Source organism: Streptomyces glaucosporus (genome assembly GCF_039533345.1).
Lineage (GTDB): Bacteria > Actinomycetota > Actinomycetes > Streptomycetales > Streptomycetaceae > Streptomyces > Streptomyces glaucosporus.
On the sequence record NZ_BAAATJ010000036.1, the window covers coordinates 1 to 57,369 of the forward strand.

At 73.4% G+C, this 57,369-nt stretch carries 49 protein-coding genes (1 of these 49 only partly in view); 7 read left to right on the forward strand and 42 right to left on the reverse strand.

Annotated elements, in window-relative coordinates; translation table 11 throughout:
- From ABD358_RS26255 to ABD358_RS26270, 4 genes are all read right to left on the reverse strand, one after another.
- Positions 1–1,087: Hsp70 family protein (locus tag ABD358_RS26255; protein WP_344633634.1), on the reverse strand; the 1,087-nt coding region annotated here is incomplete at its 3' end.
- A gap of 262 nt (positions 1,088–1,349) precedes the next feature.
- Positions 1,350–2,693 carry an MFS transporter gene (locus ABD358_RS26260; protein ID WP_344633635.1) on the reverse strand — a complete coding sequence of 448 codons (1,344 nt, stop codon included), beginning with the start codon at positions 2,691–2,693 and terminating at the stop codon, positions 1,350–1,352.
- 254 nt (positions 2,694–2,947) lie between these two features.
- The gene (locus ABD358_RS26265) at positions 2,948–4,858 is read right to left on the reverse strand and encodes an OmpL47-type beta-barrel domain-containing protein (protein ID WP_344633636.1); all 1,911 of its coding nucleotides are present in this window, start codon (positions 4,856–4,858) and stop codon (positions 2,948–2,950) included.
- Positions 4,855–7,386: a ThuA domain-containing protein gene (locus ABD358_RS26270; RefSeq protein WP_344633637.1), complete on the reverse strand. Its 2,532-nt coding sequence runs from the start codon at positions 7,384–7,386 to the stop codon at positions 4,855–4,857. The genes ABD358_RS26265 and ABD358_RS26270 overlap by 4 nt, the downstream gene beginning before the upstream one ends.
- Before the next feature lie 228 nt (positions 7,387–7,614).
- On the opposite strand from ABD358_RS26270, the gene ABD358_RS26275 reads away from it, so the two are divergent.
- A complete protein-coding gene (locus tag ABD358_RS26275) occupies positions 7,615–8,619 on the forward strand; it encodes a multicopper oxidase domain-containing protein (RefSeq protein ID WP_344633683.1) in 1,005 nt (334 codons plus the stop codon).
- A 75-nt stretch (positions 8,620–8,694) separates the two neighbouring features.
- Here the strand turns inward: ABD358_RS26275 and ABD358_RS26280 are convergent, their stop codons facing one another.
- The 16 genes from ABD358_RS26280 to ABD358_RS26355 all read right to left on the reverse strand — a co-directional run bounded on the left by ABD358_RS26280 (position 8,695) and on the right by ABD358_RS26355 (position 28,826).
- A complete protein-coding gene (locus ABD358_RS26280) occupies positions 8,695–9,717 on the reverse strand; it encodes a sugar phosphate isomerase/epimerase family protein (protein WP_344633638.1) in 1,023 nt (340 codons plus the stop codon).
- A gap of 53 nt (positions 9,718–9,770) precedes the next feature.
- Complete coding sequence (locus tag ABD358_RS26285) at positions 9,771–11,165, reverse strand: alkaline phosphatase family protein (protein WP_344633639.1); 1,395 nt, start codon at positions 11,163–11,165, stop codon at positions 9,771–9,773.
- Complete coding sequence (gene eboE / locus ABD358_RS26290; RefSeq protein ID WP_344633640.1) at positions 11,162–12,346, reverse strand: metabolite traffic protein EboE; 1,185 nt, start codon at positions 12,344–12,346, stop codon at positions 11,162–11,164. The genes ABD358_RS26285 and eboE overlap by 4 nt, the downstream gene beginning before the upstream one ends.
- A 3-nt stretch (positions 12,347–12,349) precedes the next feature.
- A complete protein-coding gene (locus ABD358_RS26295; RefSeq protein WP_344633641.1) occupies positions 12,350–13,198 on the reverse strand; it encodes a TatD family hydrolase in 849 nt (282 codons plus the stop codon).
- Entirely contained in the window at positions 13,198–13,896 is a 699-nt protein-coding gene (locus ABD358_RS26300) for an EboA domain-containing protein (protein ID WP_344633684.1), read from the reverse strand. The genes ABD358_RS26295 and ABD358_RS26300 overlap by 1 nt, the downstream gene beginning before the upstream one ends.
- Before the next feature lie 59 nt (positions 13,897–13,955).
- Entirely contained in the window at positions 13,956–14,837 is an 882-nt protein-coding gene (locus tag ABD358_RS26305; RefSeq protein ID WP_344633642.1) for a sugar phosphate isomerase/epimerase family protein, read from the reverse strand.
- Positions 14,834–15,775 (reverse strand): SCO3242 family prenyltransferase, encoded by a 942-nt coding sequence (locus ABD358_RS26310; RefSeq protein WP_425576430.1) that lies wholly within the window; start codon positions 15,773–15,775, stop codon positions 14,834–14,836. The genes ABD358_RS26305 and ABD358_RS26310 overlap by 4 nt, the downstream gene beginning before the upstream one ends.
- Entirely contained in the window at positions 15,727–16,935 is a 1,209-nt protein-coding gene (locus tag ABD358_RS26315; RefSeq protein WP_344633644.1) for an inositol-3-phosphate synthase, read from the reverse strand. Before ABD358_RS26315 ends, ABD358_RS26310 begins: the two co-directional genes overlap by 49 nt.
- Before the next feature lie 248 nt (positions 16,936–17,183).
- A complete protein-coding gene (locus tag ABD358_RS26320) occupies positions 17,184–18,527 on the reverse strand; it encodes a ThuA domain-containing protein (RefSeq protein WP_344633645.1) in 1,344 nt (447 codons plus the stop codon).
- Between the two features lie 132 nt (positions 18,528–18,659).
- Complete coding sequence (locus tag ABD358_RS26325) at positions 18,660–21,113, reverse strand: PQQ-dependent sugar dehydrogenase (protein ID WP_344633646.1); 2,454 nt, start codon at positions 21,111–21,113, stop codon at positions 18,660–18,662.
- 239 nt (positions 21,114–21,352) lie between these two features.
- Entirely contained in the window at positions 21,353–22,360 is a 1,008-nt protein-coding gene (locus ABD358_RS26330; RefSeq protein WP_344633647.1) for a sugar phosphate isomerase/epimerase family protein, read from the reverse strand.
- A gap of 21 nt (positions 22,361–22,381) precedes the next feature.
- Positions 22,382–23,605 (reverse strand): Gfo/Idh/MocA family protein, encoded by a 1,224-nt coding sequence (locus ABD358_RS26335; RefSeq protein WP_344633648.1) that lies wholly within the window; start codon positions 23,603–23,605, stop codon positions 22,382–22,384.
- Between the two features lie 73 nt (positions 23,606–23,678).
- Positions 23,679–24,725, reverse strand: a complete 1,047-nt coding sequence (locus ABD358_RS26340; protein ID WP_344633649.1) for a substrate-binding domain-containing protein — start codon at positions 24,723–24,725, stop codon at positions 23,679–23,681.
- Positions 24,726–24,801: 76 nt separating this feature from the next.
- A complete protein-coding gene (locus tag ABD358_RS26345) occupies positions 24,802–25,743 on the reverse strand; it encodes an ABC transporter permease (RefSeq protein WP_344633685.1) in 942 nt (313 codons plus the stop codon).
- Between the two features lie 77 nt (positions 25,744–25,820).
- On the reverse strand, positions 25,821–27,353 hold the full coding sequence (locus ABD358_RS26350) for a sugar ABC transporter ATP-binding protein (protein ID WP_344633650.1): 1,533 nt from the start codon (positions 27,351–27,353) through the stop codon (positions 25,821–25,823).
- 285 nt (positions 27,354–27,638) lie between these two features.
- Positions 27,639–28,826, reverse strand: coding sequence for an ROK family transcriptional regulator (locus tag ABD358_RS26355; protein ID WP_344633686.1), 1,188 nt, complete (start codon positions 28,824–28,826; stop codon positions 27,639–27,641).
- Positions 28,827–29,058: 232 nt separating this feature from the next.
- Between ABD358_RS26355 and ABD358_RS26360 the strand changes: the two genes are divergently transcribed.
- Complete coding sequence (locus ABD358_RS26360; RefSeq protein WP_344633651.1) at positions 29,059–29,430, forward strand: MmcQ/YjbR family DNA-binding protein; 372 nt, start codon at positions 29,059–29,061, stop codon at positions 29,428–29,430.
- Between the two features lie 82 nt (positions 29,431–29,512).
- Here ABD358_RS26360 and ABD358_RS26365 read toward each other — a convergent pair whose 3' ends face one another.
- Positions 29,513–31,126 carry a sodium:solute symporter family protein gene (locus ABD358_RS26365; RefSeq protein ID WP_344633652.1) on the reverse strand — a complete coding sequence of 538 codons (1,614 nt, stop codon included), beginning with the start codon at positions 31,124–31,126 and terminating at the stop codon, positions 29,513–29,515.
- Positions 31,127–31,368: 242 nt separating this feature from the next.
- A complete protein-coding gene (locus ABD358_RS26370) occupies positions 31,369–32,331 on the reverse strand; it encodes a 5-dehydro-4-deoxyglucarate dehydratase (RefSeq protein ID WP_344633653.1) in 963 nt (320 codons plus the stop codon).
- 293 nt (positions 32,332–32,624) lie between these two features.
- Here ABD358_RS26370 and ABD358_RS26375 point away from each other — a divergent pair, with 293 nt between their 5' ends.
- Positions 32,625–33,461 (forward strand): NAD-dependent epimerase/dehydratase family protein, encoded by an 837-nt coding sequence (locus ABD358_RS26375; protein WP_344633654.1) that lies wholly within the window; start codon positions 32,625–32,627, stop codon positions 33,459–33,461.
- 91 nt (positions 33,462–33,552) lie between these two features.
- Here the strand turns inward: ABD358_RS26375 and ABD358_RS26380 are convergent, their stop codons facing one another.
- From ABD358_RS26380 to ABD358_RS26390, 3 genes are read right to left on the reverse strand one after another with little or no spacing between them, the layout of a single operon-like run.
- Complete coding sequence (locus tag ABD358_RS26380; protein WP_344633655.1) at positions 33,553–34,407, reverse strand: ABC transporter ATP-binding protein; 855 nt, start codon at positions 34,405–34,407, stop codon at positions 33,553–33,555.
- Entirely contained in the window at positions 34,404–35,540 is a 1,137-nt protein-coding gene (locus ABD358_RS26385) for a FecCD family ABC transporter permease (RefSeq protein WP_344633656.1), read from the reverse strand. The genes ABD358_RS26380 and ABD358_RS26385 overlap by 4 nt, the downstream gene beginning before the upstream one ends.
- Complete coding sequence (locus ABD358_RS26390; protein ID WP_344633657.1) at positions 35,537–36,535, reverse strand: FecCD family ABC transporter permease; 999 nt, start codon at positions 36,533–36,535, stop codon at positions 35,537–35,539. The genes ABD358_RS26385 and ABD358_RS26390 overlap by 4 nt, the downstream gene beginning before the upstream one ends.
- A gap of 83 nt (positions 36,536–36,618) precedes the next feature.
- On the opposite strand from ABD358_RS26390, the gene ABD358_RS26395 reads away from it, so the two are divergent.
- A complete protein-coding gene (locus tag ABD358_RS26395) occupies positions 36,619–37,578 on the forward strand; it encodes an ABC transporter substrate-binding protein (protein WP_344633658.1) in 960 nt (319 codons plus the stop codon).
- Between the two features lie 80 nt (positions 37,579–37,658).
- On the opposite strand, the gene ABD358_RS26400 is transcribed toward ABD358_RS26395, so the two are convergent.
- From ABD358_RS26400 to ABD358_RS26445, 10 genes are all read right to left on the reverse strand, one after another.
- Complete coding sequence (locus ABD358_RS26400; protein ID WP_344633659.1) at positions 37,659–38,288, reverse strand: MBL fold metallo-hydrolase; 630 nt, start codon at positions 38,286–38,288, stop codon at positions 37,659–37,661.
- Positions 38,288–39,400 (reverse strand): S-(hydroxymethyl)mycothiol dehydrogenase, encoded by a 1,113-nt coding sequence (locus ABD358_RS26405; protein ID WP_344633660.1) that lies wholly within the window; start codon positions 39,398–39,400, stop codon positions 38,288–38,290. Before ABD358_RS26405 ends, ABD358_RS26400 begins: the two co-directional genes overlap by 1 nt.
- A 160-nt stretch (positions 39,401–39,560) precedes the next feature.
- Positions 39,561–41,159 carry a hypothetical protein gene (locus ABD358_RS26410; RefSeq protein ID WP_344633661.1) on the reverse strand — a complete coding sequence of 533 codons (1,599 nt, stop codon included), beginning with the start codon at positions 41,157–41,159 and terminating at the stop codon, positions 39,561–39,563.
- Positions 41,160–41,321: 162 nt separating this feature from the next.
- Complete coding sequence (locus tag ABD358_RS26415) at positions 41,322–42,128, reverse strand: amidohydrolase family protein (protein WP_425576432.1); 807 nt, start codon at positions 42,126–42,128, stop codon at positions 41,322–41,324.
- Positions 42,129–42,226: 98 nt separating this feature from the next.
- Entirely contained in the window at positions 42,227–43,018 is a 792-nt protein-coding gene (locus ABD358_RS26420) for an SDR family NAD(P)-dependent oxidoreductase (protein ID WP_344633663.1), read from the reverse strand.
- Entirely contained in the window at positions 43,015–44,379 is a 1,365-nt protein-coding gene (locus ABD358_RS26425) for an enolase C-terminal domain-like protein (protein WP_344633664.1), read from the reverse strand. Before ABD358_RS26425 ends, ABD358_RS26420 begins: the two co-directional genes overlap by 4 nt.
- Positions 44,380–44,387: 8 nt before the next feature.
- Positions 44,388–45,242 (reverse strand): fumarylacetoacetate hydrolase family protein, encoded by an 855-nt coding sequence (locus ABD358_RS26430; RefSeq protein ID WP_344633665.1) that lies wholly within the window; start codon positions 45,240–45,242, stop codon positions 44,388–44,390.
- Between the two features lie 176 nt (positions 45,243–45,418).
- Complete coding sequence (locus ABD358_RS26435) at positions 45,419–46,102, reverse strand: FadR/GntR family transcriptional regulator (RefSeq protein WP_344633666.1); 684 nt, start codon at positions 46,100–46,102, stop codon at positions 45,419–45,421.
- 82 nt (positions 46,103–46,184) lie between these two features.
- Complete coding sequence (locus tag ABD358_RS26440; RefSeq protein WP_344633667.1) at positions 46,185–46,973, reverse strand: TSUP family transporter; 789 nt, start codon at positions 46,971–46,973, stop codon at positions 46,185–46,187.
- A gap of 94 nt (positions 46,974–47,067) precedes the next feature.
- Positions 47,068–47,769, reverse strand: a complete 702-nt coding sequence (locus ABD358_RS26445; protein WP_344633668.1) for a FadR/GntR family transcriptional regulator — start codon at positions 47,767–47,769, stop codon at positions 47,068–47,070.
- A 129-nt stretch (positions 47,770–47,898) separates the two neighbouring features.
- On the opposite strand from ABD358_RS26445, the gene ABD358_RS26450 reads away from it, so the two are divergent.
- The 3 genes from ABD358_RS26450 to ABD358_RS26460 all read left to right on the forward strand — a co-directional run bounded on the left by ABD358_RS26450 (position 47,899) and on the right by ABD358_RS26460 (position 50,886).
- The gene (locus ABD358_RS26450; protein ID WP_344633669.1) at positions 47,899–48,423 is read left to right on the forward strand and encodes a gluconokinase; all 525 of its coding nucleotides are present in this window, start codon (positions 47,899–47,901) and stop codon (positions 48,421–48,423) included.
- 87 nt (positions 48,424–48,510) lie between these two features.
- Entirely contained in the window at positions 48,511–49,908 is a 1,398-nt protein-coding gene (locus tag ABD358_RS26455; RefSeq protein WP_344633670.1) for a GntP family permease, read from the forward strand.
- Positions 49,909–50,136: 228 nt separating this feature from the next.
- Positions 50,137–50,886, forward strand: a complete 750-nt coding sequence (locus ABD358_RS26460) for an MBL fold metallo-hydrolase (protein ID WP_344633671.1) — start codon at positions 50,137–50,139, stop codon at positions 50,884–50,886.
- 100 nt (positions 50,887–50,986) lie between these two features.
- Here ABD358_RS26460 and ABD358_RS26465 read toward each other — a convergent pair whose 3' ends face one another.
- The 7 genes from ABD358_RS26465 to ABD358_RS26490 all read right to left on the reverse strand — a co-directional run.
- Positions 50,987–52,246, reverse strand: a complete 1,260-nt coding sequence (locus ABD358_RS26465) for a vanadium-dependent haloperoxidase (protein ID WP_344633672.1) — start codon at positions 52,244–52,246, stop codon at positions 50,987–50,989.
- 17 nt (positions 52,247–52,263) lie between these two features.
- Positions 52,264–53,592, reverse strand: a complete 1,329-nt coding sequence (locus ABD358_RS26470; protein ID WP_344633673.1) for an LLM class flavin-dependent oxidoreductase — start codon at positions 53,590–53,592, stop codon at positions 52,264–52,266.
- Positions 53,589–54,401 (reverse strand): ABC transporter ATP-binding protein, encoded by an 813-nt coding sequence (locus ABD358_RS26475; protein WP_344633674.1) that lies wholly within the window; start codon positions 54,399–54,401, stop codon positions 53,589–53,591. Before ABD358_RS26475 ends, ABD358_RS26470 begins: the two co-directional genes overlap by 4 nt.
- Positions 54,377–55,267: an ABC transporter permease gene (locus tag ABD358_RS26480; protein WP_344633675.1), complete on the reverse strand. Its 891-nt coding sequence runs from the start codon at positions 55,265–55,267 to the stop codon at positions 54,377–54,379. The genes ABD358_RS26475 and ABD358_RS26480 overlap by 25 nt, the downstream gene beginning before the upstream one ends.
- Positions 55,264–56,331 carry an ABC transporter substrate-binding protein gene (locus ABD358_RS26485; protein WP_344633676.1) on the reverse strand — a complete coding sequence of 356 codons (1,068 nt, stop codon included), beginning with the start codon at positions 56,329–56,331 and terminating at the stop codon, positions 55,264–55,266. The genes ABD358_RS26480 and ABD358_RS26485 overlap by 4 nt, the downstream gene beginning before the upstream one ends.
- 158 nt (positions 56,332–56,489) lie before the next feature.
- On the reverse strand, positions 56,490–56,651 hold the full coding sequence (locus tag ABD358_RS28525; protein WP_425576431.1) for a putative leader peptide: 162 nt from the start codon (positions 56,649–56,651) through the stop codon (positions 56,490–56,492).
- A gap of 194 nt (positions 56,652–56,845) precedes the next feature.
- On the reverse strand, positions 56,846–57,369 hold the 3' portion of the coding sequence (locus ABD358_RS26490) for a glutathione S-transferase C-terminal domain-containing protein (protein ID WP_344633677.1). The gene runs 340 nt beyond the window's last position; only the last 524 of its 864 coding nucleotides appear in the window; the start codon falls outside the window, past its right edge — the gene reads right to left on this strand; its stop codon occupies positions 56,846–56,848.

Sequence of the window (57,369 nt, forward strand, 5' to 3'; positions counted from 1 at the left end):
TGACCTCGCCCTTGAGGACACCGGCCTGCAGGGAGGCGCCGATGGCGACGACCTCGTCGGGGTTGACGCCCTTGTTGGCCTCCTTGCCGCCGGTCAGTTCCTTGACCAGCTCGGAGACGGCCGGCATACGCGTCGAGCCACCCACGAGGATCACGTGGTCGATGTCGGACACCCGGATTCCGGCATCCCGCACGGCCTGCTGGAAAGGCCCCTTGCAGCGCTCCAGCAGGTCCTGGGTGAGCTGCTGGAACTGGGCGCGGGTGAGCCTCTCGTCCAGGTGCAGCGGGCCCTCGGCCGAGGCCGTGATGTAGGGCAGGTTGATGGTGGTCTCCGTCGCGGCGGACAGCTCGATCTTCGCCTTCTCCGCCGCCTCGCGCAGGCGCTGGAGGGCCATCTTGTCCTTGGAGAGATCGATTCCGTAGGCGTCCTTGAACCGCTTGGCCAGGTGGTCGACGATCCGCTGGTCCCAGTCGTCGCCGCCGAGGTGCGTGTCGCCGGAGGTGGCCTTCACCTCGACGACGCCGTCGCCGATCTCCAGCAGCGACACGTCGAAGGTGCCGCCGCCGAGGTCGAAGACCAGGACGGTCTGGTCCTCCTTCTCCATACCGTAGGCGAGGGCCGCGGCGGTCGGCTCGTTGATGATCCGCAGCACGTTCAGACCGGCGATCTCACCGGCCTCCTTGGTCGCCGTGCGCTGTGCGTCGTTGAAGTACGCCGGGACGGTGATCACCGCGTCGGCGACCTTCTCGCCCAGGTACGTCTCCGTGTCCCTCTTCAGTTTCTGCAGGACCCGGGCGGAGATCTCCTGGGCCGTGTACCGCCTGCCGTCCACATCCCCCTTCTCCGGGAAACGCCAGTTCGCGTCGCCCATGTACCGCTTCACCGACCGGGCGGTGCGCTCGACGTTCGTCACGGCCTGGCGCTTGGCGATCTCCCCCACCAGCACCTCGCCGCTCTTGGCGAAGGCCACCACCGAGGGGGTCGTCCGCGCGCCCTCGGCGTTGGCGACCACGGTGGGCTCGCCGCCCTCCAGGACGCACACCACCGAGTTGGTCGTGCCGAGGTCGATACCGACTGCGCGTGCCATCGTGCCCTCCTTCCCCGCCGCCGGGCGGCGGGAGGCGCTTTATGCCTATATTTCCGGCATAAAACTTGAGTCGCAACAAGTCAACTTTTCCGGGTGGTACCGGGAGCGGGGCACGCCGGGCCCGGCGAGGGGTTCCGTCCGAGCCCTGCCCCTGGGGAGCGGCGCCCGCCGCGCACCGGTCGTCCCGCCCAGGGTGACCGGGTGCCCGGTGAGCCCGTCCCATCCCACCTCCCGGCGGCGAACGGGACGGGCCGTCCGGTACTCAGATCCGGTAGCGCCGCAGCGCGGGCGCGGCGAGGGCCAGCGCCAGCATGGCGACGACCACCAACAGCCCCCCGCCCGCCACGGCGGCGCGGGGGCCGAAGGCCGAGCCGGCCGTGCCGTGCAGCAGGTCCGCCAGCCTGGGCCCGCCCGCCACCACGACGGTGAAGACGCCCTGCATCCGGCCGCGCATCCCGTCCGTGGCCGCCGACTGCAGGATGGCCCCGCGGAAGACCATGGACACCATGTCGGCGAAGCCGGCCACCGCGAGGAACAGCACGGCCCACCACAGTCCGCCGCTCAGTCCGGAGGCCGCGACGGCCGCGCCCCAGACGAGTACCGCGCCGATCACCATCCACCCGTGCCGGCGGATATGGGTGTAGGTGCCCGACATCAGCCCGGCGACCACCGCGCCCACGGGGATGGCCGCGTAGAGCAGACCGAGCGCCAGGCCCTCCCCCCAGGGCGCGTAAGTGGTGGCGGCGAGTTGCGGGAAGAGGGCGCGCGGCATGCCGAGCACCATCGCGATGATGTCGGCGAGGAAGGACAGCAGCAGCACACGGCGCGCCACGATGTACCTGAATCCGGCGGCTATCTCCTTCGGTCCGGCCGGCCGCGGGGCGCCGCCGCCGAGCGGCAGCAGGGACGGCAGCTTCCGTACGGCCGCCACCGCCGCGCACAGGGCGAGCGCGTCGAGGAGGTAGAGCGTGCCCAGGCCGATGACGGGTATCAGCGCGCCGGCGAGCAGCGGCCCGAGGACCAGGCCCGTCTGCATCACCGTCGAGTTGAGCGCGTTCGCCGCCGGCAGTTCCCCGGCCGGCACCAGACGGGCCACCGAGGCGCTGCGGGCCGGCGCGTTCATGCCGAAGAACGCCTGCTGGAGCGCGAGCAGCACCATCAGCACCGCCACCGACTCCGTCCCGGCGGCGGCCTGTGCCCAGAACAGGAGCGAGGTGACGGCGATCCCGGTGTTGGTGACCAGCAGCACCTTGCGCCGGTCCAGGGTGTCGGCGACCGCGCCGCCCCACAACGCGAAGACCACCAGCGGCAGCAGCCCGGCGAGGCTCGCGTAGCCGACCCAGGCCGAGGAACCGGTGATGTCGTAGACCTGCTTCGGCACGGCGACGGCGGTGAGCTGGCTGCCGACGGCGGTGGCGGTGGTGGAGGTCCACAGGCGGCGGAAGGCCGGGCGGCGCAGCGGCCGGGTGTCCATCGTCCAGCGCCGCCATCCGGAGCGCTCCGGTCCAGCTCCGGGGCGGGGCGGGGCGTGGTCCTCGCCGCCGTCGACGCTGTCCTCGGTGGTGCTCTTCCCGGTGTCCACGGCCGTCCTGGTTTCGTCGTGCAACTAGTTGGTCCGCCCCATTCTCGCCGACGCGGAGGACGTCCCCGCGGGCGGGCGAACGGGCGGCGGGAGAGAACCGCGGGCGGCCGTCCTGGACGGATGGGGCGGCCCACGTGGGTTGGTCCCCGCCGCGGCGGCGGCGTCGCGAACGGAGTGGCCGCCCTCCCGTCGACGTGACGGCGAGGGCGGCCCTGCGGAGACGGGACCGGCGGGGTGCCCCGCCGGTGGGGACACCCCGCCGGCCGTGCGGCCGGTTCCTACAATTCCTTGATGCGGATGTTGCGGAAGGAGATCACATCGGTCGTGCCGTGCGTCTGCAGGCCGATGTGGCCCGAGGCGTAGCGGCGGCCGTCCGTGCCCGGGTCGTCGGCCCGGGGCGGGGAGAACTCCTGGCCCGCGACGTTGTCGAACTCGTTGATCAGCACGCCGTTGCGGAAGACCGAGTAGTGCTGGTCGACCACGCGGATCTCGTACTCGTTCCAGGTGCCCTTCTCCGTGACGCCCGCGCCGCCGAGGCCGACCCGGTCGAATCCGTAGACCGAGCCCGTCTTGTACTGGTCGCCGTCGGGCCGGTCGAGGATCTGCACCTCGTGGCCGTACTTGATCGCCACCCACTCCGGGCGGGACTCCTCGGGATGGTCGTGGACGTACGGGAAGCGGACGAAGACGCCGCTGTTGGCCCGGCCCGTCCCCGGCGCGTCGTCGCGGAACTGCAGCCTCAGGGAGAAGTCGTCGTACCGGCGCCCGGGGAACCACAGCATGCCCATGCCCGGCACGGCGGTGCTGCTGGTGATGGTGCCGTCGTCGTTCAGGTCGAAGGCGCCGCCACCGACGTGCTGCCACCGGTCGAAGGACTTCCGCGTGCCGTCGAAGAGGTCCCGGTAGCCCTGGTTCTGCCCCGGCTTGCCGATGCCCGACCGCTTGGCCGCCTTGTTGACCGCCTTCCGCTCCCGCCTGTCGATCACCCCCTCGTCCGACAGGTCGTCCGTGACCTCCCGCACGTGCTTGCGGAAGAGCGCGTGGGACGCCCAGTCCCTCTCGTCCTCGATGAGTTCGTTGATGGTGCAGCGGTTGCCGGTGACGCGGTTGGGCACACCGGTGTCGACGGTTCCGACGACGACGGTCGGGCGCTCGTCCCACTCCGGGCACGGCGGGGCGGGCACTCCCCCGCCCTCGACCACGGTGAAGGCCGCCTGCTTCGCCCCGGAGGTGTTCCCGGCCTTGTCGGTCGCCCGGTAGGCGACGGTGTGACGGCCCGGGCGGTCGACGGTCACCGGGCCGGTGTAGGCGAGGTAGGGGCCGCCGTCGAGCGAGTACTCGATCCTCTCGACGCCGGAGTCGTCGTCGCCGGCGGTCACCGTCACCTTCGCCCTGCCCACGTAGTCGCCGTTCGCGTTCCTCTCGCCCGTCACGGCGGCGGAGGTCTCCGGCGCGGTGGTGTCGCCCGTGGGCGGGGCCACGACGGTGAACTCCACCGACTTCACCGCCGAGGTGTTCCCCGCCCGGTCCGTGGCCCGGTAGCGCACCGTGTGCGCGCCCGTCTCGTGGACCATCACCGGAGCCGTGTACGGCCGGAACTCCCCCTCCCCCAGCGCGTACTCGATCGTGTCGACGCCCGAGCCGGTGTCGGAGGCGGTCACGGTGACGGTGGCCATGCCGACGTAGGCACCGCTGCCGTCCTTCTCCCCCGTCACGGTGGCGGAGGTCTCCGGCGCGGTGGTGTCCTCGCCCGGGCCGCCGTCCGTGACGGTGAGGACGCCCTCCATCTCTCCGTGGCCGGGGATCGTGCAGTGGTAGCGGTACCGGCCGGGGGTGAGGGTGACCTCGGCGGTGTGCCTGCCGCCGTTGGCGTCCAGGGGGCTGGCCAGGATGTTCAGCGGGACGTCGTTGTTGTACTCCGGATCGGAGACGTCGAAGGTCAGGGTGTGCGGCATGGCCGTGGTGTTGCCGGTGGCCTCGCTGTTCTCGAAGACGATCGTGGCCTTTCCGGCGACCGCGGTCGCGGGTGCCGAGGTGTACCTCGTGATGTCGTCGCCCGCGGTCCAGGTGAGCACCTGCTCCGCGGCGGCCCCGGGCTCCGGGGCCGGCCGCCCGTGGGCGACCGGGGAGGTCAGGCCCAGGACCGTCAGCACCGCGGTCACCAGGACCGTCCAGATTCTCCGCTTCACCGCTTCACCCCCTGCTCCGCGTTCCCGTCCGTGCCGACGAGGTCCTTCGGCAGCGGGGTCGCCTCGCCGCCGTGGTAGGTGACGCGCCACAGCGCCGAGGCGTCGTCGTGGTTGAAGAAGCCGCGCCCGTAGTCGAGGGCGTACAGCGCGCCGTCGGGCCCGAAGCGCCAGTCCATGAGGTTGCGGATCCCGCCCTGTCCCACGGGGACGATTCCGTCGAGGCTCTCGGCGTGCACGGGCAGGCCGCCCTCGCCGGCCGTCCTGGGGTCGGTGAGGACCGCGTGCCGCGGCTGGTCGCCGTCGTAGAAGTCGCCGACGAACCACTTGCCGTCCCAGTACTCCGGCCACTTGTGCGCGCTGTCGCTCTCCGCGTCGTGGCGGTAGACGGGTCCGTTCATCGTGGCCTGGCCGCCGCCCTTGAGCCACGGGAGCAGCAGTTTCTGCTCCTCCAGCCTGTAGCTGGGGACGCCGTCGGCGTTCCGCGGGAAGTCGGGGGCGCCGCCCTGCGGGGAGTACCAGATGGTGTTGGAGGTGACCGGGGGGAGGTTCACCAGGCCGTCGTTGTGGGGTGACTCGTTCTTCGGGTGGTCGCAGTCGTACCAGCCGAGCGGTTTGCCCGGGTCGGGCAGGTTGCGGTCCCGGTAGGGCTGCTTGTTGCCCATGCAGAACGGCCAGCCGTGGTTGCCCGCCTCGGTGATCGCCGCGAAGGTGTCGTACTTCGCCGGTCCCCACACGGGGCTGGGGGTGGAGGCGTCGGGGCCGACCCACCCGGCGTAGAGGATGTCGGTCTCCTGGTCGACGGCGATGCGGGCGGGGTTGCGGACGCCCATGACGTAGATCTCGCCGCGGGTCTTGCCGCCGCCCTCGTCCTGCTCCCTGCCCGTGAAGAGGTTGCCCTCGGGGATGGTGTACGTCCCGTCGTCCTCGGGGTGGATGCGCAGGATCTTCCCGTTGAGGTTGTTGGTGTTGCCGGAGGTGCGGCGGGCGTCGGCGAAGGCGCGGCCCTTGAAGACGGGCTCGGGGTTGTTGCCGGAGTAGCCGTCGCTGAAGCCGGAGGAGTTGTTGTCGCCGGTGGCGATGTAGAGGTTGCCCTTGGAGTCCCAGGCCATGCCGCCGCCCGCGTGGCAGCAGCTGTGGATCTGCACGGGCCACTCGAGCAGGACCTTCTCCGAGGAGAGGTCGAGTCGGCCGGTCCCGGGGTCGAGGGTGAAGCGGGAGACCCGGCGCTCGGCCATGTGCGTGTCGCGGTCGATCTCCGAGTGCGGGGTCCAGTGGAGGTAGATCCAGCCGTTGTCGAGGAAGTCGGGGTCGAGTTCGATGCCGACCAGGCCCTCCTCGTTCTTGGTCAGCTCCCCGCCGCCGCCCTTGTTGCCGAAGACGTCCAGCGTGCCGACGAGGGTGGCCTTCTCCGTCCTGGGGTCCCAGACGTGGACGGTGCCCCTGCCCTTGCCGATCCCGGGGTCGTTCCAGTCGGTCTTCACCGGGGCTCCGGGGGTGCCGCCGCCGCGGCCGATGTAGAAGACCCGGCCGTCGGGGGCGGTGACGAGCCCGTGCGGCTCGCCGATCTGGTCGGTCAGTCCCGGTTGGTTGGGGCGGGTGAGCCGTTCGGCCTTGTAGTGGGCGTCGATGGTCGCCTTGCAGTCGGCGCGGGCCAGACGGGTGGTCCACATCAGGGCGCCGCGCAGGTGCGCGCGGAAGTCCGCCTCCTGGAAGCTCGCCGCCGTGCCGCCCATGGCGGTGTAGAAGGACCGGCCGCCGTCGTAGTCCCGGCACCAGGAGACGGGGTGGTCCCAGCCGTCCGCGTCCGCCGCCGGCTTGTACGAGTTCTCGCGCACCCGCGCGACCGTGTGGACCTTGCCCGAGGGGTTGGTCTCCCAGTCGATCCACCGGTCGGAGCGCTTCCACTCCAGTGGCAGGCCCTTGGTCGCCGGGTGCACGCGGTCGCCGACCTCGACGACGGCGCGCCGTGCCGCTTCCGTATCGCCGGTGGCCGGCCGTGCTCCCACCAGACCGGTGAACCACGACGAGTACGGTTCGGCGCGGGCCGCGCCGTGGATGCCGAGGAATCCGCCCCCGGCCTCCATGTAGCTCTCCAGCCCGGCTTCCTGTTCGGGATCCAGCACGTCGCCGCCGCCGGTGAGGAAGACGACCGCGTTGTACCTTCCGAGTTTCCTCGAGGTGAACACCGAGGCGTCGTCGGTGGCGTCGACCTTGAAGCGCAGGGCGCTCGGGCCGGTCCCGCCGATCCGTTCGACGGCCTCGATGCCCGCGTCGACCGTCGGCGGTTCCTCGCCGGCGGAGGCGTGGAAGACCAGGACCCGTACGTTCTGTCCGCCCGGCGGGGACTTCAGCCGGAGTTCCGGCGCCGAGGGGGCCTGGTCGAGCCGGGCGGCGGCCGGTGTACCGCTCAGCAGGGTCGCGGTGACGGCGCCGGCCACCAGGGCGGCGAACAGGCCGCGTCGTCTTCCGGGGTGCAGTGTGCTGGTCCCTCGTCTCGCCGAGGGAAGTCGATGCGGTGCGTGCCGCATGGTCCACCCACCTTCTCCGGTCGTCTCCGGTCGGAGCAACGGCCGTTGAAGCTAGACCTCTTTTCGCGATCCGCCAATAGATATAACCGGCATCGGACAAACTTTGTCTCGAATGTGGACGAACGAAGACCGCCGGTCTACCGTGACGCTGTCCCGCCATCCACGCACCCGTCAGCCCCCTTCACACGGACGCGAGTTGGGAGATCCATGACCGAGGCAGCCGGCAACATCCCCAGACGCACCTTCAGCCGACGGTTCCTCGCGGGCGGCGCGGTCGCCGCGGCCGTGGGCCCGGCGGCCGTGGGCTCCGCGGTTCCGGCCGCCGGGGCTCCCGCCGCGGCGGAGACGGCGCCGACCGCGAAGGGGACCGTCCGCCGGGCCCGGGCCGGCGGCGAGGTCCGCCACCTGAAGATGTACGCGGAGCGGCTGCCCGGCGGGCAGATGGGCTACGGGCTCGAAAAGGGCGAGGCCACGATCCCGGGCCCGATGATCGAGCTGGTCGAGGGCGACACCCTCCACATCGAGTTCGAGAACGCCATGGACGTGGAGGTCAGCCTCCACGTCCACGGCGTGGACTACGACATCGACAACGACGGCACCCGGATGAACCGCAGCACCGTGCCGCCGGGCGGGAAGCGCACCTACACCTGGCGCACCCACGAACCCGGAAGGCGCAAGGACGGCACCTGGCGCCCGGGCAGCGCGGGGTACTGGCACTACCACGACCACGTCGTCGGCACCGAGCACGGCACCGGGGGCATCCGCAGGGGCCTGTACGGGCCGGTGGTGGTCCGCCGGAAGGGCGACGTCCTGCCGGACAAGCAGTTCACCATCGTCTTCAACGACATGACGGTCAACAACAGGGGGGCCGGCGAGACCCCCGACTTCGAGGCGACCGTGGGCGACCGGGTCGAGATCGTCATGATCACGCACGGCGAGTACTACCACACGTTCCACCTGCACGGTCACCGCTGGGCGGACAACCGCACGGGCCTGCTGGAGGGCCCGGAGGATCCCAGCCGCGTGGTCGACAACAAGATCACCGGCCCGGCCGACTCGTTCGGGTTCCAGGTGGTGGCCGGGGAGAACGTGGGCGCCGGGGCGTGGATGTACCACTGCCACGTCCAGAGCCACTCCGACATGGGCATGGCCGGGCTGTTCCTCATCGCCAAGCCCGACGGCACCGTCCCCGGCCACGAGCCCCACCACCCGCCGGGGCACGAGCACCCCTGACCGGCCCGGCGCGGGGGCGGCCCGAGGAGGTCGACGCGGCCGGCGCCGGCGGGGGTGCCCCGCCGGCGCCGCAGGTCAGCAGCCGTCCTCGCGCAGCGAGCGCAGGTGGGCGGCGGAGCGGCGGGCGAAGCGGAACGAGTCGCCGGGGTTGTCGTGCTCGGCGATCCAGTGGTGGTCGCGGCGGCGCGAGAGCCGCTCGACGCCGCCGATGAACCGCTCGTAGTCGATGTCGCCGTCGCCGACGTCCGTCATGCGGTAGCCGTCGCGGGCCGACGGGTCCTTGTCGCCGTCCTTCACGTGGAACAGCGGGTAGCGGTGCGGTGCCCTCAGGACGTAGTCGATCGGGTCGAAGGGCGCGGGGACGCCGTCGGGACGGACGCCGAAGCGGAACTGCCCGCAGTACGCCCAGTAGACGTCCATCTCCAGGTGGACCAGGTCGGGGTCGGTCTCCTCCAGCAGCACGTCGTAGAGGCGCACGTCGGGGCGGTCGGTGGCGAAGGAGAACTCCTCGGCGTGGTTGTGCTGGTAGAACTTCATGCCGCGGGCGCGGGCGGCGGCGCCGTAGGTGTTGAAGTCCTCGGCGGCCCGCTTCCAGGCGTCGACCGTGGAGCCGTAGCGGAACGGCCCGCTGGCCGTGCCGATGTGCTTCAGGCCCAGTTCCTGGGCGTCGTCGAGGACCTTCTCCAGGTTGGTGGCGAAGGTGTAGGCGTTCGGGTCGGAGGAGTGGTAGCCGACGTGGCTGCCCACGGCCCGCAGGCCGTTGTCGCGGACCAGGCGGCGCAGTTGCCGGAGGGTGATGGGACCGGCCGAGCCCTGGGTGTAGCCGGCGAACTCGATCTCGGAGTAGCCGTGGCGCCGCAGTTCCTCGAAGACGCGGGCGAAGCCGATGGTGGAGACCTGGTCGCGGAGGCTGTAGAGCTGGATGCCGAGTCTGCCCTTGGGGACGAGCGGTCCGCCGGGGCGGCGGGATCCGGCGGGGGCGGCCGCCGCGGTGCCCCCGCCGACCGTGCCGAGGAGGGCGGCCGCGGCCGTTCCGGCGGCGACGCCGAGGAATCCGCGGCGGCGGAGGATGCGGGCGAGTTCGTCGTGCGAGGTCACGTCACGGCTCCTTGGGGTGGTGTCGGTTGACGGGTGCGGTCGGGGGGCGGCGGTCAGGAGAGCCCGGCGAGGCCGAGCAGGAGGCCCTTCACCTCGGTCGCGGCGACGGGACCGCCGACGGCGCCGGGCCGGGAGCAGAGCAGCACCGGCCCGTCGTCCTCGTCGGCGGGCAGGCGGCCGTGGCTGCCGCGCACGGGCGACGGGTCGAGGGGGACGACGGCCATGCGGTAGCGCATGCCGAGTCTCTTGCGGGCCAGGGCCGTGGCGGCGCGGACCTTCACGTACGGGTCGAGGGGGTCCATGAACAGCTCGGCCGGGTCGTAGCCGGGCTTGCGGTGGATCTCGACCGTCCGGGCGAAGTCGGGGGCGCGGTCGTCGTCGAGCCAGTAGTAGTAGGTGAACCAGGCGTCGGGTTCGGCCACCGCCACCAGGTCGCCCGCGCGGGGGTGGTCCAGGCCGTGGGCCTTCTTGCCCTCGTCGCCGAGGAGTTCGTCGACGCCGGGCAGGCCGGCGAGGGCGGCGTGCGCCGCGTCGAGGTCCTCGGGGCGCCGTACGTAGACGTGGGCGATCTGGTGGTCGGCGACGGCGAAGGCGCGGGAGGCCGTCGGGTCCAGGTACTCCATGCCGTCCTGGGTGTGGACCTCCAGGAGCCCGGCCCGGCGCAGCGCCCGGTTGACGTCCACCGGCCGGTCGACGGAGGTGATGCCGTACTCGGAGAGGACGACGACGGTGCGGCCCTCGGCGCGGGCGTCGTCCAGCAGCGGGGTCAGGGCCCGGTCGAGGTCGGCCGCGGCGGCGAGGGAGCGCGGGTCGTCGGGGCCGTGGCGCTGGAGGTCGTAGTCCAGGTGGGGGAGGTAGGCCAGGACGAGGTCGGGGGCGCGGGTGTGGAGGATGTGGCGGGTGGCGCCGATGATCCACTGGGAGGAGACGAGGTCGGCTCCGGGCCCCCAGTAGTGGAAGAGGGGGAAGGCGCCGAGGGAGTCGGTGAGTTCGCCGTGCAGTTCCGGGGGCCGGGTGTAGCAGTCGGGCTCCTTGCGGCCGTCGGCGCGGTAGACCGGGCGCGGGGTGACGGTGTAGTCGGTGTCGGCGCCCATCGCGTACCACCAGCAGACGTTGGCGACCGTGTAGCCGGGGTGGGCGCGGCGGGCTGCGTCCCACAGCTTGTCGCCGCCGACGAGGCCGTTGTGCTGCCGCCACAGGAAGACCTCGCCGAGGTCGCGGAAGTACCAGCCGTTGCCGACGACGCCGTGCCCGGCGGGGGTGGTGCCGGTGAGGAAGGTGGCCTGGACGGAGCAGGTGACGGCGGGCAGGACGGTGCCCAGGGGCGCGTGCGATCCGGCGTCCGCCAGGGCGCGGAGGCCGGGCATGTGGTCCAGCAGCCGGGGGGTGAGGCCGACGACGTCGAGGACGAGGAGCGGGGTGGGGCGGCGGGACGCGGCGGCGGTCACGGCAGCTCCTTCAGGCCGAGTTCGGTCAGCAGGTCGCGGGCGAGGGCGAGTTCGGCGGCGATGCCGTCGGCGAGCTGTGCCCGGGTGCGGGGCCGCAGGGCGGGCGGGAGGGTCTGCCAGGTGTAGGTCTCGACCTCCAGGTGGCGGGTGAGCGGTTCGGGTCCGCCGACGAGGCGGGCGAGGGTGTCGCGCAGGACCGGCAGGGTGGAGGCGAGCGGGGGCTCGGGCGCGGCGTGCAGGGGGACGTGGAAGTGGGAGCGCCAGGGACCGGTGGCGGGCAGGGGGCCGTCGTCGGCGAGCGCCCGGTCGAGGTCGTCGGTGCCCACCACGGTGCCGTCGGGGGTGCGGGCACGGGTCTGGTGGAGGAAGCGGGGTTCGGCGAAGGCGGCGAGCGCCTTCCGCACGGCCGGTTCGCGGGGGTCGTCGGCGTGGAGGGCGGCCGAGAGCTGGGCCTTGACGACGGACACGCCCGCACAGGCCAGTCCGTCCAGGGCCTCGCCGGGGTCCTCGAACTGGGTGGCGAGGTGGCAGGTGTCGAGGCAGACGCCGATCCGCTCGCGCGGCGGGGCGTTCGGGGAGGTGAGGGCGCGGACGGCGTCGGCGGTGGTCTCGACGGTGCAGCCGGGTTCGGGTTCGAGCCCGATGCGGATGGAGCGGCCGGTGAGGTCCCGCAGGGCGTCGAGCCTCCCGGCGAGGGTGGTGAGCGCGCCGTGGGCGGCGTCCGCGCGCCGGGCGTCGAAGCCGGTGCGCCAGGCCAGCGGGAGGGTGGAGATCGTGCCCTCGGTCGTGTCGTCGGGCAGCAGTGCGGCGAGGAGGCGGGCGAGGTCGGTGGTGTGCTCCAGCCGCTCGGGTTCCGTCCAGTCGGGCCGGTAGACGCGGTGTTTGACGACCTGGTCGCCGAAGCCCCGGTAGGGGAAGCCGTTGAGGGTGACGACCTCCAGGCCGCGGTCGTCGAGTTCGGCCCGGAGCGCGCGCACGGCGGCCGGGTCGGCGGTGAGGGCGCGGGCGGCGTCGCGGGCCAGCCAGAGTCCGATGCCCAGGCGGTCGCGGCCGAGGCGGCGGCGGACGGGTTCGGCGTGCTCGCGGAGTTGGCGGCGCACTCCGCCGAGGTCCTCGGCGGGGTGGACGTTGGTGCAGTAGGCGAGGTGGACGGTGGAGCCGTCGGGGTGGCGGAAGCGCATCGCTCAGCTCCCCCCGCGCAGGACGGAGTTGCCCTCGTGGGTGGCCCCGGGCTTCTCCACGTCGAGGTCGAGCCGGCCGCCGGTGCCGTAGAAGGCGACCGGGTTGCGCCACAGCACCCGGTCGACGTCGTCCTCGTCGAAGCCGGCGGCGAGCATGGCGTCGCCGACCTTCCGGGTCTTCAGCGGGTCGCTCCTGCCCCAGTCGGCGGCCGAGTCGACCAGTACCTTCTCCGGTCCGTACTCCTTGAGGATCGCGACCATGCGGTCCTCGTCCATCTTGGTGTCGGGGTAGACGGAGAAGCCCAGCCAGCAGCCCGCGTCCTTGGCCGCCCGCGCCGTCGTCTCGTTGAGGTGGTCGAGCAGGACGCGCTCCGCGGGCAGCGCGGACTCCCGGACGACGTCGAGGGTGCGGAGCAGTCCGGCGAGCTTGTCGCGGTGGGGTGTGTGGACGAGCGCGGGCAGGTCGTGGTCGGCGGCGAGCTGGAGCTGGGCGGCCAGGGCGGTGTCCTCGGCCGGCGTCATCGAGTCGTAGCCGATCTCGCCGACGGCGACGACCCCGTCCTTGACGAGGTAGCGCGGCAGGGCGTCCAGGACCGGGACGCAGCGCGGGTCGTTGGCCTCCTTGGGGTTCAGGGCGATGGTGCAGTGGTGGGCGATGCCGTACTGGGCGGCGCGGAAGGGCTCCCAGCCCAGGAGGGAGTCGAAGTAGTCGAAGAAGCTCTCGGGCGAGGTGCGGGGCTGGCCGAGCCAGAAGGACGGTTCGACGACGGCCCGGACCCCGGCGGCGTACATGGCCTCGTAGTCGTCGGTGGTGCGGGAGGTCATGTGGACGTGCGGGTCGAAGATGCGCATCAGCCCTCCTCGGGGTGGGGGGTGGAGGCGGCCAGGTCCAGCACGCGGTGGAGGTCGTCGGGGACGGGGCGGCCGGCGGCCGTGCGCTCGGCCGCGTGATCGCGGAGCATCCGCGCCAGTTCGGCGTCGCCGCGGGCGCGCTCGGCCAGCCCGGCGACGGCGGACACCGGTACACCGGTGAACAGGCACTTCAGGACGGCGTGCCGCCAGGCGTGGGCGTCGAGGCGGGCGGCGGCGTACGGGCCGACGGCCGCGGCCACCAGCCGGGTGTCGTTGGTGCGCAGGGCGTCCTCGACGATCGGCACCCCGGCGTCGCCGATGCCGAGGTACGGCAGGGCGAGCAGGACGGCGCGCCGCTCGGCGGCGGTTCCGTGCGCGTACAGCCGTGCCGCGCCGGCGGCGTCCGTCCGTGCCGCGTGGAGCAGCAGTACGCGCGCGGCGTCGGCGGTGGGACGGTCGTCCCCGGCCGGCGGGGCCGGGCGGGCGGGGCGGCAGTGGCGGCCGGCGGACGCGAAGCGCAGTTCCCAGGGGGCGGGGCGCGTGCCCGGTTCCCGCTCCGGAGTCTGCTCCGCGGTGGCCCCCGCCGCTCGTGCCGCCTCCTCCAGCGCCCGGTCCAGCCACTCCCTGCCGGTCCGGTCGAGCCGGGCGGCGAGGTCCTTCCGGAGGGCGGCGAGGGCGGCGTCGATGTCGATGTCCATGTCCACGGAGGTGTGGGCGCCGGTTTCGGCGCCGGTTTCGGTGTCGGTTTCGGTGTCGGTCAGCACGGTGCGCCTCCGGCGGTTCGGTCCGCCTCGCGGAGGAAGGCGAGGGACGCGGCGGCCAGGCCGGGGCCGGCGTGGGAGTCACGGGGCAGTTCGACGCCGACCAGGCCGTCGTAGCCCACCTCGTGGAGCGCGGCCAGCACCGGCGGGAAGTCGATCTCGCCCTCCCCGAAGGGCAGGTGTTCGTGGACCCCGCGGCGCATGTCCTCGATCTGGACGTGGCGCAGCCAGGGCGCGGCGGCGCGGACGCAGTCGGCGGGCGGGTCCGGCTCCAGGCACTGGCAGTGGCCGATGTCCAGCGTCAGGCCGAGCCCGCCGGGGTCGCCGAGGTCCGTGCGCAGGCGGTGGAAGCCGGCCAGGTCCGCCAGGAGGTGGCCCGGTTCGGGTTCCACCGCCAGCGGCACGCCCGCGGAGTCGGCGGCGGCCAGGACGGGGGCGACGGCCTCCGCCAGCCGTTTCCAGGCCGTCTCCGGGTCGGTGCCGGGCGGGGTGCGGCCGCTGAAGCAGTGCACGGCCGTCGCGCCGAGGTCGGCGGCGATCCGTACGGCGGTCAGCAGCAGTCCGACGCGGGCGCCGCGGGCCTCGGGATCCGGGTCGAGGAGGGTGGGGTGGTGCTTGCGCCGGGGGTCGAGGACGTAGCGCGCCCCCGTCTCGACGGCGACGGCCAGCCCCAGGCTCTCCAGTCGGCGGGCGACGTGCCGGGTCCGGGCGGCCAGTTCGGGGGCGGGGGCGAGCGGGTCGAGGTGCATGTGGTCGAGGGTCAGGCCGACGCCGGCGTAGCCGAGGTCGGCGAGCAGGTCGAGGGCGTCGTCGAGACGCAGGTCGGCGAGTCCGTTGGTGCCGTAGGCCCAGCGCGGGGGCGTGCGCGGAGGGGTCATGTGGGGCTGACCTTTCGGGACAGGCGGCGGGCGATCGGCAGCAGTGCGAGCAGCGGCAGCGCGGTCGCCGGCGCGCCGGCGCGGGCGGCGAGCGCCGCCTGGAGCGGGATCAGGGCGCGGATGCCGCCGCCGACGGCCCGCTGGGTGAGCTGCGGCGACGGGTTGAGGGCGGCGTGGGCGTACGGCCGGGCGGCGGTCGCGCCGTACGCGGCGCAGAGCCCGGCGGTCGCGAAGGCGCCGGCTCCCCGCGCGGTGGCGGGCCGGCCCGCCCCCGCGCGGGAGATCGCGGCCGTGGCGGCCAGCGCGGCCAGGGGCGGCAGGGCGGAGCCGCCCTGCGCCTCCCGCCGGGAGACGGCGGTGACGGCCAGGGTGTGCGCGCCCAGCAGCGCGGCCGGCGGCAGCGCCCTCCGTGCGGCGCCGCGCGCGTCCGCCGGGGCCGTGGCCGTCGCGCCCAGGGCGAGGTCCAGGGCGCGGGCGGCGGCCATGGCGACGGGTCCGGCGGGGGTGTTCTTCAGCGCGAGGTCGTAGGCCCAGACCGTGCCGGCGAGGACGCCGGCCGTGACGAGGGCGGGACGTCCGGCCGCGGCGGCGAGCGCCAGCCCGGCGGCGGTGAGCCCGCCCGCCGCCGCCAGGGCCGCGCCGGGGGCGACGCGGCCCGACGGCAGCGGGCGGTGCGGCCGTTCGACGGCGTCGGTGTCGCGGTCGGCCCAGTCGTTGAGCGCCATGCCGGCCTCGTAGAGGCAGAGGGAGGCGCCGGCGGCGAGCGCGGTGCCGCGGCCGGGCGGGCGCCCGGCGGCCGCCGCGCCGGCGAGGGCCCGGCCGGGCACGGTGAACAGCGCCGGGACCCGCAGCAGTTCGGCCCAGGCCCGCAGGCGGCCGGGGCGGGGGCTCACGCGCCCGCCCGGAGACGGTCGGCGAAGGCCGACAGCGCCCGCCACTGCTCCTCCAGGGAGGAGGCGGCGCCCGGGTCGGGGTCCTTGAAGAAGAAGCCGAGCCCGGGGAGGGGACCGGAGAGTCCGGCGGCGTGGGCGGCCGCGGTCAGGCGGGCGAGGTCGAGGACGAGCGGGGCCGCGAGGGCGGAGTCGCAGCCCTGCCAGATGGTCTGGAGGACCATCCGCGAGCCGAGGAAGCCCTCGAAGGCGACGTGGTCCCAGGCGGTCTTCCAGTCTCCGAGGGCCGGCACGTTGTCGATGTGCAGGTCGCCGTCCGGGAGTTCGCCGAGGGTGTCGGCGAGGACCCGGGCCTTGCCCGCGTTCTTGGCCGCCGCGGCGGCCGGGTCGGCGAGGGCGGCGCCGTCCCCGCCGCCCAGCAGGTTGGTGCCGGACCAGGCCCGCACCTCCAGGGCGCGCCGGCGGAACATCGGCGCGAGCACCGACCGCAGCAGCGTCTGCCCCGTCTTGCCGTCGCGTCCGGCGTACGGGAGTCCGGAGCGGGCGGCGGCGTCCGCCAGGGCCGGGTGGTGCAGTCCGGCGGAGGGCGTGAAGTTGACGTACGGGCAGCCGGCGCGGAGGGCCGCCGCCGCGTAGAGGGAGCTCGGCGGCAGCCGGTCGCCGCCCTCGGGGGCGGGTTCGGTGGAGGCGACGTTGACGACGACGGTGCGCGCGAGCCCGTGGTCGGCGGCGAAGGCGGTGAGGTCGGCGGCGAAGGCGTCGATCAGCTCCTCGTCGGTGCGGCGGTCGCCGGGCTGCGGTCCGCCGGGGCGGATCGCGGCGTCGGCGGCGGCCAGGTCCGCGTGCACGGCGGCCGGCAGTCCGTGCGGCAGGACTCCGCCCGCCGCCAGGGCCTCCGCCCGCTTGGGCAGGGGGCAGTCGGCGGTGTCGTGTCCGCCGAAGACCAGGGTCGCCAGGGGCGGGAGGCCGCTCCCCTCGAAGGGGGCGGTCTCGGTGACCATGCCGGTGGGCGGGTGCAGCCCCGCGGTGATCGCCGCCCATCCGGCCACCACGGTGGTCGCGACGGACCCCCGTGCCCCGATCAGCCAGATCCCGGTGCGGGGCGGTCGCGCGGCGGGGCCGGGGGCCGGGGCGGCGGGGCGCGGCGGATCGGTGGGGTGTCCGGCCGTGCTGCCGGAGGAGGGCCGGTCGTGGCGGTCGGTGGTCATGGCTGCCTCCCGGGGGTGAGTGGTGCGGCGTTGCCCGACGTGGGTGACGGCGTGGCGCGCGGTGGTGTGTGCCGTGGCGGTGTGCCGTGACGGTGCGTGCCGTGGCACACGGGCGGGCCGTGGTGCGGGAGCGGCGTGGCGGTGGTGGGGTCGGCGGCGGGCGGGGAGTCGGCGGTCTCCCCGCCCGCCGCCTGGCCGCCGCCGGTCCCCCTCGGGCCGCCGGCGGCCGGACCTGGGCGGGACGGTCGTCAGTCCCCGGCGGGCAGTTCCTTCACGCGGATGTTGCGGAAGGACACCTCGTCGCCGTCCCCGTGGTTCTGGATGCCGATGTGTCCTTGGGCCAGGCTGCGCGCCGGGTCGGTGTTGGTGAAGTCGTTGATCTCCACGCCGTTGAGCCGGACCCTCAACCGCTCGCCCTCGACGCGGATCTCGTAGGTGTTCCACTCCCCCGGCGGGTTGAGCGCCCTGTCGCGGGCCCGGATGTCGGCGGACCGGAAGCCGTACACCGATCCCGTGGTCCTCTCCGGCACGTCGGTGGCGTCGATCTGGATCTCGTAGCCGTTGTCCACCGCCGACCAGGGGTCGTCGGAGGCCGGGAAGCCCACGAAGACCCCGGAGTTGTCGTCCCCGGACGCCTTCCAGTCGAGCTTCAGCGAGTAGGACCGGAACTCCTTCGCCTCGTACCAGAGCATTCCCATGCCCCCGGTGGAGGTCAGCGTTCCGTCCCGGAGCGTGAAGGAGCCCGGCCCGGCCTGCTTCCAGCCCCGCGTGTCCGTGCCGTCGAAGAGCGGGGTGTAGCCCTTCTCGGGGCGGCAGTCGGCCTGGACGGCGCCGATGGCGTAGCGGATGCCGCCCAGCAGGTGGGCGCGGAAGGCCGGTTCCGCGTAGGACTCCCGGGTGTGTCCGCCGCCGGTGTAGAAGGCGCGGCCGCCGCGGTAGGTCCGGCACCAGGAGATGGGGTGGTCCTCCCCCATCGTCCCGCCGATGTAGGAGGACTCGTCGAGGGTGGCGAGCACGTGGGCCTGTTCGCGCGGGTTGGTGCGGTAGTCGTACCACTCGTCGGTGCGCTCCCAGGTGGCGCCCAGGTGGGCGGTCGCGGCGTGCGCCCGGTCCTCGACCTTGATCGTCGCCTGCTGGACGTGCGGGTGGGAGCGGAAGTAGGCGCCCGCCAGTCCGCCGTAGAAGGGCCAGTCGTACTCGGTGTCGGCGGCGGCGTGGACGCCCACGTACCCGCCGCCGTTCTCGATGTAGCGTTCGAAGGCCTTCTGCTGGGCGGTGTTCAGGACGTCGCCGGTGGTGGAGAGGAAGACGACGGCGGCGTAGCGGTCGAGGTTCTTCCGGGTGAAGGCGCCGGCGTCCTCGGTGGCGTCGACGGCGAAGCCGCCCCGCGCGCCGAGTTCCTCGACGGCGGCGATGCCGTCGGGTATGGAGTCGTGGCGGAAGCCGGCGGTCTTGGAGAAGACCAGGACGCGGCTCTCCTCGGCGCGGGGGTCCCGCGGGTCCGGCTGGGCGGCGCTGCCCGGCAGTGCCGTGGCGGCCAGCACCAGTGCCGCGGCGCCCGCGGCCGTGGCGAGGCGTGCGGATGCGTGCATGCGGATGTCCTTCCTCGGCCGGGGCGGTCCGTCGGGTCCGCCCCGGCTCGCGGGAATCGGTCCGGGTGCTGCTCGGTCCGGTTCCGGGCCGTGTCCCGGGCTCCCGGCCCGGGACACGGCCGCGGGGTCGGGTCAGCCGGTGGTGAAGGCGAAGTCGTCGACGTCGTAGAGCGCTCCGCCGCCGCTGCCCTTGAAGACCAGGTAGAGCGTGGTCGTCCCGGACGGCGGCCGCTTGATGGGCGTGGTGACGTCGGTGTAGGTCTCCCAGCCGCCCGTCGGCTCGACCTCGGCGGAGCCGATCAGCCTGCCGGTGGGGGATCCGGTGCGGATCTCCAGGGTGCCGCCGGAGCCGGCGGACGCCACCCGCGCGGTGAGGGACGTGGCGTTGCCGACGCGGTAGGGCTCGAAGGCGATCCAGTCTCCGTCGTGGATGTCCCCCACCGCCCGGCCGCCGTGCGCCGGGGCGTGTTCCACGACGTTCACACCGTGGGAGTCGCCGTAGTGCTCGGCCTGCCGGTGCCTGGGCTGGAGGACGTTCTGGTCGTGGGTGGTCAGCGCCGGCTGGCCGCCCGCCCCCAGGTCGGTGTACTCGGCGTCGAAGACCCCGAAGATGTTGGCGTTCGGGTCGTGCTCGCCGTCGGCGGTGGTCTTGATGGTGCCGGAGCAGCCGGTCGCGGAGGTGACGGGGTGTCCGTGGCTGTCGTGGCCGAGGATGTGGGTGACCTTGACCCGGGAGCAGTCGATCTTCTTGTCCTCGGGGTCGCTCACCCGGACCTTGAAGGGCACCTCGTCGCCGAAGGTGAACAGCTGCCCGTCACCGGGGAGTTCGAGGGTCACCTTGGGCGCCGTGTTGCCGACGGTGAGGTGGACGGAGGCCGAGCCGGTGCGGCCGGAGGGGTCCTTCACGGTCACGGTGGCGGTGTAGGTGCCGTTCTTCCGGTAGGTGTGGGTGGGGTTGGCCCGGGTGGAGGTCCCGCCGTCGCCGAAGTCCCAGGAGTAGGTGAGCGCGTCGCCGTCGGCGTCGGAGCTGCCGGCCGAGGAGAAGGAGACCTTCAGCGGCGCCCGGCCGGAGGTGCGGTCGGCCGTCGCCTGGGCGACGGGCGAGCGTCCGTCGGTGGCGTTCTCGATCCGGTAGAGGGCGGAGTTCTCGTCGCCGCCGAACCAGGCGGTGCCGTAGTCGAGGACGTACAGCGCGCCGTCCGGCCCGAAGGCCATGTCCATGATCTGCGTGCCGGACCAGGGGAAGGGGTTGATGGAGCGGACGGTGCCGTCCGCGTCGTGCTCGATGCGCTTGATCCAGCGCCGGCCGAACTCGCCCGCGAAGAAGTCGCCGTCGTAGCTCTCGGGGAACTTCACCGGGGAGTCGAGTTCGGGGTCGTGGCGGTAGACCGGTCCGGCCATCGGGGATTCGGAGCCGCTGCCGAACTCGGGGAGGGAGCCGCCGTCGTAGGGGATCCAGGCGGGCTGCGCCGGGGGGAGCTCGGTGAGGCCGGTGTTGTTCGGCGAGGTGTTCCTCGGTGCGGAGCAGTCGAACGGCTCCCCGGAGGTGCCGGTGGCGAAGTCGTGGTCGACGTACGGGTCGTTGTCGCCGGTGCAGTAGGGCCAGCCGAAGTTGCCCGGTCCGGTGACCCGGGCGAACTCGACCTGTCCGGCGGGGCCGCGTTCGGGGTCGGCGGCGCCCGCGTCGGGCCCGTAGTCGCCGACGTAGACGGTGCCGGTCGGCTTGTCGACGCTCATCCGGAAGGGGTTGCGGAAGCCCATGGCGTAGATCTCGGGGCGGGTCTTCCCGGTGCCGGGCGGGAAGAGGTTGCCCTCGGGGATCGTGTACGAGCCGTCGTCCGCGACCTTGATGCGCAGGATCTTGCCGCGCAGGTCGTTGGTGTTGCCGGAGGTCCGCTGGGCGTCGTAGGCGGGGTTGCGGTCGGCCCGCTCGTCGATGGGGGTGAAGCCGTCGGAGGCGAACGGGTTGGAGTCGTCGCCGGTGGACAGGTACAGGTTGCCCTCGGCGTCGAAGTCGATGTCGCCGCCGACGTGGCAGCAGATGCCGCGGGTGGCGGGTACGTCGAGGACCTTCTTCTCGCTGGCCGTGTCGAGGGTGCCGTCCTCCCTCAGCACGAAGCGGGAGAGGCGGTTGACGCCCTCGAAGGGGGCGAAGTCCTCGGCCGTCCCCTCGTTGGGGGCGTCGCCGGGCGGGGTGTCGAGCGGGGGCGCGTAGTAGAGGTAGATCGCCCGGTTCTCGGCGAAGTCCGGATCGACGCCGACGCCCTGGAGTCCTTCCTCGTCGTGGGTGTAGACGGGGATCTTCCCGGAGATCCGGGTCTCGCCGGCGGCGTCGGTGATCCTGAGCGTGCCGTCGCGCGAGGTGTGGAGCACGGACCGGTCGGGGAGGACGGCCAGCGACATGGGCTCGCCGGTCTCGGCGGCCCCCTGGGCGAGGGTGACCTGCTGGAATTCCTCGGCCGCGGCGTCGGCCCGGTCGGGCTGGGCGCCGGCGTGCGGGGCGGTGAGCGTGAGGGTCGCGCCGACGAGGAGTGCGCTGGTGAGGCCGGCGAGGGCTGTGCGGAGTCTGGACCGTTTCCTGTGCACGGATGTCCTCCGGGGGATGACGGTGTGTGACAGGCGCGCGCCGTCGCGCCGGGACCGGTCGGGGAGGGGGATACCGATGACCGGTACATATCAAAGGACCGTAACGGCCTTCGTCCGATCCGGAAACCCCTTTGACACCTGACAGGTCAGCTTTTTCCTTCAGTCGGACAAAGTGGCGGAGGGCAGGGGGAACCGCCCGGCGGCACGGCACGCCGCCGGGCTGGTCACCGGCCCTGCCCTCAGTCCCCGCCGCCTCCGAAGGCGGCGTCGAACGCGGCCGAGGGAGGCTCGAAGTCGTACGTCCTCAGCCGGGTCAGTGCCTCGGGCGCCCCTTGGACGCGGTCCATCCCCGCGTCCTCCCACTCCACCGAGACGGGTCCGTCGTAGCCGATCGAGCGGAGCATCCGGAAGACGTCCTCCCAGGCCACATCGCCGTGCCCGGCCGAGACGAAGTCCCAGCCGCGCCGCGGGTCGCCCCAGGGCAGGTGGGAGCCGAGGCGGCCGTTGCGGCCGTCCAGCCGGCGCCGGGCCTCCTTGCAGTCCACGTGGTAGATCCGGTCGCGGAAGTCGTACAGGAAACCCACCGGGTCCAGGTCCTGCCACACGAAGTGGCTGGGGTCGAAGTTCAGTCCGAAGGCGGGGCGCCGGCCGACGGCCTCCAGTGCCCGGTGGGTGGTCCAGTAGTCGTAGGCGATCTCGCCGGGGTGGACCTCGTGGGCGAAGCGGACGCCCTCGGCGTCGAAGACGTCCAGGATCGGGTTCCAGCGGTCGGCGAAGTCGGCGTAGCCGCGCTCGACCATGGCCTCCGGCACGGGCGGGAACATCGCGACCAGGTGCCAGATGGCCGAGCCGGTGAAGCCGACGACGGTGCGCACCCCGAAGGCGGCGGCGGCCCGGGCGGTGTCGGCCATCTCGGCGGCGGCCCGCCGGCGCACCCCCTCGGGTTCGCCGTCGCCCCAGATCCGGGCGGGCAGGATGGCCCGGTGCCGTTCGTCGATGATCGCGTCGCACACGGCCTGGCCGACGAGGTGGTTGGAGATCGTCCAGCACTTCAGGCCGTACTTCTCCAGCAGCGCGTGGCGCCCGTCGAGGTAGCCGGGCTCGTGCAGCGCCCGGTCCACCTCGAAGTGGTCGCCCCAGCAGGCGAGTTCGAGACCGTCGTAGCCGAAGTCGCGGGCCAGGCGGCAGACCTCCTCCAGCGGCAGGTCCGCCCACTGTCCGGTGAACAGGGTGAAGGGTCGGGGCACGGTGCCTCCTCGAAGTACGCGTCAGGCGGGGACGGGGCTCACCGGCGACGCCGGCGGCACCCGGGTGTAGGCGGAGTCGTTCGCGGCGCTCTCCTCGACCGCGGCCAGCACCCGCTGCACCTGGAGTCCTTCGTCGAAGGAGGGTTCGGGCCCCTCCCCGGCGGCGACGGCGAGCAGCAGGTCCCGTGCCTGGTGGACGAAGCTGTGCTCGTAGCCGAGGCCGTGGCCGGGCGGCCACCAGCCCTCCAGGTAGGGGTGGTCGGGCTCGGTGACCAGGATGCGGCGGTACCCGGCGGTGGACGGCGGCTCGGTGCCGTCGTAGAAGTGCAGCTCGTTGAGGCGTTCGAGGTCGAAGACGAGCGAGCCGCGCTCCCCATTGAGTTCGATGTGCAGCGCGTTCTTGCGGCCCGTCGCGAAGCGGGTGGCCTCGAATGAGGCGAGCGCCCCGGAGGCGAGCCGTCCGGTGACCAGCGCGGCGTCGTCCACGGTGACCTCGCCGCGCTCGGCGCCTCCGGTGGCCGACAGTCCCGCGACGGCCCCCTCGGGCAGCGGCCGCTCCCGTACGAAGGTCTCGGTCAGCGCGGAGACCCCGGCCAGCGGCTCACCGGCCAGGTACTGGGCGATGTCGATGGCGTGGGAGCCGATGTCGCCCAGCGCGCCGGAGCCGGCCTGTTCCCGGCGCAGCCGCCAGGTCAGCGGGAAGCCGGGGTCGGTGAGCCAGTCCTGCAGATAGGCGACCCGCGCGTGCCGCAGGTCCCCGATCCGGCCGGTCTCCACCATGCGGCGGGCCAGCACCAGGGCCGGCAGGCGCCGGTAGTTGAAGCCGACCATGGCCACCTGGCCGCGCGCCCGGGCGGCCCGCGCGGCCTCGGCCATGGCCTCGGCCTCCTCCACCGTGTTGGCCAGCGGCTTCTCGCACAGGACGTGCTTGCCCGCCTCCAGGGCCGCGACGGCGATCTCGGCGTGGCTGCTGCCGGGGGTGCAGATGTCGACGAGCTGGACGTCGTCGCGGGCGACCAGCGCGCGCCAGTCGGTCTCGGCGGCGGCCCAGCCGAGCCTGTCCGCCGCGGCGCGCACCGCGTCCGGGTCCCGGCCGCAGACGGCGGACATCACCGGCGTCAGCGGCAGGTCGAAGACGTGGGCGACGGTGCGCCAGGCCTGGGAGTGGGCGGCGCCCATGAAGGCGTAGCCCACCATGCCCACCCCGAGGGTGGGCCGCTTGCTCTCGTTGTCGGAAGCGTCCATGGGGTCTCCAAATCGTCTCCGCGCCGTCGGGTCCGCGCCGGGAGGGCCCCGGCCGCGGGGGTCGCGGTGCGGATCACCGGAAGCCGGTCGGCAGGTACTGGTCGACGTTGTCCTTGGTGACGACGGCGGAGTAGAGGGTGAGTGAGGCCGGGATCTCGAACTCGGCCAGTCCGCCGATCCCCTTTCCCTGGCCGAGGGCGCGGGCGAGGTCGATGGCGGAGGCGGCCATGGTGGGCGGGTAGAGCACGGTGGCCTTCAGCACGGTGTCGTCCGCCTTGATGGCGTCCATGGCGTGCCGGGAGCCCGCGCCGCCGACCATGAAGAACTCGTCGCGCCCGGCCTGTTCGATGGCGCGCTCGGCCCCCACGCCCTGGTCGTCGTCGTGGTTCCACAGTGCGTCGAACTCGGGTACGGCGCGCAGCAGCTGGGCCATCTTGGCCTGGCCGGACTCGACGGTGAAGTCGGCGGCCTGGCGGGCGACCTTCTCGATGTTGGGGTAGTTCTTCAGCGCGTCGTCGAAGCCCTGGGTCCGCTGCCGGGTCAGCTCCAGGTTGTCCATGCCGGCCAGTTCGACGACCTTGGCGTTCTTCTTGTCCTTCAGCCGTTCGCCGATGTAGCGCCCGGCGTTGAGGCCCATGCCGTAGTTGTCGCCGCCGACCCAGCAGCGGTACGCCTGCGGGGAGGCGAAGATCCGGTCGAGGTTGACCACGGGGATGCCCGCGCGCATGGCCTTGAGCCCGGCCTGGGTGAGGGCCTTGCCGTCGGCGGGGAGGACGACCAGGACGTCGACCTTCTTGTTGATGAGGGTCTCGATCTGGCCGATCTGCTGGGCGGTGTCGTTGGAGCCCTCGGTGATCTCCAGGGTGACGTCGGAGTACTTCTCCGCGCGGCTGGTGGCCATCTCGTTGATGGCGTTGAGCCAGCCGTGGTCGGCCTGCGGCCCGGCGAAGCCGATGGTGACCGGCTTGCCCGGCTTGTCCTCGGCGACGTCGGCCTGACGGGCGTCGGTGTCCTTGTCGTTGTTCTCGTTGCTGGTGCAGCCGGTGAGGAGGGTGCCGGCGGAGACCGCGGCGGTGCCGAGGAGCAGCCCTCTGCGGCTGGGGAGGGAGGGTGTGGGCATGACAGGACCCTTCGTTCGACGTGCGGGGTGCGAGGTGGTGTCCGACGGGGTCGCGGAGGGCGCGGGCCGGGCCCGGCTACGCGGTACCGGAGCGCGCGGTGCGGTGCTGGACCAGAACGGCGGCGACGATGATCGCGCCCTTGGCGATCTGCTGGACGTCGCTCTGGAGGTTGTTGAGCGCGAACAGGTTGGTGATGGTGGTGAAGACCAGGACGCCCAGGACGGAACCGGTGATGGTGCCCCGGCCGCCGCTGAGAAGGGTGCCGCCGATGATCGCGGCGGCGATGGCGTCGAGTTCGTAGAGGTTGCCGTTGGTGTTCTGGCCGGAACCGGTGAGGACGATCAGCATGAAGGCGGCGATGCCGCAGCACAGCCCGGACAGCAGGTACAGCAGCAGTCGCTGCCGCTTGACGTCGATGCCGGCCAGCCGGGCGGCCTCGGCGTTCCCGCCGACGGCCACGGTGCGGCGGCCGAAGGTGGTGCGGCCCAGCAGCAGCCAGCCGGCCAGGGTGACGGCCGCGAAGACCAGCACCAGCGGGGGCACGCCCAGCACATAGGCGTCGCGCATGCCCAGTTCCAGCACGGCGTCGACCTCGATGACCTGGGTCTTGCCGTCGCTGATCTGCAGGGCCAGGCCGCGGGCGGAGGCGAGCATGGCCAGGGTGGCGATGAAGGGGACCATCGGCCCGTAGGCGATGAGCAGGCCGTTGACCAGTCCGCAGCCGAGTCCCACCAGCAGCGCGCACAGCAGCATGCCGCCCGGTCCGAACTCCTGGGTGGCGACCGTGGTGGCCCACACCGAGGCCAGCGCGACGATCGCGCCGACGGACAGGTCGATGCCGCCTCCGATGATCACGAAGGTGACGCCGACGGTGACGACGCCGATGACGGACGCCTGGGTGAGGATGAGCTGGAGGTTGCCCGCGCTCAGGAACTGCTCGGGCGCGGTGACGGCCCCGACGGCCACCAGCACGGCCAGGACGCCGAGCAGGGACAGGTGGTGCAGGTCCACGGGCACGGTCCTGCTCCCCCTCCCGCGGGGCGGGGACGCGGGGGCGTTCTTCTCCTCGGCGGGCTTCCCGGTGGGCGCGGCGCTCAGCACGGCGTGCTCCCTTCCATGACGAGGTCGAGGACCCGGTGCTCGTCGAGCTCCCGGGCGGGGGCGGTGTGGACGACGCGGCCCTCGCGCAGCACCAGCACCCGGTCCGCCAGGCCGAGGACCTCGGGCACCTCGCTGGAGACCAGCAGCACGGCCCGGCCCGCGTCGGCCAGCCGGCGGATCAGCGCGTACAGCTCCGCGCGGGCGCCGACGTCGACGCCGCGGGTGGGTTCGTCCAGCAGCAGGACCCGGCAGTCGCGCAGCAGCCAGCGCGCCAGGACGGCCTTCTGCTGGTTGCCGCCGGAGAGGGTGCGCACCGGGCGGTCGGGGTCGTCGGGGCGCATCGACAGCTCGCGGACGGCCGCGTGGGCGGTGGCGCGCTCGCGCGAGCGGTCCAGCCAGCCGCCGCGGGAGAAGCGGGAGAGCGTGGACAGCGTCACGTTGCGGGTGATGGATTCGAGCATCAGCAGGGCCTGGGCCTTGCGTTCCTCGGGGGCGAGCCCGAGTCCGGCGCGCACCGCGGCGGTGACGCTGCCGGGGCGCAGGGGCCGGCCGTCGACCAGGACCCGGCCCGCGCTGGGGCGGCGGGCGCCGTAGATCGTCTCCAGGATCTCCGAGCGACCGGAGCCGACCAGTCCGGCCAGCCCCACGATCTCGCCGGGGCGCACCTGGAGGTCCAGCGGCGCGAACTCTCCCTGGCGGGCGAGCCCCTCGACCCGCAGCACGGGTTCGGCGTCCGGCGGGCGGACCGGACGGTCGGGGAAGGCGTACTCCACGTCGCGGCCGGTCATCAGGGCGACGACGTCGCGTGTGGGGGTGGTGCGGGCGGGCAGTCCGCGGGCGGCGGTGCGGCCGTCCTTCAGCACGGTGACGCGGTCGCCGATGCGGCGGATCTCCTCCAGCCGGTGGGAGATGTAGAGGACGGCCACGCCCTCGGCGGTGAGGGAGGCGACGATCCGGAAGAGGTTGTCGACCTCGTCGGGGCCGAGCGCGGCGGACGGCTCGTCCATGACGATCAGGCGTGCCCGGTGGGACAGGGCGCGGGCCATGGAGACGACCTGCTGCCCGGCGGCCGGCAGGGAGCCGACGGGGGCGTCCGGGTCGATCTCGGCGTGGCCGAGCCGGGCCAGGAGGGCGGCGGTGCGGGCGCGGGCCTCGCGGGCCCGCACGAAGCCGCCGGTGGCGACCTCGTGTCCGAGGAAGACGTTCTCGGCCACCGACAGGTGTTCCACCAGGTCCAGTTCCTGGTAGATGGTGGCGATGCCCAGGCGCACGGCGGCGGTGGGCGACTTCGGCCGGACCGTCTCCCCCAGCCAGGTGATCTCGCCTCCGTCGGGCTGGTGGGCCCCGGCGATCACCTTGATCAGGGTGGACTTCCCGGCGCCGTTCTGGCCCAGCAGGCAGTGCACCTCTCCGGGCGCGATGTCGAGGTCGACGCCGTCGAGGGCGCGGACGCCGGGGAAGGACTTGGTGACGCCGGACAGGACGAGGAGGGGGGCGGGGGCCGGCTGGTCGTGCTCTGGTGCCATGGCGGACTCCTGGAGGCACCCCATGCCGTTCGGGCCATGGGGAGGGTGCGGCCGGTGGGCAGGGCGGAGCAGGGCAGAGCTGTTCAGGGCAGGTCAGGGCTGTTCAGGACTGTTCAGAACAGGTCAGGACTCGGTGCGGGTCGTGGAGGTGGTGCGGCCCGTACCGTGCGTGGTGCGGGGCGCGGACGTGCGTCCGGTGGCGCGGCACGGGGGCGCCGCGGTGGTGCGGCTCGATGCGGTCGTGGTGCGGTCGTGGCGCGGTGCGGATGGTGCCGTGTCCGGCCGTCAGGCCGGGGAGAACAGGTGGTCGCTGATGAGCCGGGCCGCGCCGATGACTCCGGCGACGGGTCCCAGCTCGCCGAGCACGATGGGGAGGTTTCCGGTGGCCAGGGGCAGGGACTGGCGGTAGACCTGGGTGCGGATACTGGCGAGCAGGGTGTGGCCGAGGCCGGTGACACCGCCGCCGATCACCACCAGGCCGGGGTTGAAGAAGCTGACCAGGCCGGCGATGACCTGGCCCATGCGGTTGCCGCCGACGCGGATGAGGTCGAGGGACGCGGTGTCCCCCGCCGACGCGGCGGCCGCCACGTCGGCGGCCGTCAGCCGTCCGGCGGTCTCCAGCCGGGAGGCGAGTTCGGGCGACCGGCCGTCCCGGGCGGCCTCCTCGGCGTCGCGGGCGAGTGCCGCGCCGCCGAAGTACGCCTCCAGGCAGCCGCGGTTGCCGCAGGCGCACTGGCGGCCCTGCGAACCGTGTTCCACCTGGATGTGCCCGATGTCGCCGGCGCTGCCCGTCGCGCCGCGGTAGACCTCGCCCCCCGCGACGATGCCGCAGCCGACGCCGGTGCCGATCTTGACGCAGAGGAAGTCCTGCACGGACCGGGCCACGCCCGCGTGCTGCTCCCCCAGCGCCATGAGGTTCACGTCGTTGTCGACCATGACCGGGCAGCCCAGTTCCTGGCTGAGCGCCTCGCGGACGGGGAAGCCGTCCCAGCCGGGCATGATCGGCGGTGCCACGGGGACGCCCTCGGGGAAGCGGACCGGTCCCGGTACGCCGATGCCGGCGCCGTCGAAGCCCTCGGCCACTCCCGTGGCGCGGAGCTTGGCCGCCATGGAGAGGACCTGTTCGAAGACGGCGACCGGCCCTTCCCGCACGTCCATGGGCTGGTTGAGGTGGCCGAGGATCTCCAGCTCGGCATTGGTGACGGCCACGTCGACCGAGGTGGCGCCGATGTCGATGCCGAGGAAGCGCAGCCCCGGCGCGAGCCGGATGTTGTGGGACCGGCGTCCGCCGCGCGAGGCGGCGAGTCCGTCGGCCACCACGAGGCCGGTCTCCAGCAGGCGGTCTATCTCCACCGCCAGCTTGGAGCGGGAGAGGTCGACCAGGTCGCCCAGCTGGGCGCGGGAGTTGGGGCCCCCGTCGCGCAGCAGGCGGAGGAGCCGGGCCTGGTGCGCGTTCGCGGGTCGAGCCGTCATCCGTCTCACGCCGCCCTCCTCCCCGTCCTCACGCGTGGGAATGCCAGTCTGTTCGGTCCCGGCGAACTCCCGTGGTCCCGCCGGACTTTCACGGGGAACATAGCAGCGGCTGTCGGGGCTGGGAAGAAGTTGCGCAGGGAATGGCGCTCACTTTTTCCGGACTCAGGACAAAGGCGGGTCCCACGGCCCCCGGAACCGGCACGCCTGGCTCCGGGGCGGCTACCGTAGGGCCGTGATCGATGCCGACGACGTCCGCCGTATCGCGCTGTCCCTTCCCGAGACCGTCGAGAAGGAGGCGTGGAGCATGCCCACTTTCCGGGTGGCCGGGAAGATGTACCTCACCGTTCCGGACGACGAGACCTCCATCGCCGTGCGCTGCCCCCGGCACGAGCGGGAGGAGCTGATCGCGGCCGAGCCGGAGAAGTTCTGGGTGCCCCCGCACGAGGCCTCCTCGGCCTGGGTGCGGGTGAGGCTGGCGGCCCTGGAGGACCTGGCCGAGCTGCGCGACATCGTCGTCGACTCCTGGCGGCAGGCCGCGCCCGACCGCCTGGCCGAGGCGTTCCCCGGACTGGTGCCGGGCGCGGGGGCCGGAAGCCCGCGGTGAGCCCCGAGCGCGGGTGCGGCCCGGACACCGCGGTGTCCGGGCCGCACCCGCGCTCGGCCGGCGGGCGTTCCCGCGGGGCGCGTCAGGAGTGCGAGGTCGTCCGCGGGGGGTGCTGCGCGGCTCCGGCGGAACCGGGGGGAACGGCGACCGTCTCCGCCACGGCCGCGCTGTCCGAGGCGGGCGGATCCCCGAGCAGCTTCTCCTCCACGGCGATCCGCTCGGCGTCCGAGGGGTCGGTGCGGAGGGAGTCGATCAGGGCGTCGCGTTCCGCGCTGCCCTCGGGCCGCACCAGCCCGACCACGAGGTACAGCACCAGCGAGGTGAGCACCGGCACGCCGACGTTCACGGTCTGGGAGGCGTCCTCCACGCCCCAGTAGAGGTACGCCCACACCGCGAGCCCGCCCGCCCAGGAGACGAGCGCCGCCAGCGGCCCGTGGCGCCGGAACCAGGGCAGCATGCCGAGCATCAGCGGGATGGAGATCGGGCCCATGGTGGCGGCGACGATGCTCACCACGACCGTCATGATGAAGCCGTCCGGGTCGGCGAAGAGCGCGAAGGCCATGCTGAACAGGACGAAGGCGACCGTGGTGATCCGCGCGAACATCAGCTGGCCGGCCTGTGTCAGGCGCCGTACGCGCGGGACGAGCACCGGGGCGAGGTCGCGGGTGATGACGGCGGTGATGACGTTGGAGTCGGAGGCGACCATGGCCATGGTGTGCGAGAAGAACCCGGCCAGGAGCAGTCCGATGAGACCGGCGGGCAGCAGTTCCTGGGCGAGTCTGATGTAGGACTCCTCGCCGTTCTCGATGCCGGGGACGACCAGGGGGGCGGCGATCATCGGCACGAACAGGATGAACGGCCAGACGATCCACAGGAAGCTGGAGAGCAGCGCGGACTTCCTCGCCCTGGAGCCGGAGGGCGCGGCCATGTAGCGCTGGGCCAGGTTCCACATGCCGCCGTTGTACTCGAAGGTCTTCACCAGCAGGAAGGCCATGATCAGTCCGCTGGTGACGGGGCCGGCGACCGGGTCGCCGTGGCCGTCCGGCAGGTCGTCCCACATCGTCCAGAGCGTGGCCGCGCCGTCGAGGTGCGCGAAGAGCGCGAAGATCATCGCGAATCCGGCGACGCCCTGGATGACGAACTGCCCGAAGTCGGTGAGGACATCGGCCCACAGGCCGCCGAAGGCCATGTAGAACATGGTGCAGATGCCGGTCAGGGTGATGCCCCAGCCCAGTGGGATGCCGGCGAATCCCTTGAGCAGCAGGGCGATGGCGACCCATTTGGAGGCGATGTCGACGACCTTCAGGGCGGCGCCGCTGTAGGCGAGGACCTGCTGGGTGGGGAGGTTGTAGCGGATGGCGAGGTAGGCGAGCGGCGAGTTGACGCCGTGTTTGGCGCGCAGGCGGTTCCACCGCGCGGCGAACAGGAAGGCGCCGATCCCGATGCCGACCCCGATGGTGAGCGGCCACCAGAAGTAGACGGTGACGCCGTGGTCGTACGCGACGGCCGCGAACGTCACGAACATGATCGCGCTGTAGCCGGACATGTGGTGCGAGATTCCGGAGAGCCACCACGGTATGCGGCCACGGGCCGTGAAGAAGTCGGCGACGGTGTGGATGCGTTTCCTCGACCAGAGCCCGATGCCTAACATCACGAGGAAGTAGGCGCCCAGCACGATCCAGTCCAATGTGGCCATGACGGCTCCTCAAGTTCATAGATGTGAACTGGCGTCAACTCTATGAATGCGTGGGCGTCACAGTAGGAGCGCCGTCATGGGGCGTCAATACGTATGAAACGCCGGATGAGCACGGCGGGAAAGATTCCTTGCGCAGAAGGCAGTGTTCAAATTCATGAACGCCATGAACACTGCCTTCCGCCACCGGAATCACCGGGGCCCTAGGCCGGCCGGCACCGCCCGAGGAGCGCGGCGGCCCCGCCTCACACGGCGCTCCCCGCCTTCCGCGCACCGGCCGTCTCCGCCAGCAGCGCGTACCCGCGCTCGACCAGGGCCTCCAGCTCGCCGAGGTGCTCGGCGGCCGGCTCGCTCAGCGGGGGCCGCACCCCGCCCACCTCCAGGCCGCGCGCCCGCACCCCGGCCTTGACGAGCGAGACGGCGTAGCCGCGCCCCTTGTTCCGCAGCTCCACCAGGGGACGGTAGAACCCGTCGAGGAGACGGTGCACCGTCGCGTCGTCGCCGTCGGCGAGGGCCCGGTGGAAGGCCATGGCGATCTCCGGGACGAAGCAGAAGGCCGCGGAGGAGTAGAGCGTGACCCCGATGCCCCGGTAGGCGGGAACGGTGAGTTCGGCGGTGGGGAGTCCGTTGAAGTACAGGAACTCCCCGTCGGGCTCCGCAGTGCGCACGGCGCTGACGATCCGCTGCATCAGGTCGAGGTCCCCCACGCCGTCCTTCAGGCCGACGATCCTGGGATGCCGGGCGAGACGGGCCACGGTCTCCGGGGCGAGGACGGCGTTGTCGCGCTGGTAGACGATGACGTCCAGCCCGGCGGCGTCGGCGAGGGCGGTGTAGTGGGCACACAGTCCCGCCTGGTCGGGCACGACCAGGTAGGGGGGCATGGCGAGCAGCCCGTCGGCACCCGCCTCCCGCGCCGCGCGGGCGTACTGGACGGCGAGGGCGGTGCCGTAGCCGGCGCCCGCGATCACCGGCACCCGCCCGGCGGCCTCCGCCACCGCGGCGGAGACGCAGACGCGGAACTCCTCGAGCGTCAGGGCGTGGAACTCACCGGTGCCGCAGCACGCGAAGACCGCGGCGGCGCCGGCGTCGATACCGCGCCGCACATGGGCGCGGAACACCTCGGTGTCGAGGGCTCCGTCCGGCCCGTACGCGGTGACGGGGAAGAAGAGCAGGCCATCGAGGCGCTGGGCGAGGGGGGCTGAGGTCACGGCACTCCCTGGGCGTGAGGCACGGCAGATGACGTGCATATTGATGACCACTGTTTACATTTATGAACATGGCCACGGTAGGCGCAGTACCCCGGGGCGGTCAAGGCACCGTTCGCCCAACTCCCTCTTCAACAGCCACGACAGAAGAGCGGAAGGCCCTCGCCCCTACACTTGACGGTAGCCCGAGTACTCCTTAGCGTGCTCAAGGATGTGAATATCGTCCACGCATGCGGAACTCTGGGTGTGTGCCGACCGTGTGCGTCACCCCTCTTCCGCACCGAGGAGAACGTCCCATGCCCTCTCCCCGCACCGTCCTGCTCACCGGCGCCGCGGGCGGCCTCGGCACCCTGATGCGGGAGCTGCTGCCCTCCTACGGCTACACCCTCAGACTCCTCGACGTCGCCCCCGTCGAACCCCTGCCCGGCAGGGACGGGCAGGAGCCCGCCGAGGAGACGATCATCGCCGACCTGGCGGACCGCTCGGCGCTGCGCGAAGCCGTCCGGGGCGTGGACGCCGTCGTCCACCTGGCCGGCATATCCCTCGAAGCCTCCTTCGAGAAGATCCTGCGGGCCAACATCGAGGGCACCTACAACCTCTACGAGGCCGTCCGCGAGGAGGGCGTCCGGCGCGTCGTCTTCGCCTCCAGCAACCACGCCATCGGCTACACCCCCCGCCCCCGCGACGGGGACCCGCTGATCCCCGTCGACACCCCGCACCGCCCCGACACCTTCTACGGCCTGTCCAAGTCCTTCGGCGAGGACCTGGCCCAGCTCTACTGGGACCGGCACGGCATCGAGACCGTCTCCGTCCGCATCGGCTCCTGCTTCCCCGAGCCGACGACGGTGCGGATGCTCTCGGTCTGGATGAGCCCGGCCGACGGCGCGCGCCTCTTCCACGCCGCGCTGACCGCCGAGGGCGTCGGCCACACCGTCGTCTACGGCTCCTCCGCCAACACCCGGCTGTGGTGGGACCTCTCCTCGGCACGGGCGCTGGGCTACGAGCCGCAGGACGACTCCGAGCCGTACGCGGAGAAGCTCATCGCCGAGCAGGGCGAACTCGACCCGGACAACCCCGACCACGCCTGCGTGGGAGGGCACTTCACCACCAACCCGCCGATCTGGCCGCACTGAGACGCGCGGGGCCGGTGTCGGGGCCGGCCCCGCGGACACCGCGGCGCGGCCGGCCGGACGGGGCGCACCGCGCTCCCCGTCCGGCCGCGCGTCAGGAGACCGCCGCGGGACCCGCCGCCAGAGCCGTGGGGCACACCACGGGTGTGCCGTGGACGGGGTCGGTGAGGATGGTGCTCTCCACCCCGTACAGCGTGCGCACCAGGCCGGGGGTCATGATCTCCGCGGGGGCGCCCTGCGCCACGATCCGTCCGTCCAGCAGCGCCAGCATGTGGTCGGCGTACCGGCAGGCCGTGGTCAGATCGTGCAGGACGAGCACCACCGTGCGCCCCCGGGCCGCGAGGCCGCGGATCATCTCCAGGACCTCCAGCTGGTGGCCGATGTCGAGGGCGGAGGTCGGTTCGTCCAGCATCAGGATCTCGGTGTCCTGCGCCACCGCCATCGCGATCCAGGCGCGCTGCCGCTGGCCGCCGGAGAGCGTCTCCAGCCGCCGGTCCGCCAGCTCCCTCAGATCGGCCGCGTCCAGGGCCGCCTCCACCGCCTCGGCGTCGGCCTTCGACCACTGGCGCAGCAGCCCCTGGTGGGGCTGGCGGCCGTAGCGCACCAGGTCACGCACCGTGAGGCCGTCCGGCGCGGTGGCCGACTGCGGCAGCAGGCCGACCGTGCGGGCCACCTCCCGCGTGGAGACCGAGGCGAGTTCCCGGCCGTCCAGCAGCACCGCGCCCCCGCGCGGTACGAGGAGCCGTGCGAGTCCGCTGAGCAGCGTCGACTTGCCGCAGCCGTTGGGGCCGACGATCGCGGTGACCCGGTGCGGCGGCAGCTCGACGTCCAGCTCCCGCACGATCGGGGTGCGTCCGTGGGCGAGGGTGAGCGATCTGGTCTCCAGCCGGCGGGCCCCGGACGCGGGATCCACGGGGTTCACGGACTTCACGGCGTTCACGGGGTTCACGGGGTTCTCCTCGTGCCGGTGGTGAGCAGCAGCCACAGCAGGTACGGGCCTCCGACGACGGCGGTGACCAGCCCCACGGGGATCTCCAGGGGCGCCATCGCGGTCCTGCCGACCAGGTCGGCCAGCAGTGTGAAGACGGCTCCGGCGAGCGCGGACGTCACCACGGGGACGGGCCCCGGCCCGGTCAGGCGGCGGGCGGCCTCGGGCGCGGCCAGGGCGATCATGCCCAGGGGACCGGCGACGGCCACGGCCAGTCCGGCGCAGACGACGGAGGTGAGCAGCACCGCCACGCGCAGGGGCCGCACCCGTACGCCCAGGCCGGTGGCGACGGCGTCGGAGAAGCGGAGCACGTTCAGCCGCCGTCCCAGGACCACCGCGAGCGGCAGACAGACGAGCAGCCCCGCCTCCAGTGCCGTGACCGCCGTCTCCGAGCGGCTGTTGAGGGTGCCGACGGTCCAGGCGAACGCGGCGTTCGCCGCGTCCACCTCGGCCCGGGACAGGATCAGGTTCGTCACGGCGCCGAAGACCGCGCCGACCCCCAGCCCCACGACGAGGAACCGGTAGCCGCGCTGCCCGGCCCCTCCGCTGAGGGCGAGGGTGAGGGCGGCGGCCGTGGCAGCGCCGGCCAGGGCCGTCGCCGAGGGCAGCAGGCTGGTGGGGACGGCGACGATGCCGGCGACGGCGAACGCGGTCGCGCCGTTGTTCAGCCCCACGGTGTCCGGGGTGGCCAGCCGGTTCCCGGAGAGGGTCTGCATCAGGCAGCCGGCCGCCCCCAGCGCCGCGCCGACCGCGATGCCGGCCTCGACCCGGGGCATGCGCAGCTCCTTCACGACCAGCAGGTCGCGCGGGCTGCCGGTGCCCGGCACCGCCGCGCGCAGGGCGTCCACCGGGGCCACCGCGATGTCGCCGACGGACAGTCCCACGGCGCCCACCGCGGCCAGGAGCAGCGCGAGCCCGGCGGCGGCGAGCAGCGGTCTGAGGGGCACCAGGACGGAGAGGCCGCCCGCGGCCAGCCGGAACGTGCCGGGCGGCGCGGCGGGCACGGACGGGACGACCGGCTCGCGGGGCGGGCGCGGGCGCGGGACGGACGCCCCGGCGGGCGTCGCTGCGGGGGTCTTCGGCGGCGTCTTCACAGCGCGGGCAACCTCGACGAGCGGACGACGGCGACCAGGACCGGTGCGCCGAACAGTGCGGTCATCACGCCCAGCGGCATCTCGTACGGGCGGACGACCAGCCGTGAGACGACGTCGGCGAGCAGGACCACGGCCGGCCCCAGCAGCACCGACACGGCCAGCAGCCGCTTCAGGTCCGGGCCGACCAGCGCCCGGGCGGCGAAGGGCACCACCAGGCCGACGAAGGCGATCGGCCCGGCGACCGCCGTGGCCCCGCCGACCAGCAGGGCGACGGCCGTGACGGCCGCCGCCCTCACCCGGCGCGGGCGGTGGCCGAGGCCGGTGGCCACGTCGTCCCCGAGGCTGAGCGCGGACAGGGCGGGGCTCGCCGCGACCGCCACGACCAGGCCGGTCAGCAGGACGGGGAGCACGGCGAGGAGGTCGTCGGTGCCGCGTCCGACGACCGAGCCCACGGTCCAGAACCGTATTTCGTCGGCGGCGCGCTGGTTGACCAGGAGGAGCACGGAGGAGGCCGCGCCCATCAGTCCGCTGAACGCCGCGCCGGCCAGCACCAGCCGGACCGGGTCGTCGCCCGCGCCCCGCAGCCGGGCGGCGCCCAGGGCGAGCAGGCAGCCGGCCGCGGCCCCCAGCACCGCGACGTACGGGCCCACCGTGGTGGCGCTCGCCCCGAGCACGATCGCGAGGACGACGGCGAAGGACGCTCCGGCGCTCACCCCGAGCAGCCCGGGTTCGGCCAGCGGGTTGCGGGCGGTGGCCTGGAGGACGGCTCCGGCGACACCGAGCGCGGCGCCGACCGCGACCGCCACGGCGGTGCGCGGCAGCCGCAGCTCCAGCACGGTGAAGCGGGCGTCCGCGTCGCCGTCGCCCAGGAGCGCGGCGGCGGCCCGGGCGGGCCCGACGTCGCCGGCGCCGACGAGCAGGCCGGCCGCGACGGCGGCCAGCAGCACACCGGTCGCCGGCAGCAGGCCGCGCAGCAGAATCTTACGGAGCGTCACACGACACCTTCTTGATGGGCAATACATCGGTTAGGTTAGCCTACGCTCATCTACCGGCACCATCCCCGTACAGGAGACGCACCATGTCCCGCTTCCCCCTGCCCAGAATCGGTCGTCTCCTCCAGGCCGCGCTCGCTTCCTCCCTGGTCATTGGCCTGAGCGCATGTGGAGGTTCTGATTCCGGCAGCGGGGGCGAGAGCGGCGACGGCAAGGGGACGCAGGCCGAACGCTCCGTGGAGACCGCCTACGGCACGGTGAAGGTCCCCTCCGACCCGAAGCGCGTCGTCGCTCTCGGTGACACCTCCCTGGACACCGCGCTGTACCTGGGCGTCGAACCGGTCGGCACGAGCAGCGCCCGCGGCGCGGACACCGTCCCCGGCTACCTGGGCGACAAGGCGAACTCCGTGCCGCTGGTCGCCACGGTGCAGGAGCCGAACATCGAGGCGATCCTCAAGGCCGAGCCCGACCTGATCCTCGCCTCGCCGAGGATCGAGAAGTCCCAGTACGAGGCCCTCAGGGCCGTGGCGCCCACCGTCGTCCCGAAGAACGAGAACTGGAAGCAGCCGGCGGAGACCTACGCCGAGGCCCTGGGCGAGAAGGCCGCCTTCGACAAGAAGCTCGGCGCCCTGCTGGACCGCGCGGCCGACGCCGCGGGCGGGAACGACCCGGGGTCGGCCGTGGTGGTCCGCTGGATGCCCGCCGGCCCCATCGTGATGAACGCCGCCAACATGCCCAGCGGCCTGCTGAAGGAGGCGGGGGCCACGCTCATGCCGATCGCGGAGGACCTGAAGGCGCCCCACTCGGACCCGCTGTCCCTGGAGAACCTCGACGAGATCGACGCCGACCGCGTCTTCGTCGCCACCCTCAACGCCGAGGGTGAGAAGGCCCTCGAGGCCGCCGGGAAGCAGAAGTCCTTCACCCGTCTGAAGGCGGTGCGGGACGACCGGGTCAGCGGGGTCGACGGCCAGGTGTGGAGCAGCAGCTCGGGCCCGTACGCGATGGAGAAGGTCGTCGAGGACATCGAGGCCGCGTACGCCGGGTGAGCCCGGCCCCGCCCCCGTCCGCCGTGCCCGGCACCCGGCCATGGGGTGCCGGGCACGGCTCGGACGGGCCGCCGCCGGTCTCAGTGGCCGCGGTCGATCCACTCCCGCAGGTGCGGGGCCTCCGCTCCGACGGTGGTGGACTCCCCGTGCCCGGTGCGCACCACCGTCTCGGGGGGCAGCGTCAGCAGCCGGTCGCGGATGGAGGCGATGATGGTCGGGAAGTCGGAGAACGACCGCCCGGTCGCGCCCGGTCCGCCCGCGAACAGCGTGTCCCCGGTGAACACCGTGCCCAGGTCGGGCGCGTACAGGCACACCGCGCCCGGCGCGTGACCCGGGGTGTGCAGCACCCTCAGCCCGGTGCCGGCCACCGTCAGCGTCTGCCCGTCGGCCAGCTCGCCGTCCGGGGCCCGGCCCGGATGGGTCAGCTCCCACAGCGGCCGGTCGTCGGGGTGGAGCAGGATCGGGGCGCCGGTGGCCTCGGCCAGCGCCGGTGCGGCGTTGACGTGGTCGTTGTGGGCGTGGGTGCACACGATCGCGGTCAGCCGCCGGCCGGCCAGCGCGGCGGTGACGGCGTCCGGGTCGTGGGCGGCGTCGATGACGATCGCCTCGGTGTCGTCGCCGACGATCCAGACGTTGTTGTCCACCTCCCAGGCGCCGCCGTCCAGGGTGAAGACGCCCGAGGTGGTCAGGTGGTCGATCCGGGCGGCCATCAGAAGACCACCACCGAACGCAGCACGTCGCCGGCCTTCATGCGGTCGAACGCCTCCTCCACCTGGTCCAGGGCGATGGTCTCGGTGACGAAGGCGTCCAGGTCCAGCCGGCCCTGCAGGTACAGGTCGATCAGCATCGGGAAGTCCCGGCTGGGCAGGCAGTCGCCGTACCAGGACGACTTCAGCGCCCCGCCCCGGCCGAACACGTCCAGCAGGGGCAGCTCCAGCTTCATCTCCGGGGTGGGCACCCCCACCAGCACCACCGTCCCCGCCAGGTCCCGGGCGTAGAACGCCTGCCGGTAGGTCTCCGGCACCCCGGCCGCGTCGATCACCACATCCGCGCCGAACCCGCCGGTCAGCTCCCGCACCGCCTCCACCGCGTCGTTCTCACGGGAGTTCACCGTGTGGGTGGCGCCCAGCGACCGGGCGACCTCCAGCTTCCGGTCGTCGATGTCCACGGCGATGATCCGCGCGGCGCCGGCCAGGTTCGCGCCCATCACCGCCGCGCCGCCCACCCCGCCGCAGCCGATCACCGCCACGCTGTCGCCGCGCTGCACGCCCCCGGTGTTCAGCGCGGCCCCGAGCCCGGCCATCACCCCGCAGCCCAGCAGTCCGGCCACCGCCGGCGACGCGGCCGGATCGACCTTGGTGCACTGTCCGGCATGGACCAGGGTCTTCTCCGCGAACGCCCCGATGCCCAGCGCCGCGGTCAGCTCGGCGCCTCCCCCGGACTCCGTCCGGGAGGGGCCCTCGTCCAGCGTCATCCTCTGCGCGGCGTTGTGGGTGTCGAAGCAGTACCACAGCTTCCCCCGCCGGCAGGCCCGGCACCGCCCGCACACCGCCCGCCAGTTGAGGATCACGAAGTCGCCCGGCGCCACCTCCTCCACGCCCGCGCCGACCGCCTCCACCACCCCGGCGGCCTCGTGGCCGAGCAGGAACGGGAAGTCGTCGGAGATCCCGCCCTGCCGGTAGTGGTAGTCGGTGTGGCACACCCCGCACGCCTGGATCCTCACCACCGCCTCCCCCGGCCCCGGATCCGGCACCACGATCGTCTCCACCGACACCGGCAGGCCCTTGCCCCGGGCCACCACCGCCCGCACCTTCTGCGACATCTCCACGACCTCTCTCGCGTTCACTCGGACGGCCGGCCCCGGGACCGCCGTCTCGCGGCCCCGGGATACGGCCTCGTCCGAGACCTACCCGCAACGGGAGGGACCTCCAAGCACATGCGGCGCCGTCGGGGCCGTGTCGGGGCGGCCGGGCGGGTGCCCGTCAGGAACCGAAGCCGAAGCTCTGCGTGGTGTAGGCGCACTCCGTGTAGATGTAGCCGTGGTCGAGTTCGACGGTGTCGGTGGCGGGGGACGCGCCGGAGCCCCCCATCGGCTTGTGCAGGAAGTACGTGGTGCCCGCGGGCAGGTGGACGGTCCGCTGCGGATAGTTCTTGCCGCTGTCCTTGCACGCCTGCGACCCCGCCGTCAGGGCGCTGGGGTACGTCGAGCAGTCGTCGCACGCCGGGAGGGTGAAGCTGCCGGTGACGGGGCCCGTGTAGAGGATCCTGATCTTCTCGGGGCTGTCGTTCTTGACCGTGACGGCGATGCTGCCCCCGGAGGCCGTCGTCGGCAGGCGCCTGCCCGCTTCGGGGATCTCCTGCGCGATCTCCGCGGCTATGACGATCTTCTGGGCGCGCGCCCGGTTCCTGTCGCGCTTGTGCGTGTCGACGAAGTCGTTCAGGGTCTCGATCGCCTCGTCGAAGCGGCCGTCCCGGTACCGGTCCACGCCGCAGGCGTAGGCGCCCGACCGCGCGCTCCTGTCGGCCCTGCCGGCGTTCTCGTCCAGGGCGTCGGCCAGGCCCGCCTCCTCCCCGGGCAGGCCGGCTACGCCGGTGCCGATGGCGCGCAGCCGTTCGACGGCCGAGCAGGGGTCGTCGCCCTTCAGCCCCTCGGCGGCCTCGTCGATCGTGGCGGCGACGGCCGAGTCGACCTTCTGCGCCTGCGGGGATCCGGGGAAGTCGGCGAGGAGGTCCCCGAACTTCTCCCAGGCGCCGTCGTCGCCGTCGCCGAGTTCCTCCGCTCCGCACTCGTAGAGGGAGGTGGCGAGTCTCTCGTCGGGCCAGTCGGCCAGGGAGCCGAGTGCCTTCCCGCCCATGGTGCCGGGCACGGTGCGCAGGTGCTCCAGCGGTGCGATGGCGTCGCAGTACCGCTTCCGTCCGTACGGGGCGCCGACCGTCTCGTAGTACGTCTCCAGCCGGTCGGGGACGCGGCCGGCCGCTCTGGAGCCCGGGTGGCCGGCGCTGAGGTCGCGGTAGACGGCCAGCGCCTCGCGGTAGTCGGGTTCGGCCGCGGCGAACGGTTTGCTCCCGGCGGTCCGGACGAGGCGGTCGGCCCGGTCGAGGCGGTCCAGGAGCATCCGCTCCACGGCCTCGTCCCGCGCCCCGGTGTACGCCGCGGCGCCTCCGGCCGGTACGGCGAGGAGCACCAGGCCGAGCAGGACGGCGACGGGCGGGCGCGGCGGCCAGGACAGCGGTGTGCGCAGTCCGCGGACCGCGCCGTGGACGGCCGCGGCCCCCAGGAGCGCGAGGTATCCGGCGAGGAGGCCGCCGGGGACGCCGTCCGGATCGGCGGGCAGGGCGGCCAGCAGCAGGACGCCGGTCGCGGTCCAGCAGACGGCCGCCGCGGCCCAGCGGCGTATCAGCGCGTAGCCGAGCCCGAGACCGCCGAGGTTGAGCAGTGCCACCGCGACGGCCCGCAGCGGGTCCGCCGGCGCGGGAGGCGGGGAGGGCGGCAGGGGCGGCGGCGGTGGCACCGCGAAGCCCGTGTTGCCGGAACCCGGGTCTCCGAAGCCCGTGCCGCCGTTCTGAGGTCCCCAGGACATCACGACTCCCCCCGTCGCCGATCACGTGTGACCACGCCGTTCCAGAGTGTAACGGCGGGCGCCCACAGTCCGACAGCCGGAAGGGGAGGGCCGGGGTTCCCGGCCCCGTGCCGTCCCCGGGTCCCGTCCCCTCCCCCGCTTCCCCCGCTGTGCGCGGGCGGGTCAGATCCCGTAGACGCGGGCCGCGGTCCCCCCGAAGACCTCGGCCCGCTCGGCGGGGGCGAGGTGCGCGGTGAGGGCGCGGGCGGTGTCGACGACCCGCCCGTAGGAGGCGGCGAGGAGGCAGACCGGCCAGTCCGAGCCGAACATCAGCCGCCGGGGGCCGAACGCCTCCAGGGCGGTGTCGGCGAACGGGCGCAGGTCCGCCACCGTCCAGGCGTCCCGGCGGGCCTCGGTGACCAGTCCGGAGAGCTTGCAGACCGTGTTCGGCAGCCCGGCCAGCCGCCGGAGGTCCCCGGCCCACGGTTCGGACCGGCCGTCGGCCACCGGCGGTTTGCCCAGGTGGTCCAGGACGAACACGAGGTCGGGGTGGGCCGCGGCGGCCTCCACGGCGGCGGGGAGCTGGTGCGGCAGGACCACCAGTTCGTGGACGAGGCCGGCCTCGGACAGCGCCCGCATGCCGCGGGCCACGTCCGGACGCAGCAGCCAGCGGGGGTCGGGCTCGCCCTGCACCTGGTGGCGGATGCCCACCAGGCGGTCGCCGCCCGGCCGTTCGCGGAGTCCGGCGAGGGCGTCGGCGACGCCGGGGGAGGTCAGGTCGGTCCAGCCGACCACGCCGGCGACCGGGTTGTCGGCGTCGGCCAGGGCGAGCAGCTCCGGGGTCTCCTCGGGAACGGTGACGGTCTGCACCACCACGGTGGCGTCCACGCCCGCCGCGGCCGCCTCGGGGACGAGGTCCGCCAGGAGGAAGTTCCGCCGCAGCGGGGCGAGTCCGTCCGCGGCCAGCCACTCCTGGTCCCGTGTCCGCAGGTCCCAGACGTGGTGGTGGGCGTCGACGGTCCGCGTTCCGTCCGCGCCGGCCGCGGCCGCTTCCTTCCCGGCCGTCTTCCCGGCCGTCTTCCCGGCCGTCACCGGGCCGCCGGGCGCGGGCGCAGCCCGGCCATGCCGCCGTCGACGGCCAGGGCGGTGCCGGTGACCGAGGCCGAGGCGGGTCCGGCCAGGTAGACGACGGCCGCCGCGACCTCCTCGGCCGTCACCAGGCGGCCCATGGGCTGGCGGGCCTCCAGGACGGCCCGCTCGGCGCCGGGGTCCCCGGCCGCGTCGAGCAGCCGGGCCACCCAGGGGGTGTCGACCGTGCCGGGGTTGACGCAGTTGACGCGGATGCCCTCGTGGACGTGGTCGGCCGCCATGGCGAGGGTGAGGGAGGCGACCGCTCCCTTGCTCGCGGAGTACAGGGCTCTGCGCGGCAGTCCGGCGGTGGCGGCGATCGAGCAGATGTTGACGACCGAGGCGTGTGCGGAGCGCCGCAGGTGGGGCAGGGCCGCGCGGGTGGTGCGGACGATGCCCAGCACGTTGACGTCCAGCACCCGGTGCCACTGCTCGTCCGGGTTGTCCTCCACCGTTCCCACGGCGCCGATCCCGGCGCTGTTGACCACGATGTCGATGCCGCCGAGGCGCGCGGCCGCCTCCTCGACGGCGGCGCGGACCGAGGCGTCGTCGGCGACGTCCGCGGTCAGGCCCGTCCACGGCTCCTCCCCGCAGTCGGGGGCGAGGTCGAGGACGGCCGCGTGCGCGCCGCCGGAGGCGAGCGCGCGGGTCACCGCCCGGCCGATCCCGGAGCCGCCTCCGGTGACGAGGGCCCGCAGTCCCCGCAGTCCGTCCGTGCCGGTGGTGCCCGCGCCGTCGGTGGTGCCGGTCATGCCGGGGCCTCCTCGTCCGCCGCCCTCCGGGCGGCCCAGTACTCGCCGTGGGGGAAGGTGTGGCGCGCGATGGACTCCCGTCTCATCGCGGCGGAGAAGCCCGGTGCCGTCGGGGCGGCGTAGTGGCCCCGGCGGATCACCACCGGGTCGAGGAAGTGCTCGTGGAGATGGTCGACGTACTCGATGGCCCGGTCCTCGGTGGTGCCGCTGAGCGCCACGTAGTCGAACATCGCCAGGTGCTGGACGAGTTCGCACAGGCCCACCCCGCCGGCGTGCGGGCAGACGGGGACGCCGAACCTCGCGGCCAGCAGCAGGATCGCCAGGTTCTCGTTGACGCCGCCGACCCGGGTGGCGTCGATCTGGAGGACGTCGATCGCGCCGGCCCGCAGCAGCTGCTTGACCACGACGCGGTTGTGGGCGTGTTCGCCGGTGGCGACCCTCACGGGTGCCACGGCGGCGCGGATCGCGGCGTGGCCGAGCACGTCGTCGGGCGAGGTGGGTTCCTCGATCCAGTACGGGTCGAACTCGGCGAGCACCCTCGTCCGGGCGACCGCCTCCGCCACGTCCCACCGCTGGTTGGCGTCGACGGCCAGGCGGACGCCGTCGCCGATCGCGGCGCGGGCGGTGCGGCACCGGCGGACGTCGTCCGCCGGGTCGGCTCCCACCTTCAGCTTGATCTGCGTGAAGCCCTCGGCGACCGCCTCCCGGGCCAGCCGGGCGAGCTTCTCGTCGGAGTAGCCCAGCCAGCCGGGCGAGGTGGTGTAGGCGGGGTAGCCCCGTTCCAGCAGCGCGGCCTCACGCCGCTCCCTGTCCCGTCTGCCCCTCCGGAGCAGGGCCAGGGCCTCGTCGGGAGTGAGGGCGTCGGTGAGGTACCGGAAGTCGACCTGGGAGACCAGCCACTCGGGGGAGGCGTCGGCGAGCAGTTTCCACAGGGGTTTGCGGGCGCGTTTGGCGGCGAGGTCCCACACGGCGTTGAGCACCGCGCCGACCGCCATGTGCATCACGCCCTTCTCCGGTCCCAGCCAGCGCAGCTGGCTGTCGTCGGCCAGCGTGCGGGCGAGTTTTCCCGGGTCGGCGCACAGGTCGTCGACGGGCAGGCCGAGGACGTGGTGCCGCAGGGCCTCGATCGCGGCCACCTGGACGTCGTTGCCGCGGCCGATGGTGAAGACGAATCCGTGTCCCTCGGCGGCGCCTCCGGCGCCTTCCGGGGCGTCCCCGTCCGCGTCGGTGCGCAGGATCAGGTAGGCGGCCGAGTAGTCGGGGTCGGGGTTCATGGCGTCGGAGCCGTCCAGTTGCCCGGAGGTGGGGAACCGGACGTCGTGGGTCTCGAACCCGGTGATCCGGGGGGACGCGGCGGGCACGGGGGCCCTCAGGCCTGGACGAAGGTCTGGCGCTGGCGGCCCAGACCGTCGATCTCGGCCTCGACCACGTCGCCCGCCCGCAGGTAGGGGGCGTCCGGCAGGCCGAGGGCCACTCCGGCAGGGGTTCCGGTGTTCACCAGGTCACCGGGTTCGAGGACCATGTGCCGGCTCAGGTACCAGATCAGGTGCGCCACGTCGAAGACCATGTCGGAGGTGTGGCCCGCCTGGCGCTCGCGGCCGTTCACCGACAGGCGCAGTCCGAGCTTCTGCGGGTCGCCGGCCTCGTCGGGGGTGACCAGCCACGGCCCGAGCGGGTTGAAGGTCTCGCACGACTTGCCCAGGTCCCACTGGGGGGACCGGTCGAGCTGGAACTCGCGCTCGGAGACGTCGTGGCTGACCGCGTAGCCGGCGATCAGCGCGTGCGCCTCGTCGGGCGAGTCGAGGTAGCGTGCGCGGGATCCGATGACGACGCCGAGTTCGACCTCCCAGTCGGTGCGGGCCGAGCCGCGCGGGATGAGCACCTCGTCGTACGGGCCGACGACGGTGCCCGGGTCCTTCAGGAAGACCACCGGGCGTTCGGGGATCGCGGCGCCGGTCTCGGCGGCGTGGTCGCGGTAGTTGAGGCCGATGCACACGATCTTCCCCGGGCGGGCGACCGGCGCCCCGGTGCGCGTGCCCGCCGGGACGTCGAGTTCGGGGAGGCGGCCCTCCTCCAGGGCGGCGCGGAGGCGTCCGACGCCGCCGGAGGCGAAGAACGCGCCGTCGAAGTCGCGGGTCACGCCGGAGGCGTCCAGCGGCCGGCCGTCGTCGGCCAGGACGGCCGGGCGCTCCGCGCCCTGGGGGCCGAGGCGGGTGAGTCTCACGGATTCTCCTTCGCTCTGCCGGCACGGTGGCGCGGCGGCACGGCGTCGCGTGCGGTGCCGGGGCGGGCCGTCCACAGTGAAGCCATAGTCCTCGGATGTGTATGCCGAATTCAAGACGCAGGAGCGAACCACCGCGTGTTTTCAAGCAAAAAGGTCCGATGTCTGTCGCCGGTGGTTCAGTCCGGCAGTCCCCCGCCTGCCTCCAGCCACCGCTCGACCGCGGCGACGTGCACCGCGGCCGCCGCCTCGGCAAGGTGCGGGTCACGGGCCTCCAGCGCCCGGAGGATGGACTCGTGCTCGCGGTGCGCGGCCTCCAGGGCCGCGGCGGCGTCCCGGCCGCGCACCACCCGGACGTGGTGGGTCCGGGTGGAGAGGGCCCGCAGCAGTACGGAGAGGACCGGGTTCCCGACCGTCTCCACGATCATGTGGTGGAACTCGCTGTCCAGGGAGACGAACTCCTCGGCCGACTCCGCCCGCGCGCACCGCTCCAGGACCTCCCGCAGTTCGCGCAGCCGCTCGTCCCCGATCAGCGCGGCCGCCATCGCGGTCGCCCGCGGCTCCAGCATCCGCCGCACCTGGAGGAGGTGCCGGGCCGCCTCCCCCCGGGAGACGTCGGAGGCGAAGGAGAGCGTCTCCAGCAGCAGCTGGGGCTCCAGGCTGGAGACGTAGGTCCCGTCGCCGTGCCTGACCACCAGGATCCTCATCGCGGTCATGGCCCTGACCGCCTCGCGCAGCGAGTTGCGCGACAGTCCGAGCTGTTCGGCGAGCACCTCCTCCTTCGGCAGGCGGGCGCCCGGCGACAGCCTGCCGGTGACGATCATCTCCTTGATCTTCTCGATCGCCCTGTCCGTCACGGACATTCCGCAACCTCCGTCGTCCGGGTCCCGGCCCGCGTCCGTCGCGGGTCCTCGGCGCCTGCGGCGATCGTCGCAGAACCCCGGCTCAGAGCAGCAGCAACTGCAGTCCGCCGGCGGTCGTCGCCGCGATCACCAGCCGGTCGAAGAGCTTCTGGTCGATCCGGGCGGCGGTCGCCCGCCCGACGAACGCTCCGGCCACCACGAGGACGACCAGCATCGCGTCCAGCCGCAGCGACTCGGCGCCGATCAGGCCGAGACCGACCATGAACGGCACCTTGAAGGCGTTGACGGCCAGGAAGAACCAGGCGGAGGTGCCCAGGAAGCCGAGCTTCCGGAACCCGGCGGAGAGGAGGTAGAGCGACATCACCGGCCCGCCCGCGTTGGCGACCATGGTCGTGAAGCCGCCCAGCACGCCGTACGACCGCACCGCGTACCGCCCGGCCCGTCGCTCCGGCTCCGGGGACGGGGGCCGGCCGCGCCCGGTGTCCGCTCCCCCCGCGTCCCCGCCGGCGGCCGCGCGGCGCCGCCAGAGCGTCACGGCGACCATCAGGATCAGGATCGCGCCGATCGACCGCCGGATCAGCGCGTCGTCGGCCCATGCCACGAACACGGTGCCGGCGACGACTCCGACGACCACCGCGGGGAACATCCGCAGCAGTGTCGGCCAGTGCGCGTGCCGCCGGTAGGTGATCACCGCGATCACGTCCCCCACCAGCAGCAGGGGCAGCAGGACGCCGGTGGACTCCCGCGCAGGGAGCACCGCCGCGAAGACCGCGAGGCTGACGGTGTTGGCTCCGTTGACCGCCGTCTTGGAGAAGCCGACGAGCGCCGCGGCCGCCGCCAGCGCCGTGAAGCCCCAGATGCCGATGTCCATGTCGGGAGTCGATGCTATGCCCTGGCCTGCCGCCGGCGCGGCGGGGTCCGTGCGGGGACGCGGCAGCGTCCCGGCGGGGGCGGTCAGGGGGCGGTCAGGGGGCCAGGACGTCCAGCTCGTGGAGGGCGCCCACCGTGATCTCGCGGGTCAGCCGCTCGGCGCGGGCGGCGTCGCCCTCCCGTACCGCTTCCGCGACCTGCACGTGGAGGGTGACGGCGGCCGGGTCGGGGTCCTCGAACATCACCTGGTGGTGGGTGCGGCCGGCCAGCACCTCCGCGACGAGGTCGCCGAGGTGGGCGAACATCTCGTTTCCCGAGGCGTTCAGGACGATCCGGTGGAAGGCGATGTCGTGCACCAGGTACCCCTCCAGCTGCCGGCCGCGCGAGGTGGCGACCATGCCGAGGGCGCACTCGGTGAGTTCCGCGCACTGCTCGGGCGTGGCGTTGCGCGCCGCCAGCCCCGCCGCCACGGGTTCGACCGCCGAGCGCAGCACGGTCAGGGACCGCAGCTGACGGGGGCGGTCGGCACCGGCCAGGCGCCACCTGATGACCTGCGGGTCGTAGACGTTCCACTCCTCGGTGGGGCGCACGGTGACGCCCACGCGCCGGCGGGACTCCACCAGACGCATCGACTCCAGGACGCGGACCGCCTCGCGCATCACCGGACGCGACACCCCGAACCTCTCGGCCAGCTCGTCGGTGCGCAGCACACTGCCGGGCGGACACTCGCCGGCCGTGATGGCGAGCCCGAGGACGTCCAGTACGCGTGCGTGCTGTCCCGGGGCCCGAATCGTCATGGCCCTCAGCCTACGCAGCACCCACTCGAACAAAAAGTCAGATTACTTCATCACAGCCTCTTGATTTCATATGACCTTTAGGTTTCAGTGACCTGGCATACAGATGTCGACGGAGACAGCGAGGCACCGATGAGCCCTTCCCCTGTCGTCGTGGTCATGGGCGTGGCGGGTACCGGCAAGACCACGATCGGCCCCCTGCTCGCGGACCGGCTCGGCGTTCCCTACGCCGAGGGCGACGACTTCCACCCCGCGGCCAACATCGCGAAGATGACGGCAGGGCAGCCCCTGACCGACGAGGACCGCCTGCCCTGGCTGGACGACATCGGCGCCTGGGCCCGCGGCCGGGAGGGACTCGGCGGGGTCGTGAGCTGCTCCGCACTGAAGCGGAGCTACCGCGACCGTCTGCGGGCCGCCGCGCCGGGCGTGGTGTTCGTCCACCTCGCCGGCGACCGCCGGCTCATCGAGGACCGCATGTCGCACCGCGAGGGCCACTTCATGCCCACGGCCCTGCTGGACTCGCAGTTCGCCACGCTCCAGCCGCTGGAGCCGGACGAACCCGGCTTCGCCGTCGACGTCTCCGGCAGCCCCGAGGAGATCGCCGAACGGGCTGCCGCCGCCCTCCGCGACCACCGGCGGCGGCAGCCGGCCCCGTAGCGGCGGCCCCCTCCCGGGCAGACGCGTCCGCCCCGGCCTCCGCGCCTGCCGCACCCCCTCACCCCGACCCACTGCAAGGAACAGACCGTGACCAGACTCAGCGTCGAGATGCTGGCAGCGGACGCCGTCGAGCCGATCACCTCCGCGGGCCACGCCCGGCTCGGGATCGCCGTCCTCGCGGGCATCGCCGTCATCGTCCTGCTCATCACCAAGTTCAAACTCCACGCGTTTCTGGCGCTGACCATCGGCTCCCTGACGCTCGGCGCCCTCGCCGGCGCCCCGCTGGACAAGGCGATCGCCAGCTTCAGCAGCGGCCTCGGCTCCACGGTGGCCGGTGTGGGCGTGCTGATCGCCCTCGGCGCGATCCTCGGCAAGCTGCTGGCCGACTCCGGCGGCGCGGACCAGATCGTCGACACCATCCTCGCCAAGGCGGGCGGACGAGCCATGCCGTGGGCGATGGTCCTCATCGCCTCGGTGATCGGACTGCCGCTCTTCTTCGAGGTCGGCATCGTCCTGCTGATCCCGGTCGTGCTCATGGTGGCCAAGCGGGGCAACTACTCGCTGATGCGCATCGGCATCCCGGCCCTCGCGGGCCTGTCCGTGATGCACGGTCTCATCCCCCCGCACCCCGGCCCGCTGGTGGCGATCGACGCGCTCGAGGCCGATCTCGGCGTGACCCTCGCCCTGGGCATCCTCGTCGCCGTCCCGACCGTGATCATCGCGGGTCCGGTCTTCTCCCGGTACGCGGCCCGCTGGGTGGACGTGGCCGTCCCCGAGCGGATGATCCCCGAGCGTCCCTCCGAGGAACTGGAGAGGCGTCCCGGCTTCGGCGTCACCGTCGCCACGGTGCTCCTGCCCGTCGTGCTGATGCTCGCCAAGGCCCTGGTGGACATCGTCGTGGACGACCCCGGGAACGCCGTGCAGCGGACCTTCGACGTCGTCGGCTCGCCCATGGTCGCGCTGCTCGCCGCGGTGATCGTCGGGTTCTTCACCCTCGGCCGCGCCGCCGGGTTCGGCAGGGAGCGGCTCGCCTCCACCGTCGAGAAGTCCCTCGGGCCCATCGCCGGCGTGCTGCTCATCGTCGGCGCGGGCGGCGGGTTCAAGCAGACCCTCATCGACGTCGGCGTGGGCCGGATGATCCTGGACTTCTCCGAGGACTGGTCGATCCCGGCGCTGCTGCTGGCGTGGCTGATCGCGGTGGCCATCCGTCTCGCCACCGGTTCGGCGACCGTCGCGACCATCTCCGCGGCCGGCCTGGTCGCGCCCCTGGCGGCCGACATGTCGACCACCCACGCGGCCCTGCTGGTCCTCGCGATCGGCGCCGGCTCGCTCTTCTTCAGCCACGTCAACGACGCCGGGTTCTGGCTGGTCAAGGAGTACTTCGGGCTGGACATCGGCCAGACCGTCAAGACCTGGTCGGTCATGGAGACCGTCATCTCGGTGGTGGCCGGCGCCCTGGTGCTCCTGCTGTCCCTGGTGATCTAGCGTCCAGAACCCCCGTTCCACGGCGGCGGGAGTCCCTCCGGGGGCTCCCGCCACCGCCGTCCGCGGGCGCGGGGAGACGGTCCGGCTCCCGGCCGGGGCGGCCCCGGTGCCGCGCCCTGTGATCCGCTCCGGCGACCGACAGCGCCGTACGGCACCGCTAGCCTTGTCAAGTACACGACGGGGTTGGGGAGCGGCGGCCCGGCGGGTCCGCCGGGGGGAGGGGAAGCCATGCGGGTACCCGAAGTGGTCGAGGCCGAGTCGGGCGTCCACCTGGTGACGGGCAGCAACACCAACTGGGTGATCATCCGGGAGGACGACGCGGTGACCCTGGTGGACACCGGCTACCCCGGGGACCGGGAACTGCTGCTCGCCTCGCTGGCCGCGGTCGGGGCCGATCCCCGCGCCGTGGCGGCCGTGCTGATCACCCATGCCCACAGCGACCACATCGGCTCGGCGGAGTTCCTGCGCGCGGAGTACGGGACGCCGGTGCTGGCGCACCGGGAGGAAGTCCCCCACGCACGCCGGGACTTCCTCCAACAGGTCTCCATCGGGCAGATCCTGGCCAACGGCTGGCGGCCCGGAGTCCTGCCCTGGGCCCTCCACGCGCTGCGCTCCGGCGGCAAGAAGGAGACGCCGGTCGCCGAGCCCCGGGCGTTCCCGGACGCGGGTCCGCTCGACGTCCCCGGGCGTCCGGTACCGGTCCACACCCCCGGCCACACCGACGGGCACAGCGCCTACCACCTGCCCCGGGCCGGGATCCTGATCACCGGGGACGCCCTCGTCAACGGGCACCCCACCTCCGCCCTCCGCGGCCCCCAGCTGCTCCCCCGCATGTTCCACCACGACCGGGCCCACGCGCTGGACTCCCTCACCGCCCTGGAAGGGCTCGGCGCCGACGTCCTGCTCCCCGGCCACGGGCCGGTGCACCGCGGGCCGGTCCGGGCCGCGGTGCACCACGCGCGCGAGCTGGCCGGCTGAGCCGCCCCCGCCCGGCCGGGGGCGGCCCGGTGCACGGCGTGCGCCGGGGTCCCGCCGGGGAGGCCCTCCCCCGGGCGCGGCGGGCCGGCCGCCAAAGTGCTCAGAGGGGGCGGAACAGCTCTCCGGCGTTGCGGAGGGTGTGCTCGGCGACGCGCTTGCCGAGCACGATCCCGGCCTCGTCGGCGGTCCTGGTGTGGATGCCCGAGTAGACGCGCGCGTCGACGTTCTCGTCCGACAGCCGGCGCCAGGAGGTGTAGGTCCTGGTCACTCCGGGCGCGGTCGGGCTGGTCAGGTCGAACGGGGCGGTCGTCGGCCCGGTGAGCGCGGTCAGCACGCCCTCGGCGGCGCCCGAGTAGGTGGTGTGCCCGCTCGGGTAGTCGGGGTGGGCCGGGGTGTCGTGCAGCGGTGTCCACCGCGGGTCGGGGTCGATGTCGCCGGTGCGGATCGCGGTGACCGGGCGCCACCTTCGGTGGGCGTACTTGCTGTCCGAGGTGGCGATCTGGGTGTCCACCAGTGCCACGTGGAACAGGGCGACCAGTTCGGCCTGCTCGGCCTCCGTCCCCTTCGACCGGGACAGGGCGACTCTCAGCGGCTCGGTGTAGAGGGTCAGGGAGGAGCCGTACCAGAAGTTCGCCGTCTCCGTCTGCCGCTCGGTGCGCCGCCCGCTGTCGGCGGCGCCGTACTCGCGGACCTCCGCCAGGTCCTCGCGGTAGCGCGCGGAGTCCAGCGCGGGCGGGGCCGGGAGGCGGTACCGGTCGGCGCGGTCCAGCAGGAACGGCCGTGCGAGGCGGCTGCCGTACTGGGTGGCCGGCGCGTACGCGGGCGGGGTGGGCCGCCAGACGCCGGGGGCGGGCGCCGGGACGGCGAAGGGGGCGTTGACCGACGCCGGGTCCAGCCCGTCGCCCCGGCGGGCGCGGAGCACCAGGTCCGCCTGGTGCTCGCCGGCCGCCACGCCCAGGTCCTCGGCGGGGCCGTCGGGGACACGGTCGAGGGTCTCGCGGAGCGCGGCGTCCAGCCGCTCGGCGCGGTCCGGGGCGAGGGCGGTCAGGGAGCGGTGCACCGCCGCGGCGAGGGCGGCCTCCCGGTAGGCCCGGCGGTCCTCCGGGGCGATGCGGGCGGGCACGGTGCGGGTGGCGCGTGCCGCCGCGAGCCATCCGATCGCCCAGGTGCGGTTGTTGGTGACCTGGGTGGGTGCTCCGGCGGCGGCGACGGTCTCGGCCGTGGTGTCGTACCAGTCGACGGCCACCGAGGCGCGGGGCCGGGGTCCGTCCGCCGCGGTGGGCGGAAGGGCGGCGGTCAGGGCCAGTACGGCCGCCGAGGCGAGGGCGGTCAGGGCCGCACGGGATCTGGGAATGTTCATGGATGTTCCTTTTGTCCTCAGTCTCGGTGAGCGTACTGGCTGTCGGGGCGGGGAAGGCCGTAGTGGTCGCGCAGTGTCGTGCCGGTGTACTCGGTGCGGAACAGGCCGCGTTGGCGCAGGATCGGCACCACGTGGTCGGCGAAGAGGTCGAAGCCCCCGGGCTGCCAGGGCGGCATGACGTTGAAGCCGTCGGCCGCCCCGTTGTCGAACCACTCCTGGATCCGGTCGGCGATCTGCTCCGGGGTGCCCGCGACGACGCGGTGGCCGCGGGCGCCGGCCAGGCGGTGGAGCAGTTGCCGCACCGTCGGCCGCTCCCGGTCGATGATGTCCAGGACCACCTGGAAGCGGCTGCCGCTGCCCCGCTCGCCGCCGGTCTCGACGAGTTCGCGCGGCACCGGCCCGTCGAGCGCCTCCTCCCCGAGTTCGAGGCCGAGGATGCGGTGCAGCTGCCGGAGCGAGTACTCGGGCCGGGTCAGTTCGTCGAACTCCTCGTGCAGCGCCCGCGCCTCGGCCTCCGTCGAGCCGATGAAGGGGCTGATCCCCGGCAGGACGAGCACGTGTCCGGGGTTCCGGCCCGCGGCCGCCACCCGTGCCTTGAGGTCCGCGTAGAACGCCCGGCCGCTCGCCAGGGTCTGGTGCGCGGTGAAGACGGCCTCGGCGTGTGCGGCGGCGAACGCCCGCCCGTCCTCGGACGACCCGGCCTGGACGTAGACGGGCCGGCCCTGGGGGGTGCGGGGGATGTTGAGCGGCCCGCGCACCCTCAGCCGCGGCCCCTCGTGGTCGATGGTGTGGATGCGGTCGGTGTCCGCGAACAGGCCCGTCTTCCGGTCGGCGACGAGCGCGTCGTCCTCCCAGCTGTCCCACAGCTTGGTCACGACCTCCAGGAACTCCCCGGCGCGCTCGTAGCGTTCGGCGTGCACGGGGTGGGCGTCGAGGCCGAAGTTCCACGCGGCCTGCGGCGCGCCGGTGGTGACGATGTTCCAGCCGGCGCGGCCCTTGCTCAGGTGGTCGAGCGAGGCGAACAGCCGGGCCAGGTTGTAGGGCTCGAAGTACGTGGTGGAGGCGGTGCCGATCAGGCCGATCCGCTCCGTGGCCGTGGCGATCGCCGTCAGCAGGGTGAACGGTTCGAGGCGGAACCTGCTGGCGTGGCGGACGTTGTCGGCGAGCGCCGGCCCGTCGGCGAGGAAGACGCCGTCGAAGGCGGCCGCCTCGGCCCGGCGGGCCAGGTCCTGGTAGTGGCCGACGTCCAGGAGGTGCTCCACGTCCGAGGCGTGGTGGCGCCAGGCGGCCTCGTGGTGCCCGCCGGGGTAGACGAACAGGTTCAGGTGCAGTTGCCGGCCGGTCACGGCTTCTCCCTCGATCGCGCCTTCGACTCCGCCCGCTCCTGCCGGGCCGGCGTCTCCACTCCCAGGTGTCCGAGCAGGCGGTCGCGGAGGGCCGCGTACTCGGGGGTGCCGGGCCGCCGGGGCCCGGCGAGGTCGACGGTGATGTCCGCCGCGATGTGGCCCCGGTCCAGCACCACCACCCGGTCGGCGAGCACGATCGCCTCGTCCACGTCGTGCGTCACCAGCAGCACCGCGGGCCGGTGGCGTTCGCACAGCCGCCGCAGCAGTCCGTGCATCCGGATCCGGGTCAGCGCGTCGAGCGCGCCGAACGGCTCGTCGGCCAGCAGCAGTTCGGGTTCGCGGACCAGGGAGCGGGCGAGCGAGACCCGCTGCTGCTCACCGCCGGACAGCTCGACCGGCCACGCGCGTTCCCGGCCTTCCAGGCCGACCTCGCGGAGCGCCGCGCGGCCCCGCTCCTCGGCGTCCGCCCCGGCGAGCCCCAGGACGACGTTGTCCAGGACCCGCTTCCAGGGCAGCAGTCTGGCGTCCTGGAAGACCACCGAGACCTGCTCGGGCGCGTCGATCCGGCCCGTGCCTTCCACCTCGTGGTCGAGTCCCGCCAGGGCGCGCAGCAGGGTGCTCTTGCCGGAGCCGCTGCGTCCGATGAGGGCGACGAACTCGTCGGCGTCGATGCTCAGGTCGAGGCCGTCGAGGACGCGCCGGCCCTCGAAGGAGCGGACCAGTCCGGTGATCCGGACGGCCGCGCCGTCCCCCCGGGGGTCTTCGCCGGGTTTCCGTTCCGCGGTCAGTCCGCGAGCGTGCGCCGCCATGTCAGCGTCCTCCTCTGCACCCACCGCACCAGTCCGTCGGAGAGGAGCCCCAGGAGGCCGTACACGACCAGGCCGACGATGATGACGTCGGTCTGCCCGTAGGTCCGCGCGAGCTCCATCATGTAGCCGATGCCGCCGGTGGCGTTCACCTGCTCGACGACGACCAGGGCCAGCCAGGCCGAGGTGACCGCGAAGCGCATGCCGAGCAGGAAGCCAGGCAGGGCCCCGGGCAGGACCACGTCCCGCAGGAACCGCGCCCGGCCGAGCCGTACCGTCTCCGCCAGTTCGACGTACCGGCTGTCGATGCCGCGCAGCCCGTTGTGGGTGTGCACGTAGACCGGGACGAGGACGCCCAGGGCGATCGTGACGACCTTCATGGTCTCGTCGATGCCGAACCAGAGGATCAGCAGCGGGATCATCGCGAGCGAGGGGATGGCCCTCTTGATCTGCACCGGGCCGTCGATCAGCCCCTCCCCGAGCCTGCTGAGCCCGGAGACGACGGCCAGGAGCAGGCCGCCCGCCACCCCGGAGGCGAGCCCGAGGAGCACCCTCTCGGCGGAGGTCCACAGGTTGGACTGGAGCCGTCCGTCGGCGACGAGGTCGCCCGCGGTGGCCACCACCGTCCAGGGGGCGGAGAGGCTGCGGGGGTCGATGAGGCCGGCGGCCGAGCCGGCCGACCAGACGGCGAGGAGCAGCCCGGGGCCGAGGGCCCAGCCGTATCTCAGGGGACGGCCCGGGCCCAGTCTCCGGCGGGCGCGGTTCCGGCCCGCAGGGGCGGTGCCCGCCGTGTCGGCGGTCCCCTTCCCGCCCGCCGGGGCGTCCACCGCGAGCGGTGCGGGTGCCTTCTCGGTGACCTCGGTCGTCATGAGTCCTGCTCCCCGTCCCTCGCGGTGTCCGCGACGGCGTCCGCCGCGACCGTCTCGTACCGGCGGTCGTAGAGGGTCTCCGCGTCGAACGGCTCGTTGCCGGTCTTCTCCGCCAGCAGGTCGACGGTCTCCTGGTGGCGCTCGATCACCGGGTCCCAGTCCGCCGGGATGCTCGTCTCGCCACTCGCCTCCACCAGGTACTCGCCGTCCTCGCGCGACAGGCCCTGGTCCTTGACGTAGTAGCCCTCGATCCATTCCTCCGGGTGCTCGTCGACCCAGATCAGCGCGCGGGCCCAGAACCTCACGAACTCCCTGATGGCGGCGGCCTTCCCGGGATCCCTCACGGACTCGGCGGGCACCCACAGGTGGGCGGGGTCGTCGCGCAGTCCGTGCTTGACCGTCTTCGCCCCGTCCTTGCCGTACTTCGCGGTGAAGCGCTTGATGTTGACGCCGCCGAGGGGCGCGACGTCCACCTGCCGGCTGCCGAGCGCCGTCGGGTAGACGTCTCCCGTGCTGGGCAGCTCGACGAGTTCCACGTCCTTCTCGCTCAGTCCCGCCTTGGCCAGGACGCGCAGCACGAGCGCGCCCTGGGCCTGGCCCGGGCTGTAGGCGATCCTCTTGCCGCGCAGGTCCTTCAGGGTGTCGACGTCCACGCCGGGGGCGATGCCGAGTTCGTAGACGGGGTTGCGCTCGGGATCCTTGCGGAATTCCGCGGCCACCAGCCTGGTGTCCAGCCCCGTCCAGCGCGCGTGGACGGACGGGATCTCGGCGGCCGAGCAGACGTCGAGTTCGCCGGCGCGGAACGCCTCGGAGCACTGCGGGCCGCCGCTCATCCGGACCCACTTGACCTTGAAGGGCAGCTTGCCGATCTGTCCCGACAGCCTCAGCGCCACCTCGGTCTCGGGGGCTCCGACGGCGATGGCCGTACCGGCGGGGACCTTCTCCGGAATCCTGCTGTCGGCCAAGTCCGCGCCGGTGTCGGCGGACCGGGCGGTCCGGGCGCAGCCGGTGAGGAGTTGGGCGGCCAGGACCGTCACGAGGGCAGCGGGTATCGCTTTGCGCATGGTGATTCCCAGGGATCGTCAGAGCTCGCCGGGGAGCCCTGTGAAAGGAGACTCTGCTGGAGGAAAGGCCGTTCACCGGGACGCGGGGCGTCGACCGGCGACAGGAACGAGCGGATTCGCCCGGAAGGGGAACGCGGCGGGGAAGTGCGCGCCGGAGGTCAGCGACACATCGCGGCGGCGACGCGCTTGAGGTCGACGGCGCGGCGGCGCGTGAACCGGGAGGAGAACCGCAGAGGAGTCTGCATGGGAAGGGAAGCTATCCGCGGCCGGATCGGCCGGTCAAGGCGCGATTCGCCGTTCCGGAGGTCCGGCAACGGCATTTTCGTACGGACGCCACACTCGCGTTACATTCCGCTTTCCGGACGCGGCCGACCGGCTTCGCAACGGAAAACACGGCTCCGGAAACCGGGACGGGAAAGCTTCGGAAAAGCGCCGGAAAAGAGAAGGAGCAGGGGAGGGGGAAAGGCCGCGGCCGGCCCGCCGGGCGGTCCGGCCGCGGCACGGAACGGCGGGTTCAGCCCGGCCGGACCGCGGTCCTGTCCGGCGTGTGGGCCGCCCAGTCCACGATCTGCACCGCCGCGCCGGCCGCCTCCAGCCCCCGGCAGTGCGCGTGGTGCCTGCGGGCGATGCCGTCCAGGTCGAGGTGGGCCCCGAAGGCGGGGTCGGCCGCCAGCCGCCGCGCGTAGGCCCACAGGTGCGGGTGCTCGGCGATGCGGTGGACCGCGGCGGCGTCCAGGTGCCAGCGGTGCACGGTGTCCAGCTGCACCAGTGTCACCCACAGGTGGACGTCGGCGGCGGTCGGTCCGTCGCCCAGGACGTGGTCGTGCCGGGTGAGCCGCACCTCCAGCGCGTCCAGGGCCAGGAGCAGGGCGCCGAGGGCGGTGTCGCGTTCCGCGCCGCCCGCGCCGGGCCGTCCCGCGCGCTGCGCGGCCTCGTTGATCCCCTCCTCGCAGAGGCGTTCGACGGCCGCGATCCCCGCCGCGGCCTCCGGGGGGTACAGGTCGGGGCCTCCGCCGAACCGCCTCGCCAGGTCGCGCA

Excerpts from the sequence above, each read along its gene's own strand:
- ABD358_RS26270 (WP_344633637.1), bottom strand. The coding sequence starts at position 7,386 with ATGCGGCACGCACCGCATCGACTTCCCTCGGCGAGACGAGGGACCAGC.
- eboE (WP_344633640.1), bottom strand. The coding sequence starts at position 12,346 with ATGCGCTTCCGCCACCCCGACGGCTCCACCGTCCACCTCGCCTACTGC.
- ABD358_RS26295 (WP_344633641.1), bottom strand. The coding sequence starts at position 13,198 with ATGCGCATCTTCGACCCGCACGTCCACATGACCTCCCGCACCACCGAC.
- ABD358_RS26300 (WP_344633684.1), bottom strand. The coding sequence starts at position 13,896 with ATGGACATCGACATCGACGCCGCCCTCGCCGCCCTCCGGAAGGACCTC.
- ABD358_RS26305 (WP_344633642.1), bottom strand. The coding sequence starts at position 14,837 with ATGACCCCTCCGCGCACGCCCCCGCGCTGGGCCTACGGCACCAACGGA.
- ABD358_RS26315 (WP_344633644.1), bottom strand. The coding sequence starts at position 16,935 with ATGACCACCGACCGCCACGACCGGCCCTCCTCCGGCAGCACGGCCGGA.
- ABD358_RS26320 (WP_344633645.1), bottom strand. The coding sequence starts at position 18,527 with ATGCACGCATCCGCACGCCTCGCCACGGCCGCGGGCGCCGCGGCACTG.
- ABD358_RS26335 (WP_344633648.1), bottom strand. The coding sequence starts at position 23,605 with ATGGACGCTTCCGACAACGAGAGCAAGCGGCCCACCCTCGGGGTGGGC.
- ABD358_RS26340 (WP_344633649.1), bottom strand. The coding sequence starts at position 24,725 with ATGCCCACACCCTCCCTCCCCAGCCGCAGAGGGCTGCTCCTCGGCACC.
- ABD358_RS26350 (WP_344633650.1), bottom strand. The coding sequence starts at position 27,353 with ATGGCACCAGAGCACGACCAGCCGGCCCCCGCCCCCCTCCTCGTCCTG.
- ABD358_RS26355 (WP_344633686.1), bottom strand. The coding sequence starts at position 28,826 with ATGACGGCTCGACCCGCGAACGCGCACCAGGCCCGGCTCCTCCGCCTG.
- ABD358_RS26365 (WP_344633652.1), bottom strand. The coding sequence starts at position 31,126 with ATGGCCACATTGGACTGGATCGTGCTGGGCGCCTACTTCCTCGTGATG.
- ABD358_RS26375 (WP_344633654.1), top strand. The coding sequence starts at position 32,625 with ATGCCCTCTCCCCGCACCGTCCTGCTCACCGGCGCCGCGGGCGGCCTC.
- ABD358_RS26395 (WP_344633658.1), top strand. The coding sequence starts at position 36,619 with ATGTCCCGCTTCCCCCTGCCCAGAATCGGTCGTCTCCTCCAGGCCGCG.
- ABD358_RS26400 (WP_344633659.1), bottom strand. The coding sequence starts at position 38,288 with ATGGCCGCCCGGATCGACCACCTGACCACCTCGGGCGTCTTCACCCTG.
- ABD358_RS26405 (WP_344633660.1), bottom strand. The coding sequence starts at position 39,400 with ATGTCGCAGAAGGTGCGGGCGGTGGTGGCCCGGGGCAAGGGCCTGCCG.
- ABD358_RS26410 (WP_344633661.1), bottom strand. The coding sequence starts at position 41,159 with ATGTCCTGGGGACCTCAGAACGGCGGCACGGGCTTCGGAGACCCGGGT.
- ABD358_RS26420 (WP_344633663.1), bottom strand. The coding sequence starts at position 43,018 with ATGACCGGCACCACCGACGGCGCGGGCACCACCGGCACGGACGGACTG.
- ABD358_RS26435 (WP_344633666.1), bottom strand. The coding sequence starts at position 46,102 with ATGTCCGTGACGGACAGGGCGATCGAGAAGATCAAGGAGATGATCGTC.
- ABD358_RS26440 (WP_344633667.1), bottom strand. The coding sequence starts at position 46,973 with ATGGACATCGGCATCTGGGGCTTCACGGCGCTGGCGGCGGCCGCGGCG.
- ABD358_RS26445 (WP_344633668.1), bottom strand. The coding sequence starts at position 47,769 with ATGACGATTCGGGCCCCGGGACAGCACGCACGCGTACTGGACGTCCTC.
- ABD358_RS26450 (WP_344633669.1), top strand. The coding sequence starts at position 47,899 with ATGAGCCCTTCCCCTGTCGTCGTGGTCATGGGCGTGGCGGGTACCGGC.
- ABD358_RS26460 (WP_344633671.1), top strand. The coding sequence starts at position 50,137 with ATGCGGGTACCCGAAGTGGTCGAGGCCGAGTCGGGCGTCCACCTGGTG.
- ABD358_RS26465 (WP_344633672.1), bottom strand. The coding sequence starts at position 52,246 with ATGAACATTCCCAGATCCCGTGCGGCCCTGACCGCCCTCGCCTCGGCG.
- ABD358_RS26475 (WP_344633674.1), bottom strand. The coding sequence starts at position 54,401 with ATGGCGGCGCACGCTCGCGGACTGACCGCGGAACGGAAACCCGGCGAA.
- ABD358_RS26480 (WP_344633675.1), bottom strand. The coding sequence starts at position 55,267 with ATGACGACCGAGGTCACCGAGAAGGCACCCGCACCGCTCGCGGTGGAC.
- ABD358_RS26485 (WP_344633676.1), bottom strand. The coding sequence starts at position 56,331 with ATGCGCAAAGCGATACCCGCTGCCCTCGTGACGGTCCTGGCCGCCCAA.
- ABD358_RS28525 (WP_425576431.1), bottom strand. The coding sequence starts at position 56,651 with ATGCCGTTGCCGGACCTCCGGAACGGCGAATCGCGCCTTGACCGGCCG.